Below are 48,846 nucleotides of genomic sequence, written 5' to 3'. Positions count from 1 at the left end.
TTGGTGAGCCGTTACCTCACCAACTAGCTGATAGGCCGCGAGCCCCTCCAAGAGCGGCAGCTTTCGCCACCTTTCCTCCCCGAGTCTCGCGACCCGGGGAACGTATCCAGTATTAGCCTCCCTTTCGAGAGGGTATCCCGGTCTCTAGGGCAGGTTACCCACGTGTTACTCACCCGTGCGCCACTAGGACCGCCGAATTATTGCTAACCCGACGATCCCCGTTTGACTTGCATGTGTTAAGTACGCCGCCAGCGTTCGCTCTGAGCCAGGATCAAACTCGCCAAGAAAAGCGATGAACCCTGGTAGCTCGAACGTTTCACTGCGATGCTGCTCGACAGTTACTCGGCCGAGCGCAAGGCTCGATAGAACGGATGGGTGCTCACACCTTTTCGGTGAGCCAGTAGCATATCCGGCTTTCAAAGAGCACTGCGGTCAGCTTTGGAAGGTGACCGAGCTTCACGACAAGCCCACGTCACCGTGGGCGAAACTTGACTATACGGATAGGGGCCCAGCATGTCAAGTCCTTCGGCGGCGGTGCCAGGTTACCCGGCGTCGGTGACCTCGATCTCCTGGAACCGGCGCTTGCCGACCTTGACCGCGTACGTCTGCCCGGCCCGGAGCTCGGCGTCGACCTGACGCACGCGCTCGCGATTCACCTCCACTGCGCCCTGCTGGATCTGCCGCCGCGCCTCGGAGTTGGAGGCCACCATGCCCGTGGCCGTCAGCGCGCGCACCAGGGTGATCCGTCCCCCCGGCGCGGCGACCCGCTGCCGCTCGACGGTCGGCGGCCGGTCCCGCTGCTGATGGACGCGCACGAAGTGCGCCTCGGCCGCGGCGGCCGCGGTCTCGCCGTGGTACTGGGCCGTGAGCGTCCGTGCCAGCCGCTTCTTCGCGTCCATCGGGTGGCCCGCGCGGAGCGACGCGATCTCGTTCTCCGGGATCCGCGTCAGGAGCTCGTAATAGCGCCACATCAGCTCGTCCGAGACCGACATGAGCTTGCCGAAGATGTCCTCGGGCTTCTCGTTGATCCCCACGTAGTTGCCGAGGCTCTTGGACATCTTCTGCGTGCCGTCGAGCCCCTCGAGGATCGGGACCGTGAGCGCGATCTGGGGCTCCTGGCCGTGCGCCCGCTGGAGATCGCGGCCCACCAGCAGGTTGAAGGTCTGGTCCGTTCCGCCCAGCTCGACGTCGGCGCCGAGCGCGACCGAGTCGTAGGCCTGGGCGATCGGGTAGAGGAACTCGTGCAGGCTGATCGGGCGGTCCGAGGCGTGGCGCGCGGCGAAGTCCTCGCGCTGGAGCATGCGGGCGACCGTGAGGTGGGCGGTTTCGCGGATCACGTGCTCGAACGTGAGCTTCGCGAGCCACGTCGAGTTGAACTCGATCCGGGTCCGGGTCATGTCGAGCACCTTCCCGAGCTGGCCGCGGTAGGTGTCCGCGTTCGCGCGGATCTCGTCCCAGGTGAGCGGCTTGCGCGTCTCCGAGCGCCCGGTCGGGTCCCCGATCATCCCCGTGAAGTCGCCGATGATGACGATGATCTGGTGGCCGAGGTCCTGGAAGTCGCGAAGCTTCCGCAGCACCACCGTGTGGCCGAGATGGAGGTCCGGCGCGGTCGGATCGAGTCCGAGCTTCACCTTGAGCGGCTCCCCGCTCCGCCGTGAGCGTTCGAGCTTGTCCCGCAGCTCGGTCTCCACGATGATTTGAGCGGTCCCGCGCCGGACGACACGGAGCTGCTCTTCCGCGGGAGCGAACGGACGACGGCTCAAAGCATCGGCGTTGTATCACACCGGCGTTGGACGACGCAAGGCGGGTACCGCGCCTCAGCGCGGACGGTATAATGTTCGGGATGGTCGTCCGGAGGCGCACACCCCCCGAATCCCGGCCGACGCGGCCCCTCGCGCGCCGCCTCCTCCGCTGGGCGCTCCTGGTCGTCGGCGTGCTGACGCTCCTCGCCGCCTCGGCCGTGGGCGTGGCGGCGCTCTGGGCGTTCACGATCCTGCCCCGGTCGCTCCCGTCGGTCACCGCGCTCGAGACGCTCCAGCCCATCCAGGGCACCAAGATCTACGACGACAACGACGAGGTCATCAGCGAGCTCCACGTCGAGCGGCGCATCCTGGTGCCGCTGGCCCAGATCCCCCAGCCGCTGCGCGACGCGGTCATCGCGACCGAGGACCGGCGCTTCTACTCGCACTGGGGCGTGGACCCGATCGGGATCGCGCGCGCCGTCGTGCAGAACTACCGGCGGGGGCGGATCGTCGAGGGCGGCAGCACGATCACGCAGCAGCTCGCGAAGGTGCTCTTCCTCACGCCGGACAAGAGCCTCGACCGAAAGCTCCGGGAGGCGGCGCTGGCCCTCCAGCTCGAGCGCCGCTACTCGAAGGACCGCATCCTGGAGATGTACCTGAACCAGGTCTACTTCGGGCACGGCGCGTACGGCGTCGAGGCGGCCGCGCGCACCTACTTCGGCAAGTCGGTCGCCGACCTCGACGTGCGCGAGGCCGCGCTCCTCGCCGGGCTGCCGCGCGCGCCGTCGAGCTATTCGCCGTTCGACCACGCCGCCGTCGCGAAGCGCCGGCGCGAGGTCGTGCTCCGGCGCCTGGCCGAGTACGGCGCGCTCAAGGACGACGAGGCCAAGCGGCTCGCGAAGACCGACCTCGGGCTGATCCCGCCCGAGCGCCGCCGCTCGACGGGCCAGTACTTCCTCGACTACGTCCAGCAGGCGCTCGAGACCAAGTACGGCGCGGACCTCGTGTTCAAGGGCGGCCTCAACGTCTACACGACGCTCAACCCGTCCATGCAGCTCGCCGCCGAGCAGGCGCTACGCGAGGGCCTGAAGGCGGTCGAGAGCCGCACGGCGAAGCCGCGGCCCGGCGAGCATCCCGAGGGCGCCGTCATCACCATCGAGCCGCAGACCGGCTACGTGAAGGCCATGGTCGGCGGGTACGACTTCCTCCGGAGCGAGTTCAACCGCGCGGTCCAGGCCAAGCGCCAGCCCGGCTCGGCGTTCAAGCCCTTCATCTACATCGCGGCGCTCGAAGCGGGCTTCACGCCCGCGACGCGCATCGAGGACGCGCCGGTCTCGTACGCCGTGGGGGCGAACAGCCAGGCGTGGAAGCCCGAGAACTACGACCGCAAGTTCCGCGGGCCCACGACGCTCCAGCAGGCCGTCGAGGAGTCGGTGAACGTCGTGACCGTGAAGCTCCAGGAGCGGATCGGGCTCAGCAAGACGATCCAGGTGGCGCGGCGGCTCGGCATCACGAGTCCCCTCGAGATCAACCTGAGCCTGGCGCTCGGCACCTCCGACCTCTCGCTGCTCGAGCTCACGTCCGCCTACAGCGCGCTCGCGAACCAGGGCCTGTGGATGCCCCCGGTGACGGTCCGTTACGTCACCGACGCACAGGGCAAGCTGCTCGAGGAGCATGTCCCCGAGGGCCGTGAGGCCGTCGCGCCGGAGACCGCGTACGTGATCACCAGCATGCTCCGCGGCGTCGTCGAGCGCGGCACGGGCCAGGCCGCCAAGGCCCTCGGCCGCCCGATCGCCGCGAAGACGGGGACGACCAACGACTACTCGAACGCGTGGTTCATCGGTTTCACGCCCCGGCTGGCGACGGGCGTGTGGGTCGGGTACGACCGGCCGCGGAGCCTCGGCCACGACGAGACCGGCTCGCGCGTCGCGGTGCCGATCTGGGTCGCGTACATGGCCAAGATCCTCGGCGACAGCCCGCGCGAGGATTTCGCGGTGCCCGAGGGCGTCGTCTCGCTGCTGGTGGACGAGGACCCGTCCGGCGAGTGCGTGCGCCCGGTGCGGATGGCCTTCATCAAGGGCACCGAGCCGGCGGTCTCGTGCGCCGGCGTCGGCCAGCGCCGCGGCGAGGCGCCGCCCATCCCCGCGCCGCCGAGTCCCTAGATTTCGCTCGCCCTGCTAGCCTTTCGCCGGCGGATAGCGCCCCGCCGCCGTCCGCCAGGCGGCGCCGTCGAACAGCTCGCCGAACACCCCGGACAGCTCCTCGATCGGCACCCGGATCTGCTCCATCGAGTCGCGCTCGCGGATCGTCACCTTCCGGTCGCCCGTCTCGCCCTTCTCCGCGTCGCCCACGGTCTGCACGTCCACCGTCACGCAGTAAGGCGTGCCGACCTCGTCCTGACGCCGATAGAGCCGGCCGATCGCCGCCGTGTCGTCGTACACGCTCATCCAGCGGCGCGCGAGCCGGGCGCGCAGCTCCCGAGCGGTCGCGACGATCTCCGGGCGCTTCTTGAGGAGCGGGAGCACGGCGATCTTGATCGGCGCGAGGTCCGGGTGGAAGCGCAGCACCACGCGCTTCTCGCCGCGGACCTCCTCCTCGCGATAGGCGTCCACGAGGAACGCGAGGACGGAGCGGTCGGCGCCCGCCGAGGGCTCGATCACGTAGGGGACCACGTGGGTCTTCCGCTCCTCGTCGAAGTACGTGAGCGCCTTCCCGCTGGCCCGAGCGTGCTGCTTGAGGTCGAAGTCGGTGCGGTTCGCGATGCCCTCGAGCTCGCTCCAGCCGATCGGGAACTTGTACTCGATGTCGGCGGTCCGCTTGGCGTAGTGGGCGAGCTCCTCCTTCTCGTGCTCGCGCAGCCGGAGGTGCTCACGACGGATGCCGTAGCGCGGGTACCACGCGAACCGCTCCTCGATCCAGCGCTCGTGCCAGACTTCGTCGGCGGGGCGGCCGTCGAGCGTGTCGGCCGGGTTGACGAAGAACTCGATCTCCATCTGCTCGAACTCGTGCGTGCGAAAGATGAAGTTCCCGGGGGTGATCTCGTTGCGGAAGGCCTTCCCGATCTGGGCGACGCCGAACGGGAGCTTGAGGCGCATGGCCTGGAGGACGTTGTCGAAGTTCACGAAGATGCCCTGCGCCGTCTCGGGCCGGAGGTAGGTGACCGCCGCGTCCTCCTCGACCGGTCCCATGAAGGTCTTGAACATGAGGTTGAACTGCCGGGGCGCGGTCAGCTCCCCCTTGCCGCATTCCGGACACAGCGTACGCCGGGCGCCGCAGTGCCGGCACGGCTCGCCCGCGGGCACCTCGAACTTGTTGCCCTTCGTCGCCGGACAGTAGTGGGTCCACGGCTGCTCGTCGAGCTTGTCGGCGCGGAACCGCCGCCGGCACGCCTTGCAGTCCACCATGGGGTCGGTGAAGTGGTCGAGGTGGCCGCTCGCCTTCCAGACGGTTGGGTGCATGAGGATCGCGGCGTCGAGCCCGACCATGTCGGCGCGCAGGGTCACGTTGTCCCGCCACCACACCCGCTTGACGTTGTTCTTCAGCTCGACGCCCAGCGGCCCGTAGTCCCAGCACGAGGCGATGCCGCCGTAGATCTCGCTCGACTGGAAGACGAAGCCCCGCCGCTTGCACAGCGAGACGATCGTGTCCATGGTCGTCACGCGCGCCCTCCGGGGGTGGGCTCGAGCCGCTCGAGCTCGCGCAGGAACTTCGTGGTGCGGGTCGGCTGGCCGATGAGCCCCGACATCTGGCGATCGAGCAGCACGACGAGCTCGGCCTCGCTCCGGCCGAGCGGCGCCGCCAGCGCCTCCTCCCAGCGCGCCGACCGGAGCCACTCGAGGGCGGCGACGGCCGCCGGCGAGACCGGCACGAGCCCCGGCTCGCGCCGCGCGCACGCCTCGCACACGACGCCTCCGGCCCCGAGGGCGGCCTGCCGGAACGGGTAGGCGCGCCCGCACACCGTGCACGCGTCGAGGCGCGGCCGGTGGCCGAGCGCGTCGAGGCCGCGCACCCCGAAGCAGACCGCGACGCGCGCGGGCGGCGCCGCGCCCTCGAGGGCCTTGAGGCTCCGCACCAGAAGGCCGTAGAGGGCGGCGTGCCGGTCGTGCTCGGCGGTGAGGCGCGCGACGCACTCGACGATCCACGCGGCGCGGCCGAGCCGCGCGAGGTCCTCGCGCACGCGCGCGAAGGGCCGCACGATGTCGAAGTGGTCGATCTGGACCAGCTCGCTCCGGCCCCCGTCGAAGAAGACCAGCTCGCCCAGCGTGAAGAGCTCGAGCGCGCCCGAGAAGCGCGAGCGGAGCCGCCGCGAGGCCTTGGCCACGCCGCGGAGCTTGCCGAACTCGCGCGTGTAGAAGGTGACGATACGGTCGCTCTCGCCGAGCGGGAACGAGCCGATCACGACCGCCGCGGTCCGGCCGAGCCCCATCAGTACCAGCCGTCGCCCTGGCCCTGGACGAAGCTGTAGTCCCAGACCGTCGGCAGGTAGTGGTCGGCGGGAGGGAGATGCTGGACCTCGAAGTAGGCACGCCCGAATCCGCCAACGACACCGAGAACCCAGGTGATGCGCCGGCCCACGACGGTTCCGGAGGCGTCCAGCGCCTGCGCGAGGACCCTCACGTCCTCGACAGACTCCCCATGCTGGTTGTTGATGTAGCCGCGGAGCCGACGGGTCCCGCCCTGTTCCACCTCGATCGTCCACTCCAGGGCGAAATGGCGCTCCCAGCCGGCCATGAGAGTCGTGTTCGATCCGGAGGGGGTCACGTGACCGCCCGCCGCCACGGCGAGGACGATCAGCCCGAGGCGTCCCACCGTACTCATGGGCGGCACCGAACGGCACCGAGCCCCATCACGACGTCAGCCTGAAGCCGAACTCGCGCAGCGCCGCGTCGTCGCGGCGCCAGCGCCGGCGCACGTCCACCGCGAGGGCGAGGAACACCTTGATCCCGAAGAACGCCTCGAGGTCGCGCCGGGCGGCCGTGCCGATCCGCTTGAGCATCGCGCCGCCCTTGCCGATGAGGATGCCCTTCTGCGAGTCCTGCTCGACGAAGATCGTCGCGCGCACGTACAGGCACGGGGGCCGCACGCGCTCGGTGAGCTCCGCGACGCGCACCGCCGCGGCGTAGGGCACCTCCTCGCGCGTCAGGAGGAAGATCTTCTCGCGGATGACCTCGGCCACGTAGAAGGTCTCGGGCTGGTCGCTCGTCGCGTCCGGCGGGAAGAAGGCGGGGTGCTCGGGCAGGAGGCCGACGGCCAGCTCGAGCAGCCGGTCGCAGTTCGTCCCGTCGAGCGCCGAGACGGGCACGATCTCGCGGAAGGACCGGACCCCGCGCCACGCCGCGATCGCCTCGAGGAGCCGCACCTTCGGCCTGACGAGATCGGTCTTGGTCAGCACGCAGAAGACGGGGCCCTGATACGACGCGAGCGGCGCGAGCAGCAGCGGGTCGGGCCCGGCGGGCCGGGTCGCGTCCACGACGAGGCAGACGAGATCCACGTCCTCGACTGCGCGCTCCGCGATCTTCTGCATGAACGCGCCGAGCTTGCCGCCGCCGGGCTGGAGCCCCGGCGTGTCCACGAACACGATCTGCGCCCCCGGCAGGTTCCGGATCGCCGTGATCCGATTCCGCGTCGTCTGCGGCCGCGGCGAGACGATCGCGAGCTTCTCGCCGACGAGGCGATTGAGGAGCGTGGACTTGCCGGCGTTCGGCCGGCCGATCAGCGACACGAAGCCCGCCCGGTGCTTGGCGCCCGACCTCACGGGAGGAGCCCCCGCCAGAGCCCCGCCGGCGGCCGGCGGCCGCCGGCGGAGAGGATCGCGCGCTCGCGCGCGTGCATGAGGCCCGCCTCGACCGGGTCGCGGTCGTCCCAGCCGACCGCGTGCAGAACGCCGTGCGTGACCAGGAGGTCGAGCTCGCTGGCGAGCGGCACGCCGCCCCGCCGCGCCTGGCGGCGCGCCGTGTCCGCCGAGATCACGATCTGGCCGACGAGACCGGCGGGCGCGTCGGCCAGCTCGAGCGGGAAGGCCAGGACGTCGGTGCGCCGGCGGACGCCGCGCCACGCCGCGTTCAGGCGCCGGATCCCGGCGTCGTCCACGACGAGGATCTCGACCCGGCCCCGCGGCCGGCCGAGCGCCCCGAGCGCGCGGCCGGCGGCCCGCGCGAGGCGGGACGGAGAGACGGCGGGACGATGCCGGCGGCGCGAGACCGTCGCTGCCATCACGCGCGGGCGGCGGCGGCGCCGCCGCCCGGCGGCGCGTCGTCGCGCGGGGGCGCGGTCCAGGCCTCGTACGCGCGGACGATCGCGGAGACCAGCTGGTGACGGATGACGTCCCGGTCGTCGAAGTAGACGAACCGGATGCCCTCGACGTCCCGGAGGATCCGCTGGACCTCGATGAGCCCCGAGCCGCGCGAGGCCGGCAGGTCCACCTGCGTCACGTCGCCCGTGATCACCATCTTCGAGCTGAACCCGAGCCGCGTGAGGAACATCTTCATCTGCTCGCTCGTCGAGTTCTGCGCCTCGTCGAGGATGATGAACGAGTCGTTGAGCGTGCGCCCGCGCATGTAGGCGAGCGGCGCGATCTCGATCGCGCCCTTCTCCATGAGGCTCTGGACCTTCTCGGCCTCGAGCATGTCGTAGAGCGCGTCGTAGAGCGGCCGGAGGTAGGGATGGACCTTCTCGTAGAGGTCGCCGGGGAGGAAGCCGAGGCGCTCACCGGCCTCGACCGCGGGCCGCGTCAGCACGATCCGGGCGACCTCGCGCTTCATGAGCGCCGACACCGCCATCGCGACGGCCAGGTACGACTTGCCCGTGCCCGCGGGCCCGATCGCGAACACCATGTCGTGCTTGCGGATGGCGTCGACGTACCGCTTCTGTCCCAGCGTCTTCGGCGCGATCCACTTCTTCCGCGACGGGACGGGAATCGCGTCTGCGAACACCGCCTTCAGGTCCGCGTCCTCGTCCTCCGACAGCATCTGGAGCGCGGCGCGGACCTCGACCGCCCGCAGCGGGGCGCCCGAGCGCACGACCTCGGCCAGCTGGCCGAGCGCGCGCTCGGCCTTCCGCACCTGGCGCTCCTCGCCCCGGAGCGTCAGGTCGTGGCCGCGGGCGACGATGCGGATGTCGAGCTCGTGCTCGAGGGTCCGGAGATGATCGTCGTTGCGCCCGAGGAGGGGCAGCAGGTCGACGTCCGGGGCGATCGAGATGCGGCGCGTGATCGTCGTGGCTTCGCTCACGCTCAGTCCTTCTTCGAGTCTACACTCGGCAGGTCGAGCCGGAGGTGCAGTTCCTTGAGCCGCTCGGGCGGCACCGGCGCAGGCGCCTGCATCAGCAGATCCTGGGCCTGCTGGTTCATCGGGAACGCGATGACCTCGCGGATGTTCGTCTCGCCGGCGAGGAGCATCACGATCCGATCGATGCCCGGCGCCGACCCGCCGTGCGGGGGCGCGCCGTACCGGAACGCGTTCAGCATGCCGCCGAAGCGCGCCTCCACCTCCTCGCGCGTGTAGCCGGCGATGGCGAAGGCCTTGAACATGACGTCGGCGCGGTGGTTGCGGATCGCACCGCTCGAGAGCTCCACGCCGTTGCACACGATATCGTACTGGTAGGCCTCGATCGCCAGCGGATCCTGGGTCTCGAGCGCCGCGAGCCCGCCCTGGGGCATCGAGAACGGGTTGTGGCTGAACTCGATCTTCTTCGTCTCCTCGTTGTACTCGTACATCGGGAAGTCCGTGACCCAGCAGAAGCGGAAGGCGTTGGGTTCGACGAGGCCGAGCTCCGCGCCCACGCGCGCGCGCGCGCGGCCCGCGAGCCGCTCCGCCGCGGCCTTCCGGTCGCAGACGAAGAACACCGCGTCGCCCTCCCCCACGCCCGCCGCCGCGCGCAGGCGCGCGAGCCGGTCGGCGTCGAGGAACTTCGCGATCGGCCCCCGGGCGCCGCCGTCCGTGAAGACGACGTAGCCGAGCCCGGGCGCCCCCTCGTCGCGCGCCCACTGGCCGAGCCGGTCGAAGAAGCTCCGCGGCTGGGCCGCGGCGCCGGGTGCCTGCACCGCCCGGACGACCGCACCGGCCTCGATCGCCGCGGCGAACACCGCGAGGCTCCCGCCGCGGAACGTCTCGGTCACGTCCGAGACGAGGAGCGGGTTGCGGAGGTCCGGCTTGTCCGTGCCGTACCGGAGCATCGCCTCGTCGAACGGGATGCGCGGGAACGGCGGCGGCGTCACCGCGGCGCCGCCCCCGAACTCCTCGAAGACCCCGTGCAGCACGGGCTCGATCGCGGCGAAGACGTCCTCCTGCGTCACGAACGACATCTCGAAGTCGAGCTGGTAGAACTCGCCCGGCGACCGGTCGGCCCGGCCGTCCTCGTCGCGGAAGCAGGGCGCGATCTGGAAGTAGCGGTCGAACCCCGCGGTCATCAGGAGCTGCTTGAACTGCTGCGGCGCCTGGGGCAGCGCGTAGAACGTGCCGGGATGGACGCGGCTCGGCACCAGATAGTCGCGCGCCCCCTCGGGCGAGCTCGCCGTGAGGATGGGCGTCTGGAACTCCGTGAACCCGGCGTCGATCATCCGCCGGCGGATCGAGGCGATCACGCGGCTCCGCAGCATGATGTTGCGGTGGACCCGCTCGCGCCGGAGGTCGAGGAAGCGGTACCGGAGCCGCGTCTCCTCGGGGAACTCGGCGTCGCTCGCGACCTGGAGCGGGAGCGGCTCCGCCACGGACTGGACGGCGAGCTCCGCGACCTGGAGCTCGACCTGTCCGGTGGCGAGCTTCGGGTTGACCGCGTCCGGCGCGCGCGGCACGACCGTGCCGGTCACGGTGATCACGCTCTCGAGCCTGAGCGCCTCGGCGGCCTTGAAGGCGGGGCTCCCGCCCGCGAATACGCACTGGGTGAGCCCGTAGTGGTCGCGGAGGTCGATGAAGAGGAGGCCCCCGTGGTCGCGCTTGCGGTGGACCCATCCCGAGAGCCGGGCGGGCGTCCCCGCGTGCGCGAGCCGGAGCTCGCCGCAGGTGTGGGTCCGGTAGCTATGCATCGGCGCGCTTCGCCTCCGGCGTGCGCAGCGCGAGCGGCTTGACCTCCGGGGCGCCCGCCCCGGCGCGGAAGATCGCGTACGAGCCGAATCCGTCCCGCGCGAGATCGTCGAGCTGCCTCGCGAGGTTCTTCCGCTTGAGCGTCAGCGAGACGGCCCGGCCCCTGCTCCGGAGCCGGTTCGCGGCCGCGATGACCTCGCCCGGACCGTCGCCCCGCTCGAAGATCAGCGCGACCCGGTCGCGGTCCGGCCGGACGAGCCCGCTCTTCGCCTCGAGGATCGACACGACGCGCTCGAAGCCGATCGAGAAGCCGCACGCCGGCACGTCTTCGCCCAGGAGCCGGCCGATCATCCGGTCGTACCGGCCGCCGCCGGCGACCGACGCGCCGTACCCCTCGCAGGTGGCCTCGAAGATCGGCCCGGTGTAGTAGCCCATGCCGCGGACCAGCGTGGGGTCGAAGGCGATCCCGTAGCGCGGGCCCGCCTCCGCCTCGATCGTGCGCACGATCGTCCGGAGCGTCTCGGCGGGCTCCCGGACGGCCGGAATCGTCTCGGCGAGCTGCGCGAGGGCGGCGACGGGATCGCGCTCGTCCTTCGAGGGCAGGACCAGCGTGAAGAGCCGCTCGATCGCGCGCGCGTCGTGGCCGACCGCCCGGAGCTCCCGCTCGACGCCCTCCCGCCCGATCTTGTCGAGCTTGTCGAGGGTGACGAAGACGTCGCCCTGCCGGGGGCCCGCGAAGCCGCACTGCGCCGCGATGGCCGCGAGGAGCCGTCGATCGTTCAGCCGGATCTGCGGGCGCTCGAGGCCGAGCTCGATGAGCGCCTCGGCGGTCGCGAGGATGAGCTCGATCTCCGCGACCTCGGAGGCGACGCCCAGGATGTCGATGTCGCACTGGGTGAACTGCCGGAACCGGCCCTTCTGCGGCCGCTCGGCCCGCCAGACCGGGCCGATCTGGATGGCCTTGAAGGGGTCCGGCAGCTCGGCGCGGTTGTGCGCGTAGTACCGCGCGAGCGGCACCGTCAGGTCGAAGCGCAGCCCGAGATCGGCGAGGTCGTCTTCCCGGAGCGTCGCGACCGATTCGAGCTTGGCGCCCCGCTTGAGCACCTTGAAGACGAGCTTCTCGTTCTCTCCGCCCTCGCTGCTCAGCAGCAGTCCGAGGTTCTCGAGCGCCGGCGTCTCGATCCGGCGAAAGCCGTACTTCCTGTACGTGGCGAGGATCGTCGCCGCCGCGCGGTCGCGAAGCTCCACCTCCCGCGGCAGCAGGTCCTTCATCCCGCGCGGCGGCGCCGTCTCGAACTTCATGGGCGCGCGGTCATCGGCACGGCCGGGAGGCGGGGAATCAGGGAAGCGGGGGACGCGTGCCGGCTCACTCCCCGGTGGTCACGATGATCTGGGTTTCGCCGGTGGTGTTGAGGACGTTCTGGTAGCGCACGACGGCGATGACGAGCGTCGGCGCCGACCCGGGGCCGTCGCCCGGGATCGCCCCGAGCGCCGTCAGCGTGCCCTCGAAGCCGGAGTTGACCGTCTGGAACCGGTACCCCGCGGGCCCCTTGTACACGACGGCCATGCGGCCCGGCAGCTGGTTCTGGGGCACGACGATCTCCTCGACGCCGTCGCCGTCGAGGTCCACGGCGATCGGCTGGGGCTCCGACGTGTAGATGTAGCTGCGCCCGCCCCGCTCGACGTTCGTCATCACCTCGAGCTTCACGCCGCCCCCGCCCACCGGGGCCGCGGAGCGCCACAGGTCCTCCGCGTCCGCCGACGCGATCCGAATGCGGCTGTACTCGTCCACGAAGGCCAGCGCGCGGAGACCCTTGCCGGCGATCCCCGCGAACGTCGCGCCCGTCGCGCGGAAGGTGCTCGGCACCCGGACGCGCCCGTCGGCGACGAGCTTGCCATTGCGGAGGACCATGCGCTGGACGTCGCCCGCCTTGAAGAAGCCCTTCTGGTCGAAGGGCTGGGCCCAGAGCGTCTTCTTCACGCCCTCGCCGTTGGGGTCGACCGCCAGCAGGATGTCGTTCACGCCGTCGACCAGCATCGCCGGCTTGCCGGCCTGCGTCGTGAGGATGAAGGACCTCATGAGCACCGCGGGGTTCGGGCTGTACCGGTTGACCACGACGTCCAGCACGCCGTCGCCGTTGAAGTCGCCGAGCTGAACGCTGAACACACGCCCGAGCGCGGCCGCCTTATAGGTCCATTCCGCCTCGAGCACCCGCTCGACGATCTTGTAGAGGTACACCTTCTCGCCGTCGGTGACCACCATCCGCGCGACGCCGTCCTGCGGCGCCACCGCGACGTCCATCGCGATCACGACGTACGGAAACTTCGCGATCTCCTTCAGCGGGATCTGCGACTCGCCGCTCGAGTAGGTCCCGGCGTCGAGCTCGCCCGTCAGGAGCCGCGCGAGGAGGGACTTCACGACGTTCGGCGTCTGGCTCTCCTTCGGCTTGCCCGCCGCCGAGAAGTCGCCCTTGGCGGCCGGCTTGATCGAGGGCGGGACGAAGAGCGCGGTGGTCAGGAGCGCGCTCGCCCCCGGAAAGGCGAAGAGCCGCACGTCCATGTACGGCCGCCGCTCGACGCGCGTGTAGGCGACGACGAGGAGGTTCTCGAGCTTGAACCGCTCGGCGATCGGGGCCAGCGCCTTGCCGTCGAGCACGTCCTGGCGCTTCACGCCCTGCTGGGCGAGCCACACGTTGACCGCATCGCCCAGGGCGACCTGGAACCGCCCGGTCCGGCTGAGCGCCTCGACCAGCTCGTACGTCGCCGCCTCCGCGAGCGTGTCCTTGACGCCGTCCACGAGCGACAGGAGGGTGAGCTTGATCTTGCCCGCCGAGACGCGCGCGCGGTCGCCGGGCTTGACGTCGCTGCCGGGCGCGGCCTTGCCCGTCGCGTAGGCCTCGAAGACCTCCTGGACCAGCATCCGCCCCACGGCCTGCTCGGTCTTGCCGAGCACCTCGCCGGTCTTCGGATGACGCAGCTCCCGCCCTTCGCGGTAGAGCGCGAGCTCGACGCCGGGGATGAGACCGTCCCGCTTGCCGATCGCGATCGTGACCGCCTCGCCCTGGACTTCGAGGACGTCGCCGTTCACCCGCGGGAACAGCGCGACGACCTGGTTGACGAGGACGGAGAGCGAGGGCGGCCCGGTCTGGGCCGCGGCGGGGCCGGCGCCCGCGAGCACGAGCGCGACGCAGCCGGCGGCGCGCGCGAGCCAGGGCCTCATGACGTCTCCCACGCGTCGAGCCTAGCCCGCGCACCGATTCGAGTCAACTTCTCGTCCCCCTTGCCAAAAAGTGAAGCGGGGCATGAGCGATGCCCCGCCCATGCCCCGCCGGCTGCCTGCAGAGAGCTGGCCGAGCTTAGAAGCTCAGCCTTATGCGTGACGCGATGGTCCAGGCGTCTTCCGCCTTCCGCCTGACCGCGGGGGCGCCCACGACCGGAATCTCGAACGTGTCGAGCGCCTTGCCCGCGAAGAGCCATGCGCCGACAAGATCGAAGGCCGTGTTGGGCGCGAACTTCCAGGTCATGCCGAGGTCTGCTTCGGTCCCGATGTACCGCGACTGCTCACTGTCGCTCTTCGCCGCGAAGCTCGCGTCGTCGATGATCGTCCGGGTACCCGTACCCACGCCTTGACCCGTGTGCGTGTCGACCTTCTGGGCCGTCCACGTCGGGCTCAGGACCCCGTAGAACGCGAGCGCCGGCGTGTAGTTGTAGGTCCCGCGGAGGCCAAGCTGGATGCGGCCGTAGCGGTCGTAGCCGATGGCCGTGCCCATGTTGTTGTTGGTGGGACCGCCGCCGTTGAAGTAGTCGATACCGAGGGCGAGGATATTGGCCCAGCCGGCGTAGTAGCTCGAGTCCATGTCGAGCGGCTCGAAGTAGCTGATCCGCTTCGAGAGGTTATCGGTAGCCTTGTTACCGGTGCTGTAGATCCCGCGGACCTCGACCAGGAACGGGCCCGACTGCCAGCTGCCGATCCCGTCGAGGAGCCACGAATTCATGAAGGTTTCCTGGTTGCCTACCACGAACGCGCCGCCGCCGCTCTGAGCTATGGCCGCCTGGACGTGCCGGTTACCCACCTGATAATAGACCGTGGGATCGAAACCCCACGGCCCGGAGCGCCAGCGCGCGTCGACGCCGAAGGTGTGACGGTTCTCGTGCAGGAAGGGATCGCCGTTGAGGTAGAGGCCGCCGCCGAGGACGGCGCCGCCGCCGGTGTAGGTCGCGGCCGCCGCCGTCGTCGACCCCCCACCACCATTCAACACTGCGTTGCTAGCCCCGCCGCCAACGAATCGGTCGGTCGCGGTGCGCCGGGCGCTACCGCTGGTCGTGCCGTCGGCCCGGAAGTACGAGTACAAAGGTTTGACGTCCAGCCCCTGGAACGGCGTGATATCGGCGCTGAGAATCCACGCATTGTCCTTGCCGCGTGTGACCCTGGCGCCGGCGCCGACCCCCCGGTTCTGGGTTAATCCCCCGGTTCCGGCGAGCTCGTCCTCGACCACGACGAAGGTGACGTTGGTCTTGATGTTCGGCGCGAACGTCGAGACCGCCGAGAAACCGGCGAAGTCACCGTTCGCGTAGGTGACCTTGTAGCTCGCGAGCGTGCCGAACGCCTGCAGGCCCGCTCGCGCGACCGTCCCAACCGGAATGAACGGCATGAGGCTGTCCTTGCCGGTCAGGTCGAACTCCGTGTACATCCATTTGATCTCGACGATTCCCGCGACGTCGGTGTTGAGACCGGCCGACGCCGTCGAGCCAAAATGCATACCCGTGCAGCTAAAGGGCGCCTTGCCAGGACCCGCGCCGCACGTGCTGGTCTGGCCATAGTCCGCGTCGAGCTCAAGGCCCAGGACGGCCTTGGTCCGCCCGACCTCGAAGACGAAGTCGGGACGGAACCGCGTCCGTGCGTACCACTCACGATCGCCGTTGCGGCTGTAGTTGCCGTCGTAGAAGTTCTGGCCTCCCGACAGCACCTGGTCGAACAGGCCTGTGATCGTCACCTTCGGGGCCGGCGCCTGTGCGAAGACAGGCGGCGCGAGCATCCCGAGGAAGGCGACCGCGAAGACTGCAACGATGAGGACTTTCCTCATTACCGCCTCCTCAAATGTGATGAGTTGCGAAGTGAACCAACTCCCCTCCTTCGGCCGACATCACCAACAGTTGCAAGGCATACCGCAGGCAGCGCGTCTTTTCTACTTCAGGCCGAGACTGAACGTCAAGCAAAAACTGGACTTAGCTCTCCTCGCCGAGGTCCTTGAGACGCTCCTTCGCGGCCTGGCCGAGGGCCGATTCGGGGCCCAGCTTCCGGGCCTGGCGGAAGGCCGCCTTGGCCTCCTCTTTCCGGTCCTCGGCGACGAGGACCAGCCCGAGGTTGTAGTAGGCGGCCTGCATCTCCGGGTCGAGGCTCAGGGCGAACCTGAGCGCCTGCTCGGCCTCGCCGTAGCGCTTGAGGTGATAGAGCGCCAGGCCGAGGTTCTGATGCGTGAAGTCGGGGACCGTCAGCGTCGGCAGCGCGAGCGCCGCGCGATAGCTCCGGACGGCCTCCTCCCAGCGCCGGGCCTCGGCGAGGGCGGTGCCGAGGTGGAAGTGGGTGTCCGCGAGCTTCGCGTCGAGATCGAGCGCCTTCCTGAACTCCTCCGTGGCCGCCTCGACCTGGCCGAGGTCGAGCAGGATGAGGCCGAAGCTGTCGTGATAGGCCGCGGCGGTCGGGTCGAACGCGACCGCTTCGCGCAGGGCGACGAGCGCCTCGCCCCGATTGCGGTCGGCGAGCGCCGCCAGGCCGCGCTCGTGCGCCGCGCGCGCGCGGAGCTTCTCGACCTCCGTCGTCTGCGACGAGGCGCAGCCGGACGACAACGCGAGGACGGCGAGCAGAGCGAAGCTAAGTCCGCGTCTTCTTGACACGTTCAGCCCTCCCCATGTAGCCTCGATCCGTGCCCACGTACGAGTACCAGTGCGACAAGTGCGGCCGCGTCTTCGAGGTCCGGCAGCGGATCTCCGCGGCGCCGCTCACGACCTGCGACGCCTGCGGCGGCCAGGTGCGGCGGCTCATCGCGGCCGCGCCATTCATCCTCAAGGGTAAAGGCTGGTACGTCACCGATTATCCGTCCGACGCCCGGAAGAAGGCGCTCGAATCCGAGAAGTCCGCGCCCGGCGGAGACAGCAAGAAGAGTGACACGGACGGCAAGAAGAGCGACACGGACGGCAAGAAGAGCGAGAAGAAGGACGCCGCGGCCGCGAAGGTCACCGCGGACGCCCCCGCGCCCTCGTCGGGGCCGTCGACCTCGACGCCGAAGTCGTCCGGATCGTCCTCGGACTGAGGACGACCCGCATCCCGCGCGCCGCGCGCAGCAGCCGTGCGGCGCTCCCCTCGCGCACGGCGACCTCGATCCGTCCGGTCGAGCCCACGAGCGCTCCGGGGCGCCCGCGCTCGAGCTCGCCATAGGTCGAGACGAGCGCGAGCCTCCGTCCGCCGACGGTCAGCACGGCGTCCGCGCCGGCGCCCGCGAGCGCCGCGGCGGGGATCGACGTCACGAGGTTGCCGAACCGGTCCACGTGGACGACCACCCCCGTCACGCCCGCCGCCGAGGGCACCGGCGCGGGCCACGCGAGGCGCACGGGGTCGGTCACGCGCGGGCCGAGCCGCGACGGCGCGACCCCCGCCGCGACGTGGGCCGCCGCCGGCGCGAAGACGTCGCGCCCGTGGAACGTGCGGCTCACTGCGGGCAGCCGGTACTCGGGCGCGGCGAGCTCGAACGCGGTCCAGTCCCCGGCGTCGAGGAACGGCGTGAAGAGTCCATTGTCCGGCCCGACGAACACCTGACCGCGCGCCAGGACGGCGAGACCGCGTCGCGCCGTCCCCACGCCCGGATCCACCACCCCGAGGTGCACGGTGCCCGGCGGGAAGTACGGCGCCGCGGCCTCCAGGGCGAGCGCCCCCTCGGCGACGTCGTGGGGCGCCACCTCGTGCGTCACGTCGACCAGCTGGACCGACCGCGCGATCCCGAGGATCGCGCCCTTCATCGCCGCGACGTAGCCGTCGCGGGTTCCGAAGTCCGTCGTCAGCGTGACGATCGCGGCCACGCTGTCCGGGCGCCCGCGACCGTCATCGGTCGCGATCCACGACAAAGTCGGCGACGAGCGCGAGCGTCTCGCGCTCCTCGGACGGCGGGAAGATGTCGAGGTCGGCCTTGGCCGCCCGCGCGTAGGCGTGGGCGCGCGCGCGGGCGTACTCGACGCCATCATGCTCGAGGACGAGCTGCCGGAGCTCCTCGAGCTCCGCGGCCTCGAGGGCGCGACGGCGCAGCAGCGCCCGCACGCGCTCGAGCTCGGCGGGCCGCGCCCGCTCGAGCAGCGCGATGAGGGGCAGCGTGCGCTTGCCCTCGCGCAGGTCGGCGCCGATCGCCTTGCCGAAGCGCGCCTCGTCCGCGGTGAAGTCGAGCGAGTCGTCGGAGATCTGGAAGGCGACCCCCACGTCGAGGCCGTACCGGGTGAGCGCCTCGACCCGGGCCGGCGGCGCCCCGCCGAGCAGCGCGCCGATCCGGCAGCACGCGGAGATGAACGACGCGGTCTTCTGGGTGATGATCCGGAGGTAGTCCGCCTCCGACGTCACGCCGCTGCGCTTCTGCTGGAGCTGGAAGACCTCCGCCTCGGTCATGGACACGGTCGCGCGCGCGAGGGTCTCGAGCACCCCGCGGTCGTTGTCGCGGACGAGCATCGCGAAGGACTTCGAGTAGAGGTGGTCGCCCACGAGCACCGAGGCGTCGTCGCCCCAGCGCGCGTTCGCCGAGGGGCGCCCGCGGCGCAGCGGCGCCTGGTCCACCACGTCGTCGTGGATGAGCGTCGCGGTGTGGAGAAGCTCGACGACGCACGCGAGCCGCACGGCGCGCGGGCCGTGCGCGCCGGCCAGGCGCGCCGCCAGGAGCAGCAGGATCGGGCGCAGGCGCTTGCCGCCGGCGCCGGCGATGTAGCCCCCCATCTCCTGGATGAGCGTGACCGGCGAGTCGAGCTCGCGGCGGATCGCCGCCTCGACGGCCTCGAGGTCCTCGCCGACCAGGCCGGCCACGCGCTCCTTCAGGACCTGTTCGAGGGTGGGCGTGGGCACGCGGGCGCTACTTCGGGACGACGCGATCCTTGATCTTGATCGAGGCGCCCGGCGCCACGGACTGCACGTCGGCGATCGAGAACCGCTCGCGCGTCTCCGTCACGCGCGCCGTCGCGATCTCGTCGTCGAGCTCGCCGAGCACCTCGCCGGTGACGGGGTGGACGATCGGGATCTTGTCGCGGCGCAGGCTCAGGAGCGTGCCCGGCTTCACGCCGTCGGCCGTCGTGAGGTCGGTCACGATGCGCGTCGTGTCCACGTAGACGACGATGCCGCGCTTCGGGCCCACGAGCACGCCGGCGGCGCCGTCGCGCCCGACGGCGACCGTCGGCGGCGGCGCCGCGGCCGGCCCCGCCGCGCGCGGCGCGACGGGCACCTTCGTGGGCTCGGCGGACGCCGTCTGGTAGGGCACGCCCTGGCGCGGGCTGATCTTGCCGCCGCCGGGTGGGGCGCCGTACTTCACGACGATCTCGGGCGGGGCGATGATCGCGCTCTTGCCGCGGACGAGCGTCGTGAGCGTGAGCGGGATCTTGTCCTCCTCGACCCAGACGTATTCGGGCTCGCTCGGAACGTCGCCGAAGCGCGGATTCTTGATGAGGAGCCAGCGCGTCTCGGCGGACTTGAGGGCGATCGACGGCTCGGGCGGGGCCTGCACGCCGAGCACTTGGCGCATGCCCGAGCATCCGGCGAGCAGCGGGAGGACGAGGAGGCACCAGGCGAGGGCCCGCTTCATCGCGTCCAAGATAGCACAGCGCGGCGTCGGCGCCCGGGGACGACCCGGGCCGTCGAGCCGCGCCCCGGGTCCCCCGGGGCGTGTGCGAGCGAATGGGGGGCTTGGGGGGCCCGTCGCGGCCCCCCATGTTCTCAGTCCTCGACGCCCGGTTCCCACGGGAAGCGCTGCTCCTCCGCCCCCGTGGGGGGCACGAGCGGGAGACGGCGGGAAAAGAGCGCGGTGCCGGTCACGGCCGAGATCCACGTCGCGTCGAGGTAGGTGACGCCGCGCCGCTCGAGAAGCACGGGCACGACCCAGCCCGTCACGTCGAGCGACTTCGCGAGCCGCGTCGCGCGGTCGGGCAGGCCCAGCACCTCCTCGACCCGGGCGCCGCCGTGCGCGAACAGCTCGCCCACCGTGAGCGGGTCCGTCACCTGGAAGCGCTTCGAGCGCTCGAGCACCGTCGCGAACATGAACGGCACGCGCCGGAGGTCGGCCTTCGACGCCGTGAGGTCGAGCACGGGGGTGACGGCGATCTTGAGCCGGCCGCGCGTGATGCGCACGCCGTCGCCCTCCTGCGGCCGCGGCCGGCCGTCCACCGGCACGTACTGGGCCTCGGAGAAGCGCTCCCGCACGCGCTTGACGTGCGCGTAGCCGAGCATCTCCTCGTACCGGCCGAGCGGCTTGGCGGTGAGCGGATGGACGAACTCCGCACCTTTGCGGAAGATCGTGAACTCCTGGCCGACCTGCGCGCCGCGCGCCGCGCTGAGGTCGAGGTAGATCGTCTCGCCCTCCACGGCGACGACCATCCCCTCGGCCGGCTGGAACGCCTGGGCGAAGTCGTCGGCCATGAGGGCGAAGGTGGCGCCCGCTTGGTCGGCGAGCCCCGCGTGCGCGACGCCGGGGGCGGCCAGGACGAGGACGAGCGCGACGGCGGCGCGCGCGGTCCCCGGGCTCAAAACGTCACGGACGGCTGGTGGACGCCGAAGACGCCCCGCAGCCGGTCGCAGATCTCGCCGAGCGTGACGGCCGCCTCCACCGCGTCCACGATGCGCGGCAGGAGGTTGTCGCGGCCGCGGGCCGCCGTCTCGAGCGCGTCGAGCGCGCGCCGCGCCGCGTCCCGGTCGCGCGCCGCCCGATACCGCGCCACCTTCTCCGCGAGGGCGCCGCCGACGGCCGGGTCCACCTGGAAGAGGTTCGCCGGCGGCGCGTCGGCGGTGACGTACTCGTTGACGCCGACGACGATCCGCGCCTGGTCCTCGACCTCGCGCTGGTAGCGGTACGCGGCGTCCTGGATCTCGCGCTGCATGAACGGGATCGCCTGCACCGCGCCCCCGAGCTCGTCGATCTTCTGGATGTAGGCCTGCGCGGCCTCCTCCACGTCGTCCGTGAGCCGCTCGACCGCGAAGGCGCCGCCGAGCGGATCCACGACGTCGGCCACGCCGGACTCGTGGGCCAGGATCTGCTGCGTCCGGAGCGCGATCCGCACGGCGCGCTCCGCCGGCAGCGCGAGCGCCTCGTCCATCGAGTTCGTGTGGAGCGACTGGCAGCCGCCGAGCACGGCGGCGAGCGCCTGCACCGTGACCCGGACGATGTTGTTCTCGGGCTGCTGCGCCGTGAGCATGCTGCCCGCGGTCTGCGCGTGGAAGCGCAGCGCCAGCGCGCGCGGGTCGCGCGCGCCGAACCGGTCGCGCATGATCCGGGCCCAGAGGCGCCGCGCCGCCCGGAACTTGGCGACCTCCTCGATCAGGTTGTTGTGGGCGTTGAAGAAGAAGGAGAGCTGCGGCGCGAACTCGTCGATCGTGAGTCCGGCCGCCCGCGCGGCCTCGACGTACGCGATCCCGTTGGCGAGGGTGAAGGCGACCTCCTGCACGGCGGTGCACCCCGCCTCGCGCATGTGGTAGCCCGAGATCGAGATCGTGTTCCAGCGCGGCACCCGGTCCCGGCAGAACGCGAACGTGTCGATGATCAGCCGCATCGAGGGGCCGGGCGGGAAGATGTAGGTCCCGCGCGCGATGTACTCCTTGAGGATGTCGTTCTGCACGGTCCCGGCGAGGCGCTCGGGGGCGATGCCCTGCCGCCGCGCGGTGGCGATGTAGAGCGCGAGCAGGATCGACGCGGTCGCGTTGATGGTCATCGAGGTCGACACCCGGTCGAGCGGAATCCCCTCGAAGAGGTCCTGCGTGTCTTCGAGCGAGGCGATCGAGACGCCGACCTTGCCCACCTCGCCCCGCGCCGCCGGCGCGTCGGGATCGTAGCCCATCTGGGTCGGCAGGTCGAAGGCCACGGACAGGCCGGTCTGCCCCTGGTCCAGCAGGAAGCGGTAGCGCTTGTTGGTCTCGGCCGCCGAGCCGAACCCGGCGTACTGGCGCATCGTCCAGAGGCGCCTGCGGTACATCTCGGCGTGGACGCCGCGCGTGAACGGGAACTCGCCCGGCGCGCCGAGCCCTGCCGCACCCCGTCCGGCCGCGACGTCGGCCGGGCCGTAGACAGGCTTGAGCGGCGCGCCCCAGCTGGACTCCGGGTCCTTCATGACTCTCCCCTGCCGCTCACAGCGGGATGTTGCCGTGCTTCTTCGGCGGGTTCGCGTCGCGCTTGGTCCGCGTGAGCTCGAGCGCGGCGCAGAGGCGCGCGCGCGTGTCCCGGGGCTCGATCACCTCGTCGACGTACCCGCGCTCGGCCGCCACGTACGGGTTCGCGAACTTCTCGCGGTACTCGCGCGTCCGCTCGTCGCGGAAGCCCGCGGCGTCGGCCGCCCGCTCGAGCTCCCGCCGGTAGAGGATGTTCACCGCGCCGTCCGGCCCCATCACCGCGATCTCCGCCGTCGGGTAGGCGAAGTTCGCGTCCCCGCGGATGTGCTTGGACGACATGACGCAGTAGGCCCCGCCGTACGCCTTGCGCGTGATGACGGTCAGCTTGGGCACCGTCGCCTCGCAGAAGGCGAAGAGGAGCTTGGCGCCGTGCTTGATGATCCCGCCGTGCTCCTGCGCCGTGCCCGGCAGGAAACCCGGCACGTCCTCGAACGTCACGAGCGGGAGGTTGAAGCAGTCGCAGAACCGGACGAAGCGCGCGCCCTTGAGCGACGCGTTGATGTCCAGGCACCCGGCGAGGTGGGCGGGCTGGTTCGCGACGATCCCGACGGGGCGCCCGCCGAGCCGGCCGAAGCCGATCACCAGATTCGGAGCGAACGCCGCTTGCACCTCGAAGAAGTAACGATCGTCCAGCACGGCACGGATGATGTCGAGCATGTTGTACGCCTTGTTCGGCTGGTCGGGCACGATCGTCTGGAGCGCGTCGTCGCGCCGGTCCACCGGGTCCTGGGTCGGGCGGAGCGGCGGGTCCTCCATGTTGTTCTGGGGCAGGAAGGTCATGAGCTCGCGGATGAGCGCGAGGCACTCCTCCTCGCCGTCGGCCACGAAGTGGGCGACGCCGGACGTGGTCCCGTGGGCCTGGGCGCCCCCGAGCTCCTCGGCCGAGACGTTCTCGTGGGTCACCGCCTTGATGACGTCCGGGCCCGTGACGAACATGTACGACGTGTTCTTGACCATGAAGACGAAGTCGGTGATCGCCGGCGAGTACACGGCGCCGCCCGCGCACGGCCCGAGGATCGCCGAGATCTGCGGCACGACCCCGGAGGCGAGCGTGTTGCGGAGGAAGATGTCGGCGTAACCCGCGAGCGAGACCACCCCCTCCTGGATCCGGGCGCCGCCCGAGTCGTTGAGCCCGATGATCGGGGCGCCCGTCTTCAGCGCCAGGTCCATCACCTTGCAGATCTTGCGCGCGTACGCCTCCGAGAGGGAGCCGCCGAAGACGGTGAAGTCCTGGGCGAAGACGAAGACGGGCCGCCCGTGGATCCGCCCCGAGCCCGTGACCACCCCGTCGCCGAGGAACTTCTGGCCCTGCATCTCGAAGTCGTGGCTCTGGTGCACCACGAACTTGTCGATCTCCAGGAAGGAGCCCGAGTCGAGCAGGAGCTCGAGCCGCTCCCGCGCGGTCTTCTTGCCCGCCTTGTGCTGGCGGCGCACGCGCTCCTCGCCCCCGGCGAGCTCGGCCTGGGCGTGGCGCCGGCGCAGCTCCTCGAACCGGTCCTCGAGTGACATCAAGCTCCCAGTTTCATTGACTTCCGTCCCGTTTTCCACCAATAATTACGACTCCATGCCTCTCTGGGCCCAGACGCTCTTGAGCCTGGCCGCGCTGGCGCTGATGGTGGCGCTCTGCGCCGCCGTCCTGGCGCTCCGCCGGGTCGCCCAGCGCGCCGAGGGCGTCCTGACGATCGTCGAGCAGGAGCTGCGGCCGCTGGTCGGGCAGGCGCACGCGCTCACCGAGGACGTGCGCGCGCTCACGCGCCAGGCGGGCCACGAGCTCGAGCGCATCGGCGCCGTCACCGACCGCGTCCACCAGGTGGCCGACGGCTTCGGCCGGGTCGCCGGCATCCTGGGCGGCCTCACGCGGGCCGGGCAGCTCGTCGGCCTGGCGGCGGGCCTGAAGAAGGGCGTCGAGGTGTTCGTCCGGCGCCTGCAGAAGAACGAAGGAGACCATCATGAGTGACGAGCGGAAAGGCGACGCCGCGGGGTATCTCGGCTGGTTCTTCCTGGGCGCGGCGCTCGGCGCGGCGGCGGCGGTCCTGCTGACGCCGAAGACCGGGCAGCAGGCGCGCGAGCTCCTGCGCGAGCAGGGCGGCGAGGTGGCGCGGCGGGCGCAGGAGTTCGCGACCGAGGCGCAGGGGCGCGCGGGCGAGTGGCTCGACAAGAGCCGCGAGCTCTTCGAGGAGCAGACGCAGCGCCTCATGAGCGCGTTCGAGGCCGGCAAAGACGCGATGCGGGAGGAGATCCGCAAGGGGTCGACCCCCTCGCGTGACTGAGGTCGAGCTCCCCAGGCCCGAGGAGCTGCGCGAGCACGCCGAGCACGCCTTCAGCCGGCGCGTGGCGCTGACGACCGCAATCTACGCGGTCGTCCTCGCGATCGCCTCGCTCGGCGGAAGCAACGCGATGAAGGAGATGCTGCTCGCCCAGCAGCAGTCCTCCGACCAGTGGGCGTTCTACCAGGCGAAGGTGATCCGCGAGCACCAGTACCGCGGGCAGAAGCTCCTCCTCGAGACGCAGCTTGCCGAGCCCTCGCCCTGGAAGGGCGCCGAGCGCGGGAAGTACGAGGCGCTCGCCAAGCGGTTCGCCGAGGAGGAGAAGCGCTACAACGCCGAGAAAAAGGACATCGAGAAGGACGCCAAGAGGCTCGAGGCGGAGCGGGACCGGCACCGGAACCGCGATCCCTACTTCGACTTCGCCGAGGTGTTCCTCCAGATCGCGATCGTGACCGCGTCGGTGTCCATCCTGTCCACCTCACGGCCCATGTTCTGGTTCTCCCTCGGGCTCGCCGTGATCGGCGCGGGCCTCACGTCGAACGGGTTCCTGCAGCTCTTCACGCTGCCGTTCCTCCACCACGGCCCCGCGCACTAGACGGCGTCAGGGGGAGCGGCGCCGCTCCCCCCGACACCCCCCACCGGTCACCGTCGGCGACCGTGCCCCCGAGCCGGTTGCGCCGGCACAGCCGGCGCTCGAACGCGCACACAGTGAGGGCTAGCGGCCGGGGAACTCCCCCGGCGCGCCAGCCGCGCGGGGGATCACGCTGATCCCACCGTTCTCCTCGAGCACCGCGACCCGCACGTGCTCGAAGTCCGCGACGCCCGCCCGCCGCAGCGCGGCGTGCAGGTCGTCGAGCGTGAGCCGCTCCTTCTGGAGGTTCGCGTGGAGGATCCGGCCGTTGTGCACGAGGAGCGTCGGCGTGGCCTCGAGCAGGCGCCGGAGCCGCTTCGAGCGGTAGGTGACCTCCACCACGAGCCAGTTGAGCGCGAGGATCACGACCGCGCCCAGGATGCCCCCGCCGAGCGAGTTGTCGGGGCCGATCACCGCGTTCTGGACGACGTTCGAGATGATGAGCAGGACGACCAGGTCGAACGGCGTGAGCTGGCCCACCTGGCGCTTCCCGGTGAACCGGAACGCCAGGAGCATGAAGAGGTAGATCACGACCGACCTGACGATCTTCTCCCAGACCGCGACCTCCGGCGTCCAGAGCGTCGGCATGCGCCGGGACGACGCGGCTACTTCTTCTCGTCCTTCTTCTCGTCCTTCGGGGGCCCGTCCTCCGGCTTCAGGCCCTCGTTGACGCCCTTCTTGAACTCGTTGAGGGACCGGCCGAGCGAGCGCGCGAGCTCGGGCAGCTTGCTTCCGCCGAACAGCACGAGCGCGATGACGAGGATGACGATCAGCTCCTGGCTTCCGAGTCCAAACATGTCGGAACCTCCCTGGCGCGAGCGCCGGTGAACGTTCGTTCTCCGCAGGCCGTCGCGGACCGAGCGTCAGGCGGCGGGGGGCGCGCGCGAGACCGCCGACGTGGCGCAGGCGCCTCCCGCGGTCGCGCCCGCCGCCGGCGGCGGGCTCGCGGCGCTCGGCGGCGGCGCGATCACGACCGCGGAAGCCTCGAGCCCCGGGGACTGGTCCCAGACGAGGGCGACCAGCTCGTCGCCGTCGGCGCCGTCGTAGAGCCCGCCGATCCACGATGGATCGGGGACGCTGGCGGCGGCCGCCACGGGCGCCCCGAGCACCACGAGGGTCAGCGAGAGCCGGAGCCAGCGGCGCCGGGTCATGGCCGATTCTACCGCCGCGGGGCCGGCGACTCCATGCGGGCCGGGACGCGCGGACACGGAGGTCCGGCGGGGCGGGCCGCCGCCGGGCGCCCTAGAGGTGGATCGCCTGCCCGAGCGCGCCGAGCGTCGCCTCGAGCGCCGCCTCGGACAGGGTCGGGTGGGCGTGGATCGTGTGGATCATCTCCTCCAGCGTCGCCTCGAGCGTTCGGCCGACGGCGAACTCGTGGATGATCTCGGTCGCCTCCGGGCCGACGATGTGGACCCCGAGGATCTCGCCCGTCGCCTTGTCGGCGACGACCTTCACGAAGCCCTCGGTCTCGCCGAGCGCCACGGCCTTGCCGCTCGCGGTGAACGGGAACTTCCCGACGGCGACCTCACGGCCCTTCGCGCGCGCCGCCGCCTCGGTCGCGCCGATCGACGCGACCTGGGGCCGGCAGTACGTGCACGACGGCACGCCGGCGTAGTCCACCGGGCGCGGGTCGCGCCCGGCGATCGCCTCGGCGGCGACGACGCCCTCGGCCATCGCCTTGTGCGCGAGGAGCGGCGGGCCGGCCATGTCGCCGATCGCGTAGACTCCCTTCGCCCCGGTCTCCATCCGCGGCGACACCTTCACGAAGCCGCGCTCGAGCTCTGCGCCGAGCGCCTCGAGGCCGAGCCCCGTCACCTTCGCGCCGCGGCCGACGGCCATCAGCACCTGCTCGGCCTCGAGCTTGCCCGCGTCGGTCTCGACGATCGCGCCCCGCCCGCCGGCCTTGACCGAGGCGACCTTCACCCCGGTCTTGAGCTCGATGCCGCGCCGGCCGAACGCGCGCGCCAGCTCCTTCGAGCAGTCCTCGTCCTCGATCGGGACGATGCGCGGGAGCGCTTCCAGGACCGTCACCCTGACGCCGTAGGCCGCGTACACGTCGGCGAACTCGACGCCGACCGCCCCGGCGCCGATGATGACGAGCGAGGCGGGCTTCGTCTCGTTCCGCACGGCGCCGTTCGACGAGACGACCGTCTTCTCGTCGATCGCGACGCCGGGCAGCGACTTCGGCTCGGAGCCGGTCGCGAGGATCACCGCCTTCGCCTCGAGCGTCTCCACGCCCGACGCGCCCGTCACCTCGACCGTGCCGCGCGCCCGGAGCACGCCGCGCCCCGGGAAGAGCGTGATCTTGTTCTTCCGGAAGAGGAACTCGACGCCCTTGGCCATGCGGTCGGCCACCCGGCGGCTGCGCTGGACCGCCTCCGCGTAGCTCGCCTCGACGCCGCTCACACGGATCCCGAACTCGGCGGCGCGGCCGATGAGGTCGAGGACCTCGGCGTTGCGCAGGAGTGCCTTCGTCGGGATGCAGCCCCAGTTGAGGCAGACCCCGCCCGGCCGGTCGTCCTCGACGGTCGCGACGGAGAGCCCGAGCTGGGCGCAGCGGATCGCGGCGACGTAGCCGCCCGGGCCGGTGCCCACCACGGCGACGTCGAAGGCGTGCCGGGCCATCGCGCTAGACCAGGAGGCGCAGCGGCTCCTCGAGGAGCCGCTTGAGGTCCTGGAGGAAGCGCGCGCCCATCGCGCCGTCCATGACGCGATGGTCGCAGGAGAGCGTCAGCATCATGCGACGCCCGACGCCCAGGCCCGCGTCCTCGACGACGGGCACGCGGCGCACCGAGCCGACGGCGAGGATCGCGCCCTCGGGCGGGTTGATGATCGCCGAGAACTCGGCGACATCGAACATCCCGAGGTTCGAGATGGAGAACGTCGCGCCCGAGATCTCGCTCACGCGCAGCTTGCGCGTCCGCGCGCGCTCGGCGAGGTCACGCGCCTCGACGGCGATCTGAGCGAGCGACTTCGCCTGGCAGTCGCGGAGGACCGGCGTGATGAGGCCGTCCTCGAGCGCGACCGCGATGCCGATGTGGGCGCGGTGGTAGACGCGGATCGAGGCGCCCTGGAACGAGGCGTTCACGCCGGGGTGCCGCAGCAGGGTGAGGGCGCACGCGCGGACGACGAGGTCGTTCACCGAGATCTTTGGCTGGCCCTCGAGCGCGTGGAGCTCCTCGCGGAGGGCCCACGCCCGGTCCATCGCGACCTCGCTCGTGACGTAGAAGTGGGGCACGGGGGCCTTCGACAGGGGCATCTGCCGCGCGATCGCGGCCCGGATCTGCGTGAGCGGCCGGTCCTCGTACTCGGGGCCCTCGACCGCCGGCACGCCGACGGCCGGCATCGGGCCCGGGCCGCGCTGCGAGGCGGCCTCGACGTCGCGGCGGATGATGCGTCCGCCCGGGCCCGACCCCTGGAGGAGCCGGAGGTCCACGCCCGACTGGGCCGCGATCTTCTTCGCGAGCGGCGACGCCTTCACGCGCCCGGTCGCTGCCGGTACCGCGACGCTGACTGCGGGCGTCGTCGGAGCCGGGGGCGACACCACGGTGGGCCGCGGCGGGGCGGCTGCCGGTGCCGCGGCGGGGACCGGGGCGGCGGGGGGCGCTGAGCGAGTGTCGTTCCGAGCGGAAGCGCTCCCCGCCGCCCCGGCCTCCGCGGCGACAGCGGTCGGCGCTGACGCGAGCAGCGCCGAGATGTCGTCGGCCGGCTCGGCGATGACGGCGATCAGCGTCCCCACCGGCGCCTTCTCGCCGGCCGGGACGAGGATCTTGCGGAGGACGCCCGCGCCGAACGCCTCCATCTCGACGTCGGCCTTGTCGGTCTCCACCTCCGCGAGGATGTCGCCCCCCTGGACGCGGTCCCCTTCGCGCTTCAGCCACTTGATGATCTTGCCGCTCTCCATCGCCTCGGAGAGCTTCGGCATGACGACCTTGGAGATGGCCATGGCTCAGCCCCCGTTCGCGTTGCAGACGCGGCGGATCGCGGCGAGGATCCGCTCCTTCGTCGGCGTCTTGAGCTTCTCGAGGTTCTTCGCGTAGGGCATCGGCGCGTTCGCGCCGGTGACGCGCTCGACGGGCGCGTCGAGGTCGTCGAAGGCCTGCTCGGTGATGGACGACGCGATCTCCGAGCCCATGCCGGCGAAGCCCGCGCCCGCCTCCACGACGACGGCGCGGTGGGTCTTCCGCACGGAGCCGACGATCGTCTCGGTGTCCATGGGACGCAGCGTGCGGGGATCGACGAGCTCGACGGAGATGCCCTCCTTCGCGAGCTCCTCGGCCGCCTCGAGCGCCCGGTACATCATGCCCATGTAGGCGATGACGGTCACGTCGGTCCCCTCGCGGCGGACGATCGCCTGACCGAGCGGGATCAGGAAGTCCGGGTCGTCGGGCACCTCGCCCTTCACGTTGTAGAGCGTCTCGGCCTCGATGAAGATGACCGGGTTGTCGTCGCGGATCGCCGATTTCAGCAGCCCCTTGGCGTCCGCCGGCGTCGTCGGGCGCACGACCTTCAGCCCGGGCACGTGGTAGAAGTACGTCTCCATCGACTGCGAGTGCTGCGCGGCGAGCTGCGACGCCGGCCCGCCGGGGCCGCGGATCACCATGGGCACGCTGAACTGGCCGCCCGACATGTAGTGGAGCTTCGCCGCCGTGTTGACGATCTGGTCGATCGCCACGAGGGAGAAGTTGAACGTCATCATCTCGACGACGGGGCGGAGCCCCACCATCGCGGCGCCGATGCCGACGCCGGTGAACCCCGACTCGCAGATGGGCGTGTCCACGACGCGCTTGGGCCCGAACTCCTTGAGCAGCCCCTGCGTGACCTTGTAGGCGCCGTCGTAGAGCCCGACCTCCTCGCCGATCAGGAACACGCGCGGGTCGCGGCGCATTTCCTCGCGCAGCGCCTGGTTCAGGGCCTCGCGGTACGTCGTCACCGCCATCTCACGCCTCCTTGTAGATGTCGGTGAACAGCCACTCGGCGGGCGGCTCGGGCGAGGCGTCGGCGAACGCCACCGCCTCGTCCATCCGGTCGTTGACGTCCTTCTCGATCGCCCGGACGTCCGCCTCCGACAGGGCGCCGCTCCGGAGCACCCGCTCGCGGAAGAGGGTGATCGGGTCGCGCTCCTTCTCGCGCTCGACCTCCTCCTTCGTCCGGTACACCGCGCCCGCCGGGTCGCGCATCGAGTGGCCCCGGAAGCGGTAGGTATCGGCCTCGATGAGCGACGGCGTCTTGTCGCGGCGCGCGCGCTCGACGGCGCGCGCGACGACCTCGCGCACGGCGAGCACGTCCATCCCGTCCACCTTCTCGGCCGGGATCCCGTACGTCTCGCCGAACTTCCAGATCTGCGTCTGCGCGAGCGCCCGCTCGATCGAGGTGCCCATCGCGTAGCGGTTGTTCTCGCACAGGTAGACGACGGGCAGCTTCCACAGCGCGGCCAGGTTCAGGGACTCGTGGAACTCGCCCTGCGGCACCGCGCCGTCACCGAAGTAGCACACGATCACCTGGTCGCGCTCCTCGTACTTGATCGCGAAGGCGACACCGGCCGCGACGGGCAGGTGCGCGCCGACGATCGCGTGGCCGCCGAGGAAGTTCACGCTCTTGTCGAAGAGGTGCATCGAGCCGCCCTTGCCCTTCGAGAGGCCGTCGCGGCGCCCGAACAGCTCGGCCATCATCCGCTTCGGGTCGGCGCCCTTCGCCAGGCAGTGGCCGTGCTCGCGGTACGCCGAGATGACGTAGTCGTCGGGGCGGAGGACCGAGGTCGCCCCCACCGCGACCGCCTCCTCGCCGATGTAGAGGTGCAGGAAGCCCCCGATCTTGCCGAGCGCGTAGGCCTCGGCCGCCTTCTCCTCGAAGCGGCGGATGAGGAGCATCTGGCTCAGGAGCTTCTTCGCCAGCGCCGGGTCGGGCGACGCCCCGGTCGCCTTCGCCTGCGGCATCGTCTTGGCCATCTCTCCCTCCCGCTACCAGCGCATCAGGCTGAGGTCGTCCACGCTGAGCCGCGAGCGGAGGCGAAAGATCGTGACGATGATGGCGAGCCCCACCGCCGCCTCCGCCGCCGCGACGGCCATCACGAAGAACACCACGGCCTGGCCGTCCGCGGTGCCCGCCCGGTGGCCGAAGGCCACGAAGGCCAGGTTGGCCGCGTTCAGCATGAGCTCGATGGACATGAACATCACGAGGGGGTTGCGGCGTACGACGACGCCGACCACGCCGATCGTGAAGAGGACCGCGGAGAGCGCGACATACCAGGACTCGGGGACCATCAGGCCCGCCGCCGCGCCAGGAGCAGCACGCCCACCATCGCGGCGAGCAGCAGCACCGACGTGAGCTCGAAGGGCAACAGGTACTGGGTGAAGAGCAGACGGGCGATCGCCTCGACGCCCCCCGGCACGGCCGCGCCGGGCCCCGCCGGGGCGACGCGCGCGCGGACGACCAGGAGGAGCTGGAAGGCGAGCAGCGCGCCGACGGGGAGCGCCAGGAGGCGCCAGCCGCGCCGCGGGTCGGGCCCCGTCTCCTCCTTGCCCGGGATCAGGACCATGATCGCGAACACGAAGAGCACCATGATCGCGCCCGCGTACACGATGACCTGCGCCGCCGCGAGGAACTCGGCGCCGAGCATCAGGTAGAACGCGGCCACCGAGCCCAGGTTCACGACGAGGAAGAGCGCGCCGTGGATCGCGTTGCGCTTGAGCACGAGCCCGAGCGCCGAGCCGACCGCGAGCGCGGCGATCACGACGAACGCCACGTGGGCCATCACGGCGTCCGGTCCGCCGGGATCGGCACCGGCGAGCGCGGGCGCCCGTCGGGCCCCGCGGGCTCGAGCGCGAGCAGCGTGTCCTTCGTGTAGATCATGCCGGCCCGGCTGTACGCGGAGAACTCGAGGATCCCCGTGTCCATCCGGATCGCGTCCTCCGGGCACGCCTCGACGCAGTAGCCGCAGAACACGCACTTGCCGACGTCGATATCGAAGCGCGCCGGGACCTTCTCGATCTCCGGGTTCGGGTGCTCGGCCGCGACGATGTAGATGCAGCGCGCCGGGCACACCGTCTCGCACATCATGCACGCCACGCAGCGGGGCGAGCCGTCCTCGCGCCGCACGAGCCGGTGGAGCGAGCGGAGGCGCGGCGAGTAGGGCCGTCGCTCCTCCGGGTACTGGATCGTGACGGCGCCGCGCGCGTCCTTCCGGCCGAGCGCGTGCGCGACGTGCCGGCCCATGTTGCGGAAGAAGTGGGCCCCGGTGACCCCCACGCCCGCGACGACCTCCGCGAGGTAGAACCGCTGGCGGAGGTTCACCGGGCCCCCCAGGCGAGGAGCAAGAGCCCCGTCAGCACGATGTTGGCGACGGAGAGGGGGAAGAGGCCGAGCCACCCGAGGCGCATCGCCTGATCGTAGCGGAACCGCGGCAGGGTCCAGCGGATCAGCATCATGACGAAGATGATGGCGCAGACCTTCAGGACGAACGCGCCGACCTGCAGGAGGACGACGAGCAGGTGGGGCAGCGTCCACGCGAAGCCCCACGGCAGGCGCAAGCCCTCGGCGTAGAGGAAAGGCACCTGCCAGCCGCCGAGGAAGAGCGCGGTCGTCAGCCCCGCGACGACCACCGTCTCGAGGAAATCGGCCATCATGAACATGCCGGCCTTCATCCCGCTGTACTCGATGAAGTACCCGATGATCTCCGACTCGCCCTCCGGCGTGTCGAAGGGCACCCGCTTGGTCGCGGCGATCCCCGCGGTCAGGAACAGGATGAACCCGAGGGGCTGGGTGACGATGCCCCAGGCCGGGAGCCACCCCCAGAGGAGGCGCCCCTGCCCGCGCGCGATGTCCTGGAGGTCGAGCGAGCCGTAGACCATGATCACGCCCATGATCGAGGCGCCGATCGCGATCTCCGCCGAGATCATGAGGGCGGCCGCGCGCTGGCCGCCGAGGAGCGCGTAGTTGTTCGCCGAGGCCCAGCCCGCCATCATGACGCCGTACACGCCGAGCGAGAGCATCGCGAACACGTAGAGGACGCCGACGTTCAGCGTCACCGCCTGGAGCGGGATCTCGCGTCCCGCGACGCGCAGCGTGTCGCCGAACGGGATCGAGGCGAACGCCACCAGCCCGAAGAAGACCGAGACGAACGGCGCCAGCCCGAACAGGAACCGGTCCGCGCGCGCGGGCCGGAAGTCCTCCTTCGTCAAGAGCTTGATCGCGTCGGCGATCGGGTGGAAGAGTCCGAGCGCGCGGAAGCCCAGGATCGACGCCCGGTTCGCGCCGATGCGGTCCTGCATGATCGCCGACTGCTTGCGTTCGACCCAGGCGAGGAGCCCGCCCATGTTGAGGACGAAGAGCATCACGAAGGCCACGCGGCCGAAGGCGATCCCGAGGTCCGTGGCGAGGGTCATTGTAGCGGGGTCCGCGAGGCCGGCTCGGATCGTGGGTGGCCTGAGAGAGGCGCGCGTGGCGTCATTGTAGCGGGGTCCGTGAGGCCGGCTCGGACCGTGGGTGGCCTGCCGCAGATGCGCCCAGCGCCGTTCCGGCGTCGCCGAGCGACTGGTAGGTGAGCCCCGCGAAGGCCGGGACCGCCGCGGCGAGCTCCCGGAACCAGCGCTCCGCGCGCGGCGGCCGGGCGCCGGCGCCGAGCGCCTCGAGCAGGCGCCCCAGGATCTCCCACTCGGGCAGCGCCTGCCCGAGCGGCTCGACGGCCTGGCGGAAGCGCTGGACGCGCCCCTCGAAGTTCGTCCACGTCCCCTCGCGCTCGACCCACGCCGCGGCCGGCAGCACCCAGTGGGCGCACTCGCTCGTGCCGTTCGCGTTCGCGCCGACCCAGATCACCGTCTCGGCCGCGCTGAGCGCGCCGCGCACGTCGGCCTCGGGCCAGCCGGCGGCGAGGAGGTCGTGGCCGAAGATCCAGAGGCACTTCACCTGTCGCGCGCGCGCGGCGCCGAGGATCGCCGCCGCGTCACCGCCGAAGCCCAGGAGCTCGGCCCCGCGCGAGTTCGGGTTCTTGTCCGCGCGGATCAGGAAGTCGTCCTGGTCGCCCGGCGCGGCCGGCGGCACGTGGAAGGCCACGCGGCGGATGCCGCGGCGCTCGAGCACGCGGCGGAGCGCGAAGAGGTCCTCGTTGGCCATCCCGGGCGAGGCGAGGACGCCGACCTCGTCCGGGGCGCACCGGCCGAGGGCGCCGGCCAGCGCCGCGATCGCCTCGTCCCAGCTCGCGTCGGCCGGAGCGCCGCCGTCGCGGCGGAAGGGCTCCACGATCCGCGTCTTGTCGTCCACGGCCTTGAACCCGTAGCGCCCCGCGTCGCAGATCCACCACTTGTTGACGTCGGCGTTGAAGCGCGGCTTGAGCCGCGCGACGCGCCGGCCCTCGTTGTGGTGCGGGCGCCGGCGGTTGACGTGCACCTCGATGTTGCACCCGCGCGCGCAGCCGGGGCAGACGGACTTCGCGACATCCAGGTACCAGACCCGCACGGCGAAGCGGAAGTCGCGGTCGGTCAGGGCGCCCACGGGGCAGATGTCCACGACGTTCGCCGAGTACGCGTTGGCGAGCTCCGTGCCCGGGAAGAGGCCGATCTCGGAGTGGTCGCCCCGGTGGAAGATGCCGAGCTCGCCCGTGCCGGTGATCTCGTCGCAGAAGCGCACGCAGCGGGAGCAGAGGATGCAGCGCTCGGCGTCCAGGATGACGTGCGGGCCGAGGGGCACCGCCTTCGGCTTGTGCACCTTCTCGTCCGTCATCCGCGGGTCGTAGAGGCCGTGCTGCATGTAGTAGATCTGCAGCCAGCACTCCCCCGCCTGGTCGCACACGGGGCAGTCGAGCGGGTGGTTGATCAGGTGGAACTCCATGATCGCCCGGCGCGTGTCCTTGACGCGCTCGGTCTCGGTCCACACCGCCATGCCCTCGGCGGCCGGCGTGTTGCACGCGATCGTCGGGCGCGGCGTCTTCTCGATGTCCACCATGCAGAGCCGGCACTGGCCGGCGATCGAGAGGCCGGGATGGTAGCAGTAGTGCGGGACCTCGACGCCGACGGCGCGCGCCGCCTCGATCAGGTTGGTCCCCGCGGGGACCACGACCTCCGTGCCGTTGATCGTGAGCTTAGGCATGCGGGATCAGCGCCTCGAACTCATCGCGGAACTTCTCGATGTACGAGATATACGGGCCGACGGCGCCGTCGTAGAAGGCGCAGATCGTGGTGCCGGCGCCGCGCTTGGCCACGTCGAGGATCTTGTCGAGGTCGTCCTTCTCGCCGCGGCCCTCGACGATCCGCCGGCACATTTTGTAGATCCAGCCGGTGGACTCGCGACACGGCGTGCACTGGCCGCAAGACTCGTGGGCGTAGAAGCGCGCGACCACCATGAGGGCCTCGGGGATGGACACGGTCTCGTCCATCACGATGACCCCTGCCGAGCCCGCCATGCTCCCCGCGTTCCGGAGGCCGTCCACGTCGAGCGTCACGTCGATCTCGTCGGCGCGCAGGATCGCCGCCGACGAGCCGCCCGGGACGACCGCCTTGAGCCGTCCGTTGCCGGCGACACCGCCGGCCAGCTCGTGGACGAGCTGCCGCAGCGTGGTCGCCACCGACACCTCGTAGACGCCCGGCCGCTTCACCCGTCCCGAGACCGAGTACATCCGCGTGCCGCCCTGGGTCTTGGTGCCGAGCGACGCGAACCACGCGGCGCCGCGGTCGATGATCGGCGGCACATGGCAGATCGTCTCCACGTTGTTCACGATCGTCGGAGCGCCGAAGGCCCCCTTGATCGCCGGGAACGGCGGCTTGAGCTTCGGCCAGCCCTTCTTGCCCTCCAGCGACGAGATCAGCCCGGTCTCTTCACCACAGATGTAGGCGCCCGCGCCTCGATGCACCACGACGTCGAAGCCCTTCCCCAGATAGCCGGCGTCGTACGCCTCCCGGACGGCGGCCGCGAAGCGCCGCCAGGGCTCCACGTACTCGCCGCGGACGTAGACGAAGCCCGTCGCCGAGCGGATCGCGCGCGCGGCGATGAGCATGCCCTCGAGCAGCGCGTGCGGGTCGCGCTCGAGCAGGTAGCGGTCCTTGAACGTCCCCGGCTCGCCCTCGTCGGCGTTGATGACGAGGTAGACCGGGCCCGGGTGGTTCTTCGGGATGAACGACCACTTGGTCCCCGTCGGGAACCCGGCGCCGCCGAGGCCGCGGAGGTTCGAGCGCTTGACCTCCTCGGTGATCGCGCCGGGCTCCATCGCCTGCGCCTTCCGCCAGGCGGTGTAGCCGCCGGTCTCGAGGTACGCCCGGAGCGTGTGCGAGTCGGCGCGGTCGAAGTTCTTCGTGAGGATCTTCTCGGCCGTCACCGGAGCCCCTCGAGGATCCGGTCCACCTTCGCGGGCGTGAGGTCGAGCTCGTAGCGGTCGTCCACCTGCATCATCGGCGCGTGCTCGCACGCGCAGAGGCACTCGACCGCCTGGAGCGTCACGCGGCCGTCGGGGGTCGTCTCGCCGGCCTCGACGCCGAGCCGCGCCTCGAGGTGCTCGAGGATGCTCTTCGCCCCCGCCAGGTGGCAGGAGAGGTTGTGGCAGACGGCGACGACGTGGCGGCCCTTCGGGGCCCGGAAGTAGAGCGTGTAGAAGGTCACGACCTCGTGGACGTGGGCCGGCGAGAGGCCGAAGAGGCCCGCGACGTACTCCTCGACCTCCAGCGAGACGTAGCCGAACGTCTCCTGGGCCATGTGGAGCACCGGCAACAGCGCGGCGCGCGGGTCCGGGTAGAGCGCCTGGAGGCTTCGCACCTCCGCGAGCTGCGCCTCGGAGAACACGAGCGTGGACGCGCTCACCGGTCGAGCTCCCCGCCGATCATGTTCACGGAGCCGAACGTCGGGATGAGATCGGCGATCATCTCGCCCTCGATCATGCGGTGGAGCGCGGCCATCGGCGGCAGGCACGGCGGCCGGCAGCGCACGCGGTAGGGGCGGTCGGTGCCGTCGGAGACGACGTAGAAGCCGAGCTCGCCGTTCGCGCCCTCGACCGCGAAGTACGCCTCGCCCTGCGGGGGCCGGATCCCGAACCCCTCCATGATCAGCATGAAGTGGTTCATCAGGCCCTCGATCGAGCCGTACGTCGTCTCCTTGGGCGGCAGGACGACCCGCTTGTCCTGCGCGTTGACGCGATCGTAGGCGGGCCGCTCCGAGCCCTGCAGGTTGGGCGACAGCGTGATCGGCACGAGCAGCAGCCCCTCGGTCTTCCCCTGCTTGCCGCGGTCCACGTACGCCGCGGGGTCGATCGGCCGGCCCTGGAAGTCCACGTTGATCGGCCCGCCCGGGATCAGCGCGAGCGCCTGCTCGACGATGCGCATCGACTGCTCCATCTCGGCGATGCGCACGAGGTAGCGCGCGTAGTTGTCGCCGTCCTTCTGCGTCGGGACCTCCCACTCGAGCCGGTCGTAGACGTAGTAGGGCGAGGCGCGGCGCACGTCGTAGGGCACGCCGACCGCGCGGAGGAGCGGGCCGGTGATCGCGTACCCGATGGTCTCCTCGCGCGAGAGCGCGCCGACGCCGATCATCCGGTCCATGAAGATCCGGTTGCCGGTCAGGAGGCGATGCACCTCGTCGAGGACCTCGCGCGTCTCCTTGAACGCCTTCGCCGTCTTCTCGGCGAAGCCGTCCGGGAGGTCGGCCTTCACGCCGCCGACGCGGCCGTAGGAGATCGTGAGCCGTGCGCCGGTGACGTCCTCGATCAGCTCCCACAGGAACTCGCGCGCCTTGATCATGTAGAGGAAGACGGTGAAGGCGCCGAGCTCCATCGCCGAGGCGCCGATGCACGTGAGATGGTCCGAGATCCGCGAGATCTCCGACATGATCACGCGGATGTACTTGCAGCGCTCGGTGACGTCGATGCCCAGGAGCTTCTCGATCGCCGACGCATAGCCGAAGTTGTTGATCAGCGGCGAGACGTAATTCAGCCGGTCGGTATACGGGATGGCGTTATTGTAGCCGCCGACTTCACACTCCTTCTCGAACGCGCGGTGCAGGTAGCCGATCTCGACGTCCGCGTGCACGATGGTCTCGCCGTCGAGCTCGGTCGTGATCCGGATGATGCCGTGCATCGCCGGGTGCGCCGGCCCCATGCCGACGTGCAGGTTCTGGCTCCCGCCGCCGGTGCCGCTCCCCTCACCGAGCATGAACTCGCGACGCGCCGTCTCGGCCATGGCCATCCTAGTCCGCGGGACCGATCAGGGGCTGCCGCCGGTCGATCGGGTAGTCCTTGCGCAGCGGGTGACCGACGAACTCCTCGTACATGAGGAGGCGCCGCGGGTCCGGGTGGCCGGCGAAGCGCACCCCGAACATGTCCCACACCTCGCGCTCGAACCAGTTCGCGATCGGCCAGAGCGGGACGGCGCTCGTCACGACCGCGTCGTCCTCGTCCACCCGCGTCTTGATACGCACGCGGTGGTTGTGCGCCACCGAGTAGAGATGGTAGACGACCTCGAAGCGCGGCCCGTCCTCGCGCCCGGGGAATTTCAGGTAGTCGACCGCGGTGAGGTCCATCAGCATGTCGAAGGCGAGCTCGGGCTGGTCGCGGCAGAACGCGAGCGCGCCGGGCAGCGCGTCGCGCGTCACGACCGCGGTGTGATCGCCGTGGTGGTCGTGCGCCTCGACCACGCCGGCGCCGAACCGCGCCCGGAGCGCATCCAGGATCGCCGCGCCGTCCATCACCGGCTCGCCTCGCACGCTCGTGCCTGCGGCACCTCGGCCGTGCTGCGGCGTCGCACGCCCACGCCCCTAGTACCTCTGGGCCTGCGCGGCGATCTTGTCCTGGAGCTTCATGAGCCCGTCGATGACCGACTCGGGGCGCGGCGGGCAGCCCGGGATGTAGACGTCCACCGGGATGAGCGTGTCGATCCCCTGGACCGTCGCGTAGTTGTTGTAGAAGCCGCCCGTGCACGTGCACACGCCGAACGCGACGACCCACTTCGGCTCGGTCATCTGGTCGTAGACGCGCTTGAGGACCGGCGCCATCTTGTGGCTGATCGTCCCGACGACGAAGAGCACGTCCGCCTGGCGCGGCGAGAAGCGCGGGAGCCCCGCGCCGAAGCGGTCGATGTCGTAGTGCGAGCACGCCGTCGCCATGTACTCCATGCCGCAGCACGCGGTGACGAACGGGTACTGGAAGATCGAGTATTTCCGCGCCCAGCCGATGGCCCCGTCGATCTTCGACGTGAAGAACGTGCCTAGTCCCACTCGAGCCCTCCCTTGCGCCAGATGTAGAGGAACCCGAGCATGAGGATGGCGAGGAAGACCATCATCTCGGCGAACCCGAACCAGCCGAGCCGCCGGTAGAGGAGCGCCCAGGGCCAGATGAAGAGGAGCTCGATGTCGATCAGGATGAAGAAGATCGCGACCGTCGAGAACTTGATCGCGAAGCGCCCCTCGGCGATGGCAATCGGGTCCTTGCCGCACTCGAACGGCTCGGCCTTCACCGGCGTGAGCCGCCGCGGCGCCACGAGCTTGGGGATCCCGAGCAGCGCGCCCGTGACGAGCGCGGCGAAGGCGAAGGTCATGAGGATCGTCACGGCGCTCACGCGCCTACTCCCGCCGCGTCCGTCTGGCGCTTCGCGTGGTACGAGCTGCGCACGAGCGGGCCCGACTCCACGTGCGCGAAGCCGAGCGCGCGCCCGAGCGCGGCGAGCTCGGCGAACTCGTCGGGGTGGTAATAGCGCGCGACCGGCAGATGCTGCGCCGAGGGCCGCAGGTACTGGCCGAGCGTCACGATCGAGACGCCGACCTCGCGGAGATCACGCAGCGTCGCGACCAGCTCGTCCCGTTCCTCGCCGAGCCCCAGGATGATCCCCGACTTCGTCGGCAGCGCCGGCGCCCACGCGCGCGCGCGGCGGAAGAGCTCGAGCACGCGCTCGTAGCGGCCGCCGTGACGCGCGTACTTGTAGAGACTCGGAACGGTTTCCGTGTTGTGGTTCAGGACCTCGGGCCGCGCCTCGAGCACGGCCGCGAGCGACGCCCCGCTCCCCTGGAAGTCGGGGATCAGCGCCTCGACCCGGCAGCGCGGTGCGTGCCGGTGGACCGCGCGGATCGTCGCCGCCCAGTGGGCCGCGCCGCCGTCGGCGAGGTCGTCGCGGTTGACGGAGGTGATCACCACGTACTCGAGGCCGAGCTCGCCGACCGCGCGCCCGAGGCGCTCGGGCTCCTCGCGGTCCTCCCACGTGGGCCGGCCATGCGCGATCGCGCAGTAGCCGCAGTTGCGCGTGCACACGTCGCCCAGGATCATGAACGTCGCGGTCGCCTCCTCCCAGCACTCGCCGATGTTGGGGCAGCGCGCCTCCTCGCAGACGGAGTGGAGGTTCCACTCGCGCATGCGGTGCTTGAGACGCATGTAGTTCGGCCCGCCGGGCGCGCGCACCTTGAGCCACGGCGGCTTGCGCCCCTCGTGGAGGCTCTCGGGCTGGATGACCGGGAGGGAGCGCGTCATACGCAGTCGTTCTTTCCGCTCAAACCGTATCATTATGCCACAGCGAAACGGGCGCCTGCAGGTGGGTCCGGACGGTCGGGAGGAGATGGTGCCGAAGGGGGGACTCGAACCCCCACGGGTTGCCCCACACGCCCCTCAAACGTGCGCGTCTGCCAGTTCCGCCACTTCGGCGCGAGACGAGAGCGGAGTATAACGCGCCTACCGGCGCGCGGCAATTCGCCCGACGCTCTGCCGGAGCCGCGGATCGAGCGCGTCGCGGATCCCCTCGCCGAGGAGGTTGTAGGACAGCACGGTGACGAGGATCGCGAGCCCGGGGTAGACGGAGAGCCACCAGCCGATCTCGATCGCGTCCTTGCCCTCGTTCAGGATGTTGCCCCACGACGCGTGGGGCGGCTGGACGCCGAGGCCGAGGAAGGACAGGCCCGACTCCGTCAGGATCGCGGCCGGGATGCCGAGCGTCATCGCGACGAGCACGGGCGCCATGGCGTTCGGCAGGATGTGGCGCCAGATGACCCGGAAGCCGCTCGCGCCGACCGCCTGCGACCAGAGGACGAACTCGCGCTCCTTCAGCGCGAGAAACTCGGCGCGCACGAGGCGCGCGACCCCCATCCAGCCCGTGAGCCCGATGACCGCCATGATCGTCCAGATGGACGGGCGCAGGAAGGCGAGGACCGCGAGCAGCAGGAAGAAGCGCGGGAACACGAGCATGAGGTCCACGAGCCGCATGATGGCCCCGTCCACGACGCCGCCGTTGTAGCCGGCGGCGGCGCCCAGCATGGTGCCGATCAGCGACGCGATGCCGACGGAGACGAAGCCCACGGCGAGCGACACGCGCGCGCCGTAGAGCATCCGCGAGAGCACGTCACGGCCGAGCAGGTCGGTGCCGAGCGGGTGGATCTGCGACGGGGCGTCGAGGATCTTCTTCACGTCGGGCCGGTTGGCGTCCCACGGCGCGATCGCGGGCGCCAGGATCGCGAGCGCGGCGAGCAAGGCCACGACCACCCCGCCGACCAGCGCCAGGCGGTTGCGGCGGAACGCCTTCCAGAACGCCCTCACGCGCTCACCGTCGACCCCGGCGCGCGCCGACGCGGATCCGCGGATCGACGAGGCTGTAGGTGAGGTCGGCGAGGAGGTTGGCGCCCAGCGTGAGGGTCGAGACGATGACGAGGTTGCCCATGATCACCGGGTAGTCGCGCTCGAACACCGCCTGGACCATGAGCTGGCCCATCCCGGGGATCGCGAAGATGGACTCCACGATCACGCTGCCGCCGATGAGCCCCGGCAGCGACAGGCCCAGCACGGTCACGACCGGGAGCATCGCGTTCCGGAGCGCGTGCTTGCCGATCACGACGCGCTCCGGGAGCCCCTTGGCGCGCGCCGACTGCACGTAGTCCTGCCGGATGACCTCGAGCATGGACTGGCGCATGTAGCGGGAGAAGCCGGCGAGCCCGCCGAAGGTGGCGACGACGATCGGCAGGAGGAGGTGGCCCGCGAAGTCCCACTGCTGGCGCCAGAACGACAGGTACTCCCAGTTGAGCGAGCGCAGGCCCGAGATGGGCAGCCACCCGAGCTGCACGCCGAAGAGGATCATGAGGAGCAGCGCGAGCCAGAAGTCGGGCGTCGCGAAGCCGACGAAGACGAAGACCGTGGTGACCTTGTCGAACAGCGAGTACTGGCGCGTCGCCGAGAGGACGCCGATCGGGACGGCGAACGCAATGATGATCAGCATCTCGATGATGTTGAGGAGCAGCGTGATCGGGAGCCGCTCGCCGATCTTCTGGAGGACGGGCCGCGCGTCGGGCGAGAACGACCGGCCGAAGTCGAGCCGGGCGAGCCGGCCGAGCCAGGTCCAGTACTGGACGTGGAGCGGCTTGTCGAGCCCGTACTCCTTCTCCAGCATCTGCCACAGCTCCTTCTGCGACTCGGCGCTCAGCTCGCCCGTCACCACCTCGCCGGGGCGACCCGGCGCCAGGTGGATCACGACGAAGGAGACGAAGGTGATGCCGATCAGGAGGGGGAACGCCAGGAGGAGACGCCGGAGCGCGTACCGGAACATGCCGCGTTATTCTATCGTACCCGCGCGGTCACCCCGCCGTGTAGCGCTGCAGGTGCTTCGGCACATACCACTCGTTGAAGTTGTACCGGATCCCGTTCGGCGCCGGCACGATGCCGCGGACGCGCGAGGAGACGACGGGCAGCGCGTCGCGGAAGTAGAGGAACACGATCGGCTGGTCCTCGGCGAGGATCGCCTGGAGCCGGTCGTAGTACGTCTTGCGCTCCGCCTGCCGGCACGACCGCCGCCCCTGCTCGAGCAACGCGTCCACCTCGGGGTTCGTGTAGGAGATGTGGTTGAGCTCGTCCGGCCCGGTCTTCGACGAGTGCCAGATCTCGTACTGGTCGGGGTCGAGCCCGATGCCCCAGCCGAGGATGATCGCGTCGAACCGGCGCTTCTTGATGTACTCCTTGAGGAAGGACGCCCACTCGATCACACGGATGTCCACGTGGATGCCGAGGTCTTTCAGCGAGGCCTGGACGATCTCCGCGACCTTCTTGCGCTCGTCGTTCCCCTGGTTCGTCAGGAGCTCGAACGCGAACGGCTGGCCGTGCGTGTCCACGAGCACGCCGTCGTCGTTCGCCTTCCACCCCGCCTCCGCGAGCAGCGCGCGCGCCTTCGCCATGTCGTGCGGGTAACGCTTGACGTTCGGGTTGTGGGCCCACGTCCCGGGCTTGTAGGGGCCCGTGGCGTCGCGCCCGAGGCCGAGCAGCACGCCGTCGATCAGCTCCTGCTTGTCGATGGCGTGCGCGATCGCCTGCCGCACGCGCCGGTCGGCGAAGCGCGGGTCCTTCAGGTTGAAGCCGAGATAGGTATAGGCGTTCGCCGGGTACTCGTACTTGTGGTACGCCTTGCGGAAGGCGGGGTACTCGGTCTGGCGCTTGAACTGCAGCGCGGTGAGCCCCGCCGCGTCGACGCCTCTGGCCTTCAGCTCGAGGAAGATCGTCGCCTGGCTCGGGATGATGCGGTACACGACGCGCGAGATGTACGGCTGGCCCTCGAAGTAGTCGGGGTTGGCGACGAGCACCACCTTCTCGCCGGGCTTCCACTCGCGGAACCGGTACGCGCCCGTGCCGACCGGGCTCGTGCGGTTCTGGGGCGCCTCGCGAAGCTTGCCCTCGCGCACGTACGGCTCGAGCAGGTGCCGGGGCAGCATCCAGATTCCCCAGCTCTGCAGGGCCTTCGCGTAGGGCTGCTTGTAGCGGACGTGCACGGTGTACGGGGCCGGCGCCTCGACGGACTCGACCGCCTTGAAGTCCTCGCGGTACGCGGTCGGCGTCTTGGGGTTGATCATCGTCTCGTACGTGAAGATGACGTCCGCGGCGGTGAAGGGCCGGCCGTCGTGCCAGCGCGCGTTCCGGCGCAGGGTGAGGGTGAGGTCGAGGCAGTCCCGGCTGAACTTCCATGACTCCGCGAGCTCGCCCACGAGGTTGAGGTCGCGATCGCGCGTCACGAGGCCGTTGTAGATCAGCGAGCCGACCTCGAACGACGGGCTGTCGGTCAGCACGTTCGGGATCAGGCCCGAGATGTTGCCGGTCAGCGCCTCGATGAAGGTGTCGCCGTGGGCGGGCGTGTCGCCCGGGCGGCCGACGCCCTGGTCGACGGCGCTGTCGGCCTCGCCGCCGCACGCCGCGACGGCGAGGGCGACCGCGAGCGCCAGGGCTGGGACGGCGGCGGCCGGTCTCACGCTCAGCGCGGCGCTACGGGCGGCGCGGGCGCCGCGGGGGCCGGCGCGGCCGGGGCCGGGACGCTCGGTGCCGGGGCGGCCGGCGCGGACGGGGCCTCGCGCACGACCGAGCCCCCGCGCTCGCCGCCCATCAGGGCGAGGCTGAACGAGGTCAGCGTGAAGACGATCGCGATCACGGTCGTGATCTTCCCGAGGATCGTCGGCGTCCCCATCGAGCCGAAGACCGCCTGCGTGCCGGCGCCGCCGAACGCGGAGCCGATGTCGGCGCCCTTGCCCGCCTGGAGGAGCACGATGCCCATGATCGCGAAGCACGCGAGGACGTGGACGACGATCAGCGCGATGTGCATTCCCTCACTCCTTCGACGCCGCGCCGCCGCGCGCCGCCTTCCTGACGATCGTGATGAACGTCGGCGCGCTCAGGCTGGCGCCCCCGACGAGCGCGCCGTCGATCTCGACCTCGGCGACGAGCCCCTCGGCGTTCTCGGCGTTGACGCTGCCGCCGTAGAGGATCCGGGCCGCCTGCGCGATCTCCTTCGACGCGAGCTCGGCGACGAGCCCGCGGAGGTAGCCGTGCACCTCGGCCGCCTGGCCGGCGGTCGCGTTGACACCCGTGCCGATCGCCCAGACGGGCTCGTAGGCGAGGGTGGCCTTGTCGAGCTGGTCCGGCGCCAGGCCGGCGAGCCCGGCGCGGAGCTGGCCCTCGACCGTCGGGAACGTGAGCCCCTGCCGCCGCTCGTCGGCGGTCTCGCCGACGCAGAGCACCGGCGTGAGGCCGTGCGCGAGCGCGCCGCGGACTTTCTTGTTGATCAGCTCGTCGGACTCCCCGATCTCCCGCCGGCGCTCGGAGTGGCCGAGCAGCACGTAGCGGCAGCCGAGCTCCACGAGCATCGGCGGCGCGATCTCGCCCGTGTGGGCGCCCGACGGCTCGTGGTGGCAGGTCTGCGCGCCGAGGAGGATCGGCCCGCCGGCGAGGATCTCCCCGACCGCCGCGAGCGCCGTGAACGGCGGGCAGACGACCACCTGCACGCCGCGCGGGCGCTTGAGGCCCTCGCGGAGCGCGCCGGCGAGCGCCTTCGACTCCGCGACGGCGCCGTTCATCTTCCAGTTGCCGATGACGAGCGGCGTCCTCACGCGGCCTCCGCCAGCGCCTCGACGCCCGGGAGCTTCCGCCCCTCGAGGTACTCGAGGAACGCGCCGCCCGCCGTCGAGACGTAGCCGATGCGGTCGGCCACGCCGGCCTGGGCGACCGCGGCGATCGTGTCGCCGCCGCCGACGACCGAGAACGCGGGGGCCGCGGCCACGGCGCGCGCGACCGCGAGCGTGCCGCCGGCGAACGGCGCCTTCTCGAAGACGCCCATGGGCCCGTTCCACGCGATCGTCCGCGCCGTGCGCAGCTCGGCCGCGAACGCCTCCGCCGTGCGCGGGCCGATGTCGAGGCCCATGAGGTCGGGCGGGATCTCGCGCACGCCGACCGCGCGGCCCGACGGGCTGTCGAGGCCCTCGGCGACGAGCGCGTCCACGGGCAGCCCGACGCGGACGCCGCGCCGCCGCGCCGTCTCGAGCGCGCCGCGCGCCGTCTCGACGCGGCCGGCCTCGACGAGCGAGCGCCCCACCGCGTGGCCCAACGCCTGGAGGAACGTGAAGGCCATGGCGCCGCCGATCAGGAGGGCGTCCACCCGCTCGAGCAGGTGGCCGACGAGCGCGAGCTTGTCCGAGACCTTCGCGCCGCCGAGGATCGCCACGAGCGGCCGGGCCGGCGCCTCGAGGATCCTGCCGAGCGCGTCGAGCTCCCGCCGCATGAGCAGCCCGGCCGCGGCGGGCCGGAGGTGGCGCGTGATCGCGTCGATCGAGGCGTGCGCCCGGTGCGCGGCGGCGAACGCGTCGTTCACGTAGCAGTCGGCGAGCGCGGCGAGCTCGCGGGCGAACGCGTCGTCGTTCTTCTCCTCCCCGGGATGGAACCGGAGGTTCTCCAGGAGCAGGACGTCGCCCGGCGCGAGCGCCCGCGCGCGCGCGGCGGTCTCGGGCCCGACGCAGTCGGGGGCAAGCTCGACCGCCTGGCCCAGGAGCGCCGCGAGGCGCTCGCCGACGGGCCGCAGCGAGTACCGCGGGTCCCGGCCCTTCGGCCGGCCCAGGTGGGAGGCGAGGACGACCGCGGCGCCGGCCTTCAGCGCGTACCGGATCGTAGGAAGCACCGCCCGGAGCCGGGTGTCGTCCGCGATCCCGCCCTCCGCGAGCGGGACGTTGAGGTCGGCGCGGAGGAAGACGCGCTTGCCCGCGAGGTCCAGCTGCTCGAGCGTGAGCTTCGGCAAGCCCGGCCTACAGCGTCTTGCCGATGAACCGGATCAGGTCGCGCACGCGGCTGGAGTACCCCCACTCGTTGTCGTACCAGGCGAGGACCTTGATCAGGTTGCCGTCGACGAGCGCCGTGGACGGCAGGTCCACGATGGACGAGTGCGGGTTGCCGTTGAAGTCGCAGGAGACCAGCTCCTCGTCCGTGGCGTCGAGGATGCCCCGGAGCGGGCCCGCCGCGGCCGCGCGGAAGGCGTCGTTCACCGCGGCGACGGTCGCGGGCTTGGCGAGCTCGGCGACGAGGTCCACCACGGAGACGTTGGCGGTCGGCACGCGGATCGCGATGCCGTCGAGCTTGCCCTTGAGCTTCGGCAGCACGAGGCCCACCGCGGTCGCCGCCCCCGTCGTCGTCGGGATCATGCTCACCGCCGCGGCGCGCGCCCGCCGGAGGTCCTTGTGCGGGAAGTCGTGCACGGGCTGGTCGTTCGTGTACGAGTGCACGGTCGAGGCGAAGCCGCGCGTCACGCCGAACGCATCGTCCAGCACCTTCACCGTCGTGGCCAGGCAGTTCGTGGTGCAGGACGCGTTCGAGATGATCCGGTGTTTCACGGGGTCGTAGGTCTGCTCGTTGACGCCGAGGACGATCGTGGCGTCGGGATCCTTCGCCGGGGCCGTGATGACGACCTTCTTCGCCCCGGCCTGGAGGTGCTTCGAGGCGGTCGCGGTGTCGCGGAAGATGCCGGTGGACTCGACGACGACGTCCACCCCGAGCTCCTTCCACGGCAGCGCCGCCGGATCCTTCTGGGCGCAGACGCGGACCTCGCGCCCGTTCACGAAGATCGCCTCGCCCTTCGCCTGCACGTCGGCCGCGAGCGTGCCGTGGACCGAGTCGTGCTTCAGCAGGTGCGCGAGCGTCTTGGCGTCCGCCAGGTCGTTGACGCCGACCACCTCGATGTCGCTCGCCTCGAGGGCGGTGCGGAAGAAGACGCGCCCGATCCGGCCGAATCCGTTGACGCCGACTCGAATGCTCATCGAAGGGCTCCTTGTGGGGGCTGCGGCACGTCAGTACCGGACAGCGTCATCCGATTATACGGTGGCTCAGAGGACGCGGGCAACTGTCAGGAGCCCGATACGGGCCGCGCCGGCGTCGCGGAGCGCCGTCGCGCACTCGCCGAGCGTCGCGCCGGTGGTGAAGACGTCGTCCACGACGAGCACGTGCCGCCCGGCGGCCGCGGCCGACGCGCGGAACGCCCCCCGGACGTTCGCCCGCCGCTCCGCCGCGGCGAGGTCGCTCTGCGGCGGGGTCGCGCGCACCCGGACCGTCCAGCGTGGACGGAGCGGGACGCCGAGGCGCCCCGCCACGCGCTCGGCCAGGAGGCGCGCCTGGTTGAAGCCACGCTCCCGCTCGCGCTCCCACCCGAGCGGCACCGGGACGACCGCGGCGATGCCCGGAGGCAGCGCGGGAAGACACTCCTCGACCAGGAGGTCGGCCAGCGGCCGCGCGAGCGCGCGCCGCCCCGCGAACTTGAACGCGTGGAGCGCTTCGCGCAGCGGGCCGGCGTAGCGCGCGGCGCTACGCGCGTAGTCCCACGCGGGCGGCGCCGCGGCGCAGGACGCGCAGCGCGGCGGCCCCGGCGCGCCGCACGCGTCGCAGTAGGGCGGCGCGATGCGCTCGATCGCGTCCCAGCATCCCCCGCAGAGGGGATCGCGCCGGCCGGCGCCCAGGCGGGTCTGGCAGACCGGACAGAGCGCGGGAAAGACGAGGTCCAGGAGGGCGGTGGCGACCGTCTTCACGGGCGGCGACGCTCCCGCTCAGCGGTGCGCGGGGCGCAGCGTGTTCCAGCGGCGGCAGCGCGGGCAGCGGTCTTGCCAGGTCGGCGCCGTGGCGCCGCACGCCGCGCAGCGGTGCGGCCAGTCGAACCCCTGGGCGAGCTGGAGGGCGCGCCGGTACTCGGCGAACGCCTCACGGGTCTCGCCGCGCCGCTCGAACACCGCGCCCAGGAAGGCGTGGACGGCCGGGAGGTCGGGCGCCCGGACCTCGACCTTCTCGAGCTCGTCGGCGGCCTCGTCGAGCATCTCGAGCTCGAAGAAGACGCGCCCGAGCGCGACGGCGAGCGACAGGTCGTCGGGCGCCCGGTCGATCGCCCCGCGGTAGAGCGCGATCATCCGGCTCGGGCGCCCCTCCTCGCGGTAGGCGCGCTCGAGCCGCGCGAGGAGCGGCAGCGCGGGCTGGACCTCCGCGGCCCGCTCCCACGCGCGGACGGCTTCGCGGCGCTCGCCCACCGCCTCGTGGGCGTCGCCGAGCGCCAGGGCCGCGGGCAGGAAGTGGCGG

At 71.3% G+C, this 48,846-nt stretch carries 51 protein-coding genes, 1 tRNA gene and 1 rRNA gene; 5 read left to right on the top strand and 48 right to left on the bottom strand.

The window, feature by feature from the left end; genetic code table 11:
• Positions 1-287: ribosomal RNA gene (locus VKG64_15325) — 16S ribosomal RNA — on the bottom strand; the annotation flags it as partial.
• Positions 288-542: 255 nt separating this feature from the next.
• Positions 543-1,763: a tyrosine--tRNA ligase gene (tyrS, locus tag VKG64_15320; protein ID HKB26406.1), complete on the bottom strand. Its 1,221-nt coding sequence runs from the start codon at positions 1,761-1,763 to the stop codon at positions 543-545.
• An 80-nt stretch (positions 1,764-1,843) separates the two neighbouring features.
• On the opposite strand from tyrS, the gene VKG64_15315 reads away from it, so the two are divergent.
• Positions 1,844-3,904: a penicillin-binding protein 1A gene (locus tag VKG64_15315; protein ID HKB26405.1), complete on the top strand. Its 2,061-nt coding sequence runs from the start codon at positions 1,844-1,846 to the stop codon at positions 3,902-3,904.
• A gap of 15 nt (positions 3,905-3,919) precedes the next feature.
• Here the strand turns inward: VKG64_15315 and VKG64_15310 are convergent, their stop codons facing one another.
• The 11 genes from VKG64_15310 to VKG64_15260 form a co-directional block, all read right to left on the bottom strand.
• Positions 3,920-5,392 carry a glycine--tRNA ligase gene (locus VKG64_15310; protein HKB26404.1) on the bottom strand — a complete coding sequence of 491 codons (1,473 nt, stop codon included), beginning with the start codon at positions 5,390-5,392 and terminating at the stop codon, positions 3,920-3,922.
• 5 nt (positions 5,393-5,397) lie between these two features.
• Complete coding sequence (gene recO, locus VKG64_15305) at positions 5,398-6,168, bottom strand: DNA repair protein RecO (protein HKB26403.1); 771 nt, start codon at positions 6,166-6,168, stop codon at positions 5,398-5,400.
• Positions 6,168-6,560, bottom strand: coding sequence for a hypothetical protein (locus VKG64_15300; GenBank protein HKB26402.1), 393 nt, complete (start codon positions 6,558-6,560; stop codon positions 6,168-6,170). Before VKG64_15300 ends, recO begins: the two co-directional genes overlap by 1 nt.
• A gap of 28 nt (positions 6,561-6,588) precedes the next feature.
• Positions 6,589-7,497, bottom strand: coding sequence for a GTPase Era (gene era / locus VKG64_15295; protein ID HKB26401.1), 909 nt, complete (start codon positions 7,495-7,497; stop codon positions 6,589-6,591).
• Positions 7,494-7,955, bottom strand: a complete 462-nt coding sequence (gene ybeY, locus VKG64_15290) for an rRNA maturation RNase YbeY (protein ID HKB26400.1) — start codon at positions 7,953-7,955, stop codon at positions 7,494-7,496. Before ybeY ends, era begins: the two co-directional genes overlap by 4 nt.
• On the bottom strand, positions 7,955-8,971 hold the full coding sequence (locus VKG64_15285) for a PhoH family protein (protein ID HKB26399.1): 1,017 nt from the start codon (positions 8,969-8,971) through the stop codon (positions 7,955-7,957). Before VKG64_15285 ends, ybeY begins: the two co-directional genes overlap by 1 nt.
• A 2-nt stretch (positions 8,972-8,973) precedes the next feature.
• On the bottom strand, positions 8,974-10,764 hold the full coding sequence (gene aspS, locus VKG64_15280; GenBank protein ID HKB26398.1) for an aspartate--tRNA ligase: 1,791 nt from the start codon (positions 10,762-10,764) through the stop codon (positions 8,974-8,976).
• On the bottom strand, positions 10,757-12,064 hold the full coding sequence (gene hisS / locus VKG64_15275) for a histidine--tRNA ligase (GenBank protein HKB26397.1): 1,308 nt from the start codon (positions 12,062-12,064) through the stop codon (positions 10,757-10,759). Before hisS ends, aspS begins: the two co-directional genes overlap by 8 nt.
• A 64-nt stretch (positions 12,065-12,128) precedes the next feature.
• On the bottom strand, positions 12,129-13,982 hold the full coding sequence (locus tag VKG64_15270) for a VCBS repeat-containing protein (GenBank protein HKB26396.1): 1,854 nt from the start codon (positions 13,980-13,982) through the stop codon (positions 12,129-12,131).
• 136 nt (positions 13,983-14,118) lie between these two features.
• Positions 14,119-15,846: a hypothetical protein gene (locus tag VKG64_15265; GenBank protein HKB26395.1), complete on the bottom strand. Its 1,728-nt coding sequence runs from the start codon at positions 15,844-15,846 to the stop codon at positions 14,119-14,121.
• A 142-nt stretch (positions 15,847-15,988) separates the two neighbouring features.
• Entirely contained in the window at positions 15,989-16,657 is a 669-nt protein-coding gene (locus VKG64_15260; GenBank protein ID HKB26394.1) for a tetratricopeptide repeat protein, read from the bottom strand.
• Between the two features lie 29 nt (positions 16,658-16,686).
• Here VKG64_15260 and VKG64_15255 point away from each other — a divergent pair, with 29 nt between their 5' ends.
• Positions 16,687-17,073 carry an FmdB family zinc ribbon protein gene (locus tag VKG64_15255; protein HKB26393.1) on the top strand — a complete coding sequence of 129 codons (387 nt, stop codon included), beginning with the start codon at positions 16,687-16,689 and terminating at the stop codon, positions 17,071-17,073.
• On the opposite strand, the gene VKG64_15250 is transcribed toward VKG64_15255, so the two are convergent.
• The 6 genes from VKG64_15250 to VKG64_15225 all read right to left on the bottom strand — a co-directional run bounded on the left by VKG64_15250 (position 16,997) and on the right by VKG64_15225 (position 23,666).
• The gene (locus VKG64_15250; protein HKB26392.1) at positions 16,997-17,836 is read right to left on the bottom strand and encodes an SAM-dependent chlorinase/fluorinase; all 840 of its coding nucleotides are present in this window, start codon (positions 17,834-17,836) and stop codon (positions 16,997-16,999) included. The two genes, VKG64_15255 and VKG64_15250, sit on opposite strands and share 77 nt — an antisense overlap.
• 22 nt (positions 17,837-17,858) lie before the next feature.
• Positions 17,859-18,857, bottom strand: coding sequence for a polyprenyl synthetase family protein (locus VKG64_15245; GenBank protein ID HKB26391.1), 999 nt, complete (start codon positions 18,855-18,857; stop codon positions 17,859-17,861).
• 7 nt (positions 18,858-18,864) lie between these two features.
• Positions 18,865-19,587: a hypothetical protein gene (locus VKG64_15240; GenBank protein ID HKB26390.1), complete on the bottom strand. Its 723-nt coding sequence runs from the start codon at positions 19,585-19,587 to the stop codon at positions 18,865-18,867.
• 131 nt (positions 19,588-19,718) lie between these two features.
• Positions 19,719-20,525, bottom strand: coding sequence for a hypothetical protein (locus tag VKG64_15235; protein ID HKB26389.1), 807 nt, complete (start codon positions 20,523-20,525; stop codon positions 19,719-19,721).
• Entirely contained in the window at positions 20,522-22,099 is a 1,578-nt protein-coding gene (locus VKG64_15230) for a methylmalonyl-CoA mutase family protein (GenBank protein HKB26388.1), read from the bottom strand. Before VKG64_15230 ends, VKG64_15235 begins: the two co-directional genes overlap by 4 nt.
• A gap of 16 nt (positions 22,100-22,115) precedes the next feature.
• Positions 22,116-23,666, bottom strand: a complete 1,551-nt coding sequence (locus VKG64_15225; GenBank protein HKB26387.1) for an acyl-CoA carboxylase subunit beta — start codon at positions 23,664-23,666, stop codon at positions 22,116-22,118.
• Between the two features lie 55 nt (positions 23,667-23,721).
• Here VKG64_15225 and VKG64_15220 point away from each other — a divergent pair, with 55 nt between their 5' ends.
• The 3 genes from VKG64_15220 to VKG64_15210 are packed head-to-tail and all read left to right on the top strand — an operon-like array spanning position 23,722 to position 25,019.
• On the top strand, positions 23,722-24,114 hold the full coding sequence (locus VKG64_15220; GenBank protein ID HKB26386.1) for a hypothetical protein: 393 nt from the start codon (positions 23,722-23,724) through the stop codon (positions 24,112-24,114).
• On the top strand, positions 24,107-24,427 hold the full coding sequence (locus VKG64_15215) for a YtxH domain-containing protein (protein HKB26385.1): 321 nt from the start codon (positions 24,107-24,109) through the stop codon (positions 24,425-24,427). The genes VKG64_15220 and VKG64_15215 overlap by 8 nt, the downstream gene beginning before the upstream one ends.
• Positions 24,420-25,019 carry a DUF4337 domain-containing protein gene (locus VKG64_15210; protein ID HKB26384.1) on the top strand — a complete coding sequence of 200 codons (600 nt, stop codon included), beginning with the start codon at positions 24,420-24,422 and terminating at the stop codon, positions 25,017-25,019. Before VKG64_15215 ends, VKG64_15210 begins: the two co-directional genes overlap by 8 nt.
• Positions 25,020-25,139: 120 nt before the next feature.
• Here VKG64_15210 and VKG64_15205 read toward each other — a convergent pair whose 3' ends face one another.
• The 29 genes from VKG64_15205 to VKG64_15065 form a co-directional block, all read right to left on the bottom strand.
• Positions 25,140-25,643 (bottom strand): YetF domain-containing protein, encoded by a 504-nt coding sequence (locus VKG64_15205; protein ID HKB26383.1) that lies wholly within the window; start codon positions 25,641-25,643, stop codon positions 25,140-25,142.
• Positions 25,644-25,660: 17 nt separating this feature from the next.
• Complete coding sequence (gene tatA, locus VKG64_15200) at positions 25,661-25,852, bottom strand: twin-arginine translocase TatA/TatE family subunit (protein ID HKB26382.1); 192 nt, start codon at positions 25,850-25,852, stop codon at positions 25,661-25,663.
• Positions 25,853-25,918: 66 nt separating this feature from the next.
• Positions 25,919-26,206 carry a hypothetical protein gene (locus tag VKG64_15195; protein ID HKB26381.1) on the bottom strand — a complete coding sequence of 96 codons (288 nt, stop codon included), beginning with the start codon at positions 26,204-26,206 and terminating at the stop codon, positions 25,919-25,921.
• Positions 26,207-26,297: 91 nt separating this feature from the next.
• Complete coding sequence (gene lpdA, locus VKG64_15190; protein ID HKB26380.1) at positions 26,298-27,680, bottom strand: dihydrolipoyl dehydrogenase; 1,383 nt, start codon at positions 27,678-27,680, stop codon at positions 26,298-26,300.
• Between the two features lie 4 nt (positions 27,681-27,684).
• Entirely contained in the window at positions 27,685-29,001 is a 1,317-nt protein-coding gene (locus tag VKG64_15185; protein HKB26379.1) for a dihydrolipoamide acetyltransferase family protein, read from the bottom strand.
• A 3-nt stretch (positions 29,002-29,004) separates the two neighbouring features.
• A complete protein-coding gene (locus tag VKG64_15180; protein HKB26378.1) occupies positions 29,005-29,994 on the bottom strand; it encodes a pyruvate dehydrogenase complex E1 component subunit beta in 990 nt (329 codons plus the stop codon).
• A gap of 1 nt (position 29,995) precedes the next feature.
• Positions 29,996-31,003, bottom strand: coding sequence for a pyruvate dehydrogenase (acetyl-transferring) E1 component subunit alpha (gene pdhA / locus VKG64_15175; protein ID HKB26377.1), 1,008 nt, complete (start codon positions 31,001-31,003; stop codon positions 29,996-29,998).
• A 12-nt stretch (positions 31,004-31,015) separates the two neighbouring features.
• On the bottom strand, positions 31,016-31,318 hold the full coding sequence (nuoK, locus tag VKG64_15170; protein HKB26376.1) for an NADH-quinone oxidoreductase subunit NuoK: 303 nt from the start codon (positions 31,316-31,318) through the stop codon (positions 31,016-31,018).
• Positions 31,318-31,809, bottom strand: a complete 492-nt coding sequence (locus VKG64_15165; protein HKB26375.1) for an NADH-quinone oxidoreductase subunit J — start codon at positions 31,807-31,809, stop codon at positions 31,318-31,320. Before VKG64_15165 ends, nuoK begins: the two co-directional genes overlap by 1 nt.
• Complete coding sequence (locus tag VKG64_15160) at positions 31,809-32,348, bottom strand: NADH-quinone oxidoreductase subunit I (protein ID HKB26374.1); 540 nt, start codon at positions 32,346-32,348, stop codon at positions 31,809-31,811. Before VKG64_15160 ends, VKG64_15165 begins: the two co-directional genes overlap by 1 nt.
• Positions 32,345-33,439 (bottom strand): complex I subunit 1 family protein, encoded by a 1,095-nt coding sequence (locus tag VKG64_15155; GenBank protein ID HKB26373.1) that lies wholly within the window; start codon positions 33,437-33,439, stop codon positions 32,345-32,347. The genes VKG64_15160 and VKG64_15155 overlap by 4 nt, the downstream gene beginning before the upstream one ends.
• A 61-nt stretch (positions 33,440-33,500) precedes the next feature.
• The gene (locus tag VKG64_15150) at positions 33,501-35,138 is read right to left on the bottom strand and encodes a molybdopterin-dependent oxidoreductase (protein HKB26372.1); all 1,638 of its coding nucleotides are present in this window, start codon (positions 35,136-35,138) and stop codon (positions 33,501-33,503) included.
• Positions 35,131-36,360 (bottom strand): NADH-quinone oxidoreductase subunit NuoF, encoded by a 1,230-nt coding sequence (nuoF, locus tag VKG64_15145; protein ID HKB26371.1) that lies wholly within the window; start codon positions 36,358-36,360, stop codon positions 35,131-35,133. The genes VKG64_15150 and nuoF overlap by 8 nt, the downstream gene beginning before the upstream one ends.
• Positions 36,357-36,839, bottom strand: coding sequence for an NADH-quinone oxidoreductase subunit NuoE (nuoE, locus tag VKG64_15140; protein HKB26370.1), 483 nt, complete (start codon positions 36,837-36,839; stop codon positions 36,357-36,359). Before nuoE ends, nuoF begins: the two co-directional genes overlap by 4 nt.
• Entirely contained in the window at positions 36,836-38,209 is a 1,374-nt protein-coding gene (locus tag VKG64_15135) for an NADH-quinone oxidoreductase subunit D (protein HKB26369.1), read from the bottom strand. Before VKG64_15135 ends, nuoE begins: the two co-directional genes overlap by 4 nt.
• Before the next feature lie 7 nt (positions 38,210-38,216).
• Positions 38,217-38,732 (bottom strand): NADH-quinone oxidoreductase subunit C, encoded by a 516-nt coding sequence (locus tag VKG64_15130; protein HKB26368.1) that lies wholly within the window; start codon positions 38,730-38,732, stop codon positions 38,217-38,219.
• A gap of 51 nt (positions 38,733-38,783) precedes the next feature.
• Positions 38,784-39,242: an NADH-quinone oxidoreductase subunit B gene (locus VKG64_15125; GenBank protein HKB26367.1), complete on the bottom strand. Its 459-nt coding sequence runs from the start codon at positions 39,240-39,242 to the stop codon at positions 38,784-38,786.
• Positions 39,233-39,583, bottom strand: a complete 351-nt coding sequence (gene ndhC, locus VKG64_15120; protein HKB26366.1) for an NADH-quinone oxidoreductase subunit A — start codon at positions 39,581-39,583, stop codon at positions 39,233-39,235. Before ndhC ends, VKG64_15125 begins: the two co-directional genes overlap by 10 nt.
• The gene (gene lipA / locus VKG64_15115) at positions 39,580-40,485 is read right to left on the bottom strand and encodes a lipoyl synthase (GenBank protein HKB26365.1); all 906 of its coding nucleotides are present in this window, start codon (positions 40,483-40,485) and stop codon (positions 39,580-39,582) included. The genes ndhC and lipA overlap by 4 nt, the downstream gene beginning before the upstream one ends.
• Positions 40,486-40,571: 86 nt before the next feature.
• Positions 40,572-40,656: transfer RNA gene (locus VKG64_15110), tRNA-Leu, on the bottom strand.
• A gap of 27 nt (positions 40,657-40,683) precedes the next feature.
• Complete coding sequence (locus VKG64_15105; GenBank protein HKB26364.1) at positions 40,684-41,541, bottom strand: ABC transporter permease; 858 nt, start codon at positions 41,539-41,541, stop codon at positions 40,684-40,686.
• Between the two features lie 4 nt (positions 41,542-41,545).
• Positions 41,546-42,541, bottom strand: a complete 996-nt coding sequence (locus VKG64_15100; GenBank protein HKB26363.1) for an ABC transporter permease — start codon at positions 42,539-42,541, stop codon at positions 41,546-41,548.
• 28 nt (positions 42,542-42,569) lie between these two features.
• Complete coding sequence (locus VKG64_15095) at positions 42,570-44,225, bottom strand: peptide-binding protein (protein HKB26362.1); 1,656 nt, start codon at positions 44,223-44,225, stop codon at positions 42,570-42,572.
• Positions 44,226-44,227: 2 nt separating this feature from the next.
• The gene (secG, locus tag VKG64_15090) at positions 44,228-44,572 is read right to left on the bottom strand and encodes a preprotein translocase subunit SecG (GenBank protein HKB26361.1); all 345 of its coding nucleotides are present in this window, start codon (positions 44,570-44,572) and stop codon (positions 44,228-44,230) included.
• A gap of 4 nt (positions 44,573-44,576) precedes the next feature.
• Positions 44,577-45,356 (bottom strand): triose-phosphate isomerase, encoded by a 780-nt coding sequence (gene tpiA / locus VKG64_15085; protein ID HKB26360.1) that lies wholly within the window; start codon positions 45,354-45,356, stop codon positions 44,577-44,579.
• A complete protein-coding gene (locus VKG64_15080) occupies positions 45,353-46,534 on the bottom strand; it encodes a phosphoglycerate kinase (protein ID HKB26359.1) in 1,182 nt (393 codons plus the stop codon). The genes tpiA and VKG64_15080 overlap by 4 nt, the downstream gene beginning before the upstream one ends.
• Before the next feature lie 7 nt (positions 46,535-46,541).
• Positions 46,542-47,546 carry a type I glyceraldehyde-3-phosphate dehydrogenase gene (gap, locus tag VKG64_15075; protein ID HKB26358.1) on the bottom strand — a complete coding sequence of 335 codons (1,005 nt, stop codon included), beginning with the start codon at positions 47,544-47,546 and terminating at the stop codon, positions 46,542-46,544.
• 66 nt (positions 47,547-47,612) lie between these two features.
• A complete protein-coding gene (locus VKG64_15070) occupies positions 47,613-48,308 on the bottom strand; it encodes a ComF family protein (GenBank protein HKB26357.1) in 696 nt (231 codons plus the stop codon).
• Positions 48,309-48,326: 18 nt separating this feature from the next.
• Positions 48,327-48,846 (bottom strand): tetratricopeptide repeat protein (locus tag VKG64_15065; GenBank protein ID HKB26356.1); only part of this gene is annotated, 520 nt, incomplete at its 5' end.

The organism is Candidatus Methylomirabilota bacterium (assembly GCA_035260325.1).
In the GTDB taxonomy this organism is placed as follows: domain Bacteria; phylum Methylomirabilota; class Methylomirabilia; order Rokubacteriales; family CSP1-6; genus AR19.
This window is presented reverse-complemented; position numbering and strand designations above follow the sequence as displayed.

Excerpts from the sequence above, each read along its gene's own strand:
- nuoK (HKB26376.1), bottom strand. The coding sequence starts at position 31,318 with ATGGTCCCCGAGTCCTGGTATGTCGCGCTCTCCGCGGTCCTCTTCACG.
- VKG64_15310 (HKB26404.1), bottom strand. The coding sequence starts at position 5,392 with ATGGACACGATCGTCTCGCTGTGCAAGCGGCGGGGCTTCGTCTTCCAG.
- aspS (HKB26398.1), bottom strand. The coding sequence starts at position 10,764 with ATGCATAGCTACCGGACCCACACCTGCGGCGAGCTCCGGCTCGCGCAC.
- VKG64_15205 (HKB26383.1), bottom strand. The coding sequence starts at position 25,643 with ATGCCGACGCTCTGGACGCCGGAGGTCGCGGTCTGGGAGAAGATCGTC.
- VKG64_15265 (HKB26395.1), bottom strand. The coding sequence starts at position 15,846 with ATGAGGAAAGTCCTCATCGTTGCAGTCTTCGCGGTCGCCTTCCTCGGG.
- VKG64_15100 (HKB26363.1), bottom strand. The coding sequence starts at position 42,541 with ATGTTCCGGTACGCGCTCCGGCGTCTCCTCCTGGCGTTCCCCCTCCTG.
- VKG64_15315 (HKB26405.1), top strand. The coding sequence starts at position 1,844 with ATGGTCGTCCGGAGGCGCACACCCCCCGAATCCCGGCCGACGCGGCCC.
- secG (HKB26361.1), bottom strand. The coding sequence starts at position 44,572 with ATGCACATCGCGCTGATCGTCGTCCACGTCCTCGCGTGCTTCGCGATC.
- VKG64_15225 (HKB26387.1), bottom strand. The coding sequence starts at position 23,666 with ATGTCACTCGAGGACCGGTTCGAGGAGCTGCGCCGGCGCCACGCCCAG.
- VKG64_15230 (HKB26388.1), bottom strand. The coding sequence starts at position 22,099 with ATGAAGGACCCGGAGTCCAGCTGGGGCGCGCCGCTCAAGCCTGTCTAC.
- VKG64_15155 (HKB26373.1), bottom strand. The coding sequence starts at position 33,439 with ATGACCCTCGCCACGGACCTCGGGATCGCCTTCGGCCGCGTGGCCTTC.
- VKG64_15185 (HKB26379.1), bottom strand. The coding sequence starts at position 29,001 with ATGGCCATCTCCAAGGTCGTCATGCCGAAGCTCTCCGAGGCGATGGAG.
- pdhA (HKB26377.1), bottom strand. The coding sequence starts at position 31,003 with ATGGCCAAGACGATGCCGCAGGCGAAGGCGACCGGGGCGTCGCCCGAC.
- VKG64_15270 (HKB26396.1), bottom strand. The coding sequence starts at position 13,982 with ATGAGGCCCTGGCTCGCGCGCGCCGCCGGCTGCGTCGCGCTCGTGCTC.
- VKG64_15195 (HKB26381.1), bottom strand. The coding sequence starts at position 26,206 with ATGACCCGGCGCCGCTGGCTCCGGCTCTCGCTGACCCTCGTGGTGCTC.
- recO (HKB26403.1), bottom strand. The coding sequence starts at position 6,168 with ATGGGGCTCGGCCGGACCGCGGCGGTCGTGATCGGCTCGTTCCCGCTC.
- lpdA (HKB26380.1), bottom strand. The coding sequence starts at position 27,680 with ATGGCCCGGCACGCCTTCGACGTCGCCGTGGTGGGCACCGGCCCGGGC.
- tatA (HKB26382.1), bottom strand. The coding sequence starts at position 25,852 with ATGTTTGGACTCGGAAGCCAGGAGCTGATCGTCATCCTCGTCATCGCG.
- VKG64_15215 (HKB26385.1), top strand. The coding sequence starts at position 24,107 with ATGAGTGACGAGCGGAAAGGCGACGCCGCGGGGTATCTCGGCTGGTTC.
- lipA (HKB26365.1), bottom strand. The coding sequence starts at position 40,485 with ATGACGCGCTCCCTCCCGGTCATCCAGCCCGAGAGCCTCCACGAGGGG.
- hisS (HKB26397.1), bottom strand. The coding sequence starts at position 12,064 with ATGAAGTTCGAGACGGCGCCGCCGCGCGGGATGAAGGACCTGCTGCCG.
- gap (HKB26358.1), bottom strand. The coding sequence starts at position 47,546 with ATGAGCATTCGAGTCGGCGTCAACGGATTCGGCCGGATCGGGCGCGTC.
- VKG64_15300 (HKB26402.1), bottom strand. The coding sequence starts at position 6,560 with ATGAGTACGGTGGGACGCCTCGGGCTGATCGTCCTCGCCGTGGCGGCG.
- VKG64_15240 (HKB26390.1), bottom strand. The coding sequence starts at position 19,587 with ATGAAGCGGGCCCTCGCCTGGTGCCTCCTCGTCCTCCCGCTGCTCGCC.
- VKG64_15150 (HKB26372.1), bottom strand. The coding sequence starts at position 35,138 with ATGCCTAAGCTCACGATCAACGGCACGGAGGTCGTGGTCCCCGCGGGG.
- ybeY (HKB26400.1), bottom strand. The coding sequence starts at position 7,955 with ATGGCAGCGACGGTCTCGCGCCGCCGGCATCGTCCCGCCGTCTCTCCG.
- VKG64_15180 (HKB26378.1), bottom strand. The coding sequence starts at position 29,994 with ATGGCGGTGACGACGTACCGCGAGGCCCTGAACCAGGCGCTGCGCGAG.
- VKG64_15165 (HKB26375.1), bottom strand. The coding sequence starts at position 31,809 with ATGGCCCACGTGGCGTTCGTCGTGATCGCCGCGCTCGCGGTCGGCTCG.
- VKG64_15135 (HKB26369.1), bottom strand. The coding sequence starts at position 38,209 with ATGGCCGAGACGGCGCGTCGCGAGTTCATGCTCGGTGAGGGGAGCGGC.
- VKG64_15220 (HKB26386.1), top strand. The coding sequence starts at position 23,722 with ATGCCTCTCTGGGCCCAGACGCTCTTGAGCCTGGCCGCGCTGGCGCTG.